This is a genomic window from uncultured Thioclava sp., assembly GCF_913064665.1.
In the GTDB taxonomy this organism is placed as follows: Bacteria; Pseudomonadota; Alphaproteobacteria; order Rhodobacterales; family Rhodobacteraceae; genus Thioclava; species Thioclava arctica.
The window spans coordinates 1-56,617 of record NZ_CAJYBT010000003.1 but is presented as its reverse complement, the minus strand read 5'-3'; the positions used below and the strand labels follow the sequence as shown (position 1 = coordinate 56,617).

The window sequence follows — 56,617 nt, the reverse complement described above, 5'->3', positions numbered from 1 at the left end:
GCCTCCTCATCAAGCAGCGCCCCCTCACCGGGCAACGCCTTGGCTCCGCCAAGGTCAGAGGGTGAAAGAGGCGCTTCGGTCTGCACGACATTTGGCGCAGGCCGAAAAATCCAATCGGGTAGCTCGATCACAGATGGATCACGGGTATTGCCATGTGGGACACCCAAAGCCTCAGGCCAGTTGCCATGACTATGTCGCTGCAATTCGCCGAGGTCTTTTAGCGGCGCGCCATAGGCAGAAACCGTCTCTAGTCCCGCCAACTTCATGCCTTCAGCGATGCGCGAATACCAACTGTCCTCGCCCTCGCCCGTCTTGCCGGCGGCCGCGACGATCAACCATTTCTCGGCCCGCGTCATCGCCACATAAAGCAAGCGCAGCGCCTCCGCTTCGCGCTGCGCGGCGCTTCGTTGTTGCGCTTGACGTTGCGCATCGGGCGCGGCCTCTTTGGTGACGCTCCAGCCTGCGACCTCACCATCCAAGCGCACCACTTGGGCATCGTTTTTCGGTTTGCGCTCCGCGGTATCGGGCAAGATCACGATCGGGGATTCCAGCCCTTTTGAGCCATGCACGGTCATCACCCGAATGGCACGTCCCGCCCCTTCTAGCTGGCGCTTGACCTCAACCTCGTCCGCCTCGAGCCATCCCAGAAACCCGGTCAGGCTTGGCACTTCGCTGCGTTCAAAGGCCAATGCCTGCGAAATCAGCTCATCGATGCCGTCTTCTGCCTCTGCACCCAACCGTGATAATAGCCGCTCACGTCCGGCATGACGCGTCAAAAGCCGCTCGATCAGCTCAAACGGTCGCAGAAAATCCGCTTGATCGCGCAAGTCGTGCAAGATTGCGAGCGTGTCGGGGCGCGTTTCAGATTTGCGCAGCGCCTGCCACAAATAGCCCTCGCGGGCATGCGCCAAGTCATAGACTTCCGCCTCGCTCCAACACAAAAGCGGTGAACGAAGCGCTTCGGCCAAAGACAAATCATCCTCGGGGGTCGCAAGAAACGCCAGAAGCGCGCGGATATCGCGCACCGCCAGCTCGGCACCCAGTTTCAAGCGATCCGCACCCGCGACTTGCAAATTGGCCGCTTTGCACGCGCGAATGGTTTCAGCAAACAAATCAGAACGCCGACGCACGAGGATCAGGAAATCGCCCTCATGCACCGGTCGCGCGCCCTCGGGTGCATCGCGATCTGGAATTTGGACGCCCTGATCAATCATTGCGCGAATTTCAGACGCAATCGCGCGGGCCAGCACCACCGTATCCGAGGTTTCGCCCACCAGATCGACGGGATCTTGCCAGTCGCTGTCCTCTTTTTGGGTCTCTTGCGCGACCACTGGCCAGAGATCGACTCGCCCCGGCAACTCCGCCTGAAATGCGATGTGGTTTGGCGGCCCGCCCAGACCCTGCACCGCCCCCTGCGCAAAGCAGAGCTCAACAACGAGCAAAATCGCTGCTGAGGAGCGAAAGGAATGTTCCAGTTCCAGCGGACGCAGCGTCGCGCCGATACCTTCGAATTTCGCCTGAAAGTTGCTCTGCATCGCCTCAAAATGCTCAAGGTCTGCACCTTGAAAGGAATAGATCGACTGCTTGCGATCCCCCACGACAAACAAAGTTCGATCCGCCTCGCGCGCGCCCTGACCCGAGGTGAATTCATCTGCGATCCGTTCGATCACGCGCCACTGGCCGGGGCTGGTATCTTGGGCCTCATCAACGAGAATATGATCAATGCCACCATCAAGCTTGAACAACACCCATTGCGCGACTGAGGGATTCGACAGAAGCGCCGCCGCTCGTTCAATCAGATCATCGAAATCAAGCCATCCTCGTTGCGCTTTGTAGCGCGCAATTCGAGGCAGATATATCTGTGCGAACCGATGCAGCACATGGCTGCGCTCTGCCGCGGCAAAGGCTAGTCGCTCTTCTCGGGCTTCCGCGACCCGCTCGGCCAAATCCTTGAGCCCCTCGCAGACCGCCTCCCCAAGCTTGTTCTGCAAGGCCTTGGTCAAAAGTTTGTCGCCCTTGGCGCCAAACGGCACCGTCGCGGTCCCCTTGTTGTTCATCACATCGGCCAAGCGTTCCAATGCAGTCAGATCAAGCGCCTCAATCTGCGAGAATACGACACCCAGTTTCTGGTCATTTGCACTGCTCGCCAAACAGGCGGGAGCGGCGGATTGGATCAACTCTAGATCACCCGCCTCAAAGACACGGCTCGTGATAGCTTGCGCCGTCAGATCACCGGGCAAACCATAGCTGCGGAAAATATCTGAGCGATTACGGCTTGGAATGAAAAAGGCTCTGTTCTGGCTGATTTCGCGACAAATTACTCCAAGGTCTTCGCCAGAATAGGCCAGCAAAACCGCGTCAAGCACCGCGCGATCCGGGCCAAGCGCAATTTCTTCCAGAAGTTCTTCGCGCATCAAGTCGCCGGCGCGATCATCCATTTCGCTGAACCCATGAGGCACCTCAGCCTCCAAAGGAAACCGGCGCAAAAGCGAGGCGCAGAACGCGTGGATCGTTTGAATTTTCAGACCACCCGGCGTCTCGATCGCTTTCGCAAAAAGACGTCGCGCGTCAGCAAGGCGTTCATCTGTGATCACACCCTCTTCGCCCAGATCTGCGAGATATGTCCGAAGCTTGACCTCCTCCATCATGGCCCAACCGCCAAGCAATTTCAAAAGCCGGTTCTGCATCTCTGCGGCAGCGGCCTTGGTGTAGGTGAGGCACAAAATCCGCTGCGGCTCGGTCCCGTTCAGCAGCATCCTTGCGACTCGGTCGGTCAGAACCTTGGTTTTGCCCGAGCCCGCATTCGCGCCAAGCCAGACAGAATCGCGCGGCATAGAGGCCTGAATTTGCCGTTGGCTCGCCTCGTCACGACTCATCCAAGTTCCTCCGGTTCGGGCTTATCGGTCACATCCCATTCGCCAAAACGCGAGAGTAGGTCGTAGTCGCTACGGTCGCGCGTCTTTTGCATGGCGCGCCGCGCGGTGAACCCTTGCGACGGGCGCTGATACCGCGCAACCAATTCGCGCAATCGCGCCCAAGCCTCGTCGGGGGTCTCGGTGCGATCCTTCGATTTGCCTTTGACCTCCCGGGTCTCGCCGCGACCGCCAAGACGCACATAGGTCATCTCCCGAACGGTGCGCGCCCCAAGCCCCTCAAACGCGCCGCGCTCGACCATCGCGGCTTCAAGCAACATCTGCTTGTTGAACGCGATGATCTCGGCTTCGCTTGGCAACGCGCCCGATTTATAGTCGTAAATTCGGACCGTCCCGTCGCTGAGCAGATCTATTCTGTCAGGCTTCGCTGTGATCGTGAAATCGTCATTTTCAAGTGGAATAGTGACCTTTTCTTCAATCACGGCGGGTGTGCCAGATTGCCATCTTTGCACTTCATCCTCGCTAAACGTCTGGGCGATGCGCGCAATCCGCGCGCGCCAAATCCGTCGTGTGCTGGGCCAAGGCACCTCTGCCTCCAGAACGGCATCCGTGATCGCCATCAACCGATCACGCGCGGCATCTGCAGTCTCTTCAACCGCGCGCGTTCGGGTGAACCGCTCAACGATTTCGTGCAAGATTTGTCCGCGCAACAGAGGGTCAGGCGCCGGGCGCATCGGATCGAGCGGAAAGAGTCGCAACACGCGCTTGGCATAGATCGCGTAGGGGTCGCGGATAAGGGTCTGCACCGCCGTAACTGATAGGTTCTTGGGCCGCCGCGGCACCGGTGGTTTAGGCGACGGGCGTGTGGCGGGGGACAGCTGCGTTCGGGGCGTTTCAAAGGCTTTGACCATCTCCAGCCACCGCACGCCTCGTTTACGCATCGCGTCGATCGCGTCGGGTCCATGCTGATCTGGCAAACCTTGAACGAGGTTCAAAATGCGGTTGAGCCAGCGTGAGGGGATCGTTTCTGCCTCGGCATCGCGCCGCGCACGGCTCAAAACTACCCGTTTCGACCCGAGCGCTTGCTGAAAATCATGCGCCGACAGACCGATTTGGCGTTCGGGTAATAACAACCCCGCCGCAAGCCGCATTTGCCGCGACAACCAAGGATCAGGCGCGGGGGCTTCGGGCCAACTTCCCTCATTCAGCCCGCCGCAAATCAGTAGTTCCGCACCCTGCGCGCGCGCCTCGAGCGTGCCCCAAATCGCTATCAGCGGATGCGACGCCATGCCGCTGCGCACGATCCCGCTTTGCAAATGTCGGTTGATCAAGTCGGCATAGGCCGAGGGCGTGATTTCACCGCCATGCGCAGCTTCGCGCTGCAACTCTTGCATCAAACGAAGCGCCTCACGCCCACCTTCTTCGCGCCACAGCTCGCTGGTTTCAACGCAGCCTTCGGGACCGGCGGCGATCAGGCTCGTTAACGCCAAATGAGTGTCTACATTCGCGGAAAGAGGCGCTTTCTCTGGTGCTGCGAACCCGTCTAAGACGCCCGACAACCAATCGACCCAAGCCGTGCGATCTTGGGCTTTCTTCTCGGCCCAAGATCGCAAAGCATCGGGCGCGGGAAACGCCGGGCCATTGCGTCGTAGCTCCAGTTCGAGGTCTCGGGTCAGGCGCAAATGCTGACCGCGCGCGGTCGCCCCTGCGCCCGTCGCGCAAAGCGGATGCTTCAACAGCACCAGAAGATCAGCAATCGTCAGCGCCTGCCCCCGAAACGATGCAACATGGCGCAATAAGCGCCCTGGCGCTGTTTGTTGCAGTGGTTGGCCGGCACTGTCATCTGGGATGATTCCCCATCGATCCAGCGCAGAGGTCACCCGACGCGCAAGCAGGCGGTCCGGGGTGATCAACGCGGCGCGCGTGCCAGTTTCTGCCGCCTCGCGCAGGACCAACGCGAGGGCCAAGGCCTCCTCTCGTGGATCGCGCGCCTCGATCAAAGTAAGCCCTTGGCAAGCCTCACGCAGGTCACCAAGCTCGCGCCCTTCGCTGCGCCACTGATCCGTGACAGGTGCCGGGCGCAACGCAAGCGAGATCAAGCGATTGCGCGCACGGTCATGTGGGTCAATGTCACGCCATTCGCCGACATCGCCAATAGCCAGATCCATCTTGTCCAGCAACGCGCGAAAACGAAACTGAGGGTGATCCTCGATCGGAAAAACGCCGGAATAGAGACTTTTCCATGCGGCATCCGTCATCTCGCGATCAAAACCCGGCAAGACGATGGTGCCATTTTCAAGTGTCGCCACCGCACACATGAACGCCGCAGTCGCCCCGCGCGACCCCGTGGAGCCAGCAACGATAACGGGATCTTTGGGAGGGTGCGTTTCCCAACCCTGCGCGATTGCCTCTACGATCTGGCGCTGGCGCGCCTCGGAATCCAACGCAGCATCGTCGTCAAAGTAGCGCGCGACGATACGAATGAAATCAAGACTGCGACGCCAATGTTCGGCATGGCTCTCCGCAATTTCGAGGTCCTCAAGTACATCAGGATGAACCCCTTCGCTTTGCATCTCGGCCATCAGTGCAGAGAGGCTCTCGGCCAGTGCGAAATGGCTAGAGCCAGCCTCAAACGCCGGAATGGCTCGGGTCAATTGTTCAACCAATTGCGCCAGTTCAAGCTTGCGCCGCAACGATGATACCGCAAGCGGCAAGCCTGCAAGCGGGTCTTGTCCCAAATCGCTGACAAGGCGTAGGCGCGGCAAATAGCGCGCCCCAGAGCGTTGAAATTCTTCGCGAACGCGGCGCAGCATGCGGCCCGAGTTCAGATAAAGCTGAACGCGCGCGATGGCCTCTGGCGGCTGCGATTGCATACGCTCCAGTAGACCGGTGACCAGCTCTTTGGGGAAGTCCACACCCGGTGGGAGCGCAAAGACAGCCATCAAGCGCGTCCTTCAAGCAGGGTTTCAGCCAAAGCGATTGAGCTGACTTGCCCAACGTCACACCAACCGCCCTCATAGACCACGCCATAGACCCGCCGACCGGCGATCATCGCGTCCCACAGCAGATTGAGCGAGAAGACATCGTCAGAAACAGAGCCTATTTCCGCAGGATTCAGGATTTGCGCCCCGGTGTAGACATAGCCCTCACCACGCGTGAGCCGCCCTTGCGCATCCATCGTGAAATCCCCTGCGCCCCGATGCCCCATCGCATTTTCCGGGCGCACCAAGGCCAGCAGCGCATCCATTTTTGTGCCATCCCAATGATCGCGAAGTTGCGTGATCACATTTTCTCCGCGCCAGACAGCATCGGTGTTCAATGTCATCACCGGCCCCTCACCAAGCAGCCCAAGCGCCTTACGCAAGCCACCACCGGTCTCAAGAATTTGCGCCCGCTCATCCGAGATCAAGACATTGCGGCCGATCAAATGGGCCTCGATCTGATCCGCGAGGTAATGAACATTTGCAACCACCCGTTCAACTTTTGCCGCCTCGATCAACTCCAGGGCATGATCAATCAACGGCTTGCCCGCCACTTCGACCAAGGGCTTGGGACGGGTCTGGGTCAACGCCCCCATGCGCGTACCAAACCCGGCAGCGAACAGCATTAAGGATTGCGGCGTGTCGCGCATGCGGCCTCCAATTCGGAAATACGTTCGGCGGTTGGCGCAGGATAGGCGGCGCGCAGATCTTGGGCGATGTCGCCCAGAGCCGGGTGGCGCAGATTGAGTTCAATATTGCGCCAGACCCGTGGCATCAGTGCCAGATAACCCGGTTTACCATCACGCAGACAGAGTCGTGCGAAAATTCCCAGAATGCGAAGCGCTCTTTGGGTGCCCAGTAAGGCATAAATCGCAGCGAAGCGGCCCGGTTCAATCCCACTTTGCGTCGCAAACCGTACGATTTCGTGGTCTGCGCAAACTTGCGATACGTCGCGACGCGCATCTTGCAAGACAGAGACCAAGTCATAGGCTGGATGACACAGCACCGCATCCTGAAAGTCTAACAGGCCAAGGCCGCGCACGCCCGGACGATCAAGCAGAATAATGTTCTCGGCATGAAAATCGCGTAAGCAAATCCCGCTCGGCTCTAGCGCGAGATCAGTGTAAAGCGCTGCGATCTTTTCGGCCAACCGCGCGGCGATCTCAGGCGACAGACAGGGATACCATGCGGGGGTCAGCGCCAATAGCTCTGCCAACGCGGGACCATTCAGAAGCGGCAAGTCATCGGGCGGCGAGACGTCTTGCAGCGCCAACAAAAGATCGGTGATGCGCCGATAGATTTCCGCCTCGCGGGCGGGTGACTCCGTCAAGGCGCGCGCCGCCAATGTGTCGCCGAAATCCTCGAGGAGAAGAAAACCATCATGCTCGGCACGCGCAAGCACCTTGGGCGTCGAAAACCCAGCCTGCGCAAGATGGGCTCCGATGCGCAAGAACCGAGCCATTTCGTCCCCCGGCTCGGCCTTCATCAAGACCGCTGTTTCGCCATTTTGTGTCAGTCGATCATAGCTGCGCGCAGAGGCATCGCCAGCCAATGGCTCGCGCGTCGCATCGGCCCAGCCCGCCCGCATCAAAAATCGGTCCAGCGCGCTGGGGTCAACCATTCCAACGCTCCATAATCCGGTTCGCCAAGGCGATATTGCCGCTCAGGCAAACTCGGCGCGAGCGCCCCTCGTCCACCAGCTCAAACGAGAGTGTCAGGGCATTTTTAGGCGCATTAGAGCCTAATCGATCCGGCCATTCAATAAGACAGATCGCTGTTTCAAAAGCGCTCTCAAGCCCCAATTCGAACAGCTCGTCGGGATGGCTCAGCCGATACAGGTCGGCATGCCAAATCTCGCAATCCGCCTCGTAGGTTTGAACGAGCGTAAAGGTCGGTGAGGGCACATCTTCATGCAAACCCTGAGCCGCCAAGCGATGCTGAATCAGCGCTCGAGCGAAGTGGGTCTTGCCCGCCCCGATCTGCCCTTCGAGCAGCAAGACATCGCCGCGGTTCAGCACCTCAGACACGACCGCGCCAAACCGGCTGGTCGCGTCAGGATCGGGCAAATTCAGGCAGGGCGCAGGTGATTGCATGGCGCGAGTTTTACGCCCCTGCCCGCGCTCTGCAAGGGGTTAACCATGCGCGATCAGGTTCGTCTTGCGTCGAGGCGTTGCAGCGCGCTTGGTGCTTGTGACGACGGGGTTCAGAAATCGCACCATCAATGCGCCGCTATTGAGGGTGTTCAGCTGGCATGTCAGGACCTGCCCATCGCGCAGCGAAATCGTTTCGCTCAAGCTGTCGCGCATGCCAATCCGATTGGCACGCTCGCGCAGTTTCGCCCAAAATGCGGTCGGCTTGCAGCCTTGTTGCCAATGCCCGATTGCATCAATCAGGGTCATCTGGCCCAAAACCGCCTCGGGATCGAGCGACCACATTCGCGCATAGGCGCTGTTGGACAGCAGCAATTCCCCGCTGGATTGGAACACCGCGACAGCATCCTCGATCTGATCAAGCACCTCATGACTCATCTCTAATTCGGCCCGGAAGCGACGGGTGGCCGCGATTTCCACCGAGATATCTTCGAACAGAAACGCCACGGCCCCATCGGGATGCGGACGCCCGGTCACGCGATAGGTCTGCCCACCCGGCAGGCTCCATGTTTCGGAATGAAACCCGGCTGCGGCAGCATTTTCAAGCTCGGTCATCTGCAGGCGCCAACTGCGATAGTCCTTGGGTTCGGGCATCATCCGCGCCTCACGAAGGCGATCGAGAAAGGCATAAAGCGTCGGGCGACCCGACAAAAATTGCGGGCTGAGTTGGAGCAGATCAATCAGCGCCGGGTTGAACAGTTGCAACTGCCGTTGGCGATCAAAAATCGCGAGCCCGATAGGCAGATCCGCGAACGTCTTGGTCAAAGTCTGCACAAAGTCGCGCAATGCCTTTTCTGCACGCACGGTCGCATCGGCGGGCAGCGCAAAATGCAGCACGCTCGAATGCAGCGCAAAAGAGTGACAGTCATACCAGGATTTGGCGCCATCAACGGTATTCAAAGCCAACCTTCGCGGCCCCGTGGCGACCAGATCCGTGTCTATTTGAAACAAAGAAGGGAGCGGCCAGACGAACCCGTCTTCCGTGGCCTCAAATGCGCCTGACTTCAAAATATAGGCTCGGTTCGCCCAGCCGATGACACCGTTTTCATCCTCGCGCCACGCCAAAGCAGGCGAACGGTCCAGCGTTTGGCGCATCATTTCCAACTCATCTTCAAGCGCACATTGCGACAGGCTGTCGACCAGCACTCCGTGACCCTCAGCATTGGGATCGCTGAGCGTGATGCGCGCCAGCCCGTTCACATTTTCGGCGATCAGTTGCAGCGGTCGCAGCTCACAGTCACCCTCTTTGCCCGTCAGTTCGATCCGTCCACGTTCCGCCAAAGACGCCATCTGCGCGGTAAAGTCCCGAAAGCGCGGCGCAATAAACGCTGACAGACGCGCCCAATCGCTGGCGCCCATCGGAGTCGCCTCTAGCAGCGCACGTGCCGGGCCACTGGCATCGACCAGCACCTCGTCATCGAACAGGAAAACAGTTTCTTCCAGCTCCGGATGTGTGGCAGTATCGCGCCTCGACGCAACGCCGTCCCCTATGACATTCCATAGGATAATAAGCGCCAGCACGCCCGAGCCAATCGAGGTAAGCGCAATCAGCGCAGCCTCAAACCAAACATTTGCCATCACCTGGCCTCTCTTACCTGTCCCGAGGCAAGAATGGGTGAGAAGAGGTTAATGCCCCGTTAAGCAAAACTGGCAAATTTGAGAAATTTAAACGGTGATCGGTTGGTTGAGACCGAGCGCACCATTTTCAGGGGCGAGAATTTGGGCGGCAGGCCAGCGCACCTCGACCACCGCCCCACAGCGCAACGGCTTATCTGACTGCGCGCCATAGGGTGCATCGCCATTGTAAAACGCGAGCTGCGCCCCGGTGCGTTCAAGCAGGGTCTTTGCAATGAAAACACCCAAGCCCATGCCCTCATATTCCTTGCGCTCAGAGGCATTGGAGCGCGGCTGCAAGAACGGGTCGCCAATGCGGCTCAACACATTGCTGGGATAGCCACGCCCATCATCGCTTACCCGCACGCGGATCGTCTCATTGTCCCATTCCGCCTCGACCCAGACGGTTGTGCGCGCGAAATCCACCGCGTTTTGCACGAAATTGCGCAGCGCGTGGATCAATTCGGGATAGCGGTAGATCGTGGGCTGGCGTTCGCTTCCGCCCGGCAGGGGCCGCGTATCAAACAAGATGTCGATGCCGCGCTCAAAATGCGGTTCCGCTGCCTCGCGCAGCACCGCCAGCAAGGGTGCCGTGCGCAGATGCAAATCGTCTTTTCCCGCCCGCCCCATCGAGTGCAAAATATCGCGGCACCGATCGGCTTGCTCGCGGATCAACAGCGCATCGTCGCGCAGCTCGGGATAGGCATCCAACTCATCGGCCAGCTCGGACGACACCAGTTTAATCGTCGCCAAAGGCGTGCCCAGCTCATGCGCGGCGGCGGCCACCACCCCGCCCAGATCGGTTAGCTTCTGTTCACGCGCCAACGCCAGTTGCGTGGCACGCAACGCATCACCCATCGAACGGTTCTCGTTGGAAATCGTATGCGCGTAAGCCCCCAGAAACGCGACGCCAATCACAATCGCCAGCCAATAGCCAAACTCAAAAACCGCAGGCACGGTCAGAACTTCGCCTGAATGCGTCTCAAGCGGCAGATAGACCAGCGCGACGATCGAGATCATCACCATCGTCGCCAAACCCAAAATGATCGTGGCCGAGCTTTTGAGCGCCGTCGCCGCGATCGTCACCGGAACCAGAATTAACAACGCAAAGGGGTTATTCAGCCCGCCTGTGATCGACAACAGCAGCGCCAGTTGCGCCATATCGAACATCAAAGTGGCAGCCGCTTCGGTCTGGGTCAGCCGTTTGGTGTCGGGAAACAGATAGATCGCGACAATATTTGCCGCGACCGCCGCGCCGACAGTCGCCAGGCACAGCGGCAAATCCAAGGCGATATCATAAACGTAATAAGTGATCATGATGGCGCCAAGCTGCCCCACAATCGCCGCCCAGCGCAGATAAATCAGCGTGCGCAGACGCACCCAATCCTGATGTGTTTCAGGGGGACCAAGCTGAGCCTCGTGGCGCTGGGACATCTTTTCTCCGCGTCGAAAGGGCGCAGTGAATAAAAACCTGCACCAAAGCATTGATAGTCGCCCGCTCTCGCGCGATCAATGGAGTGTGATGAAGGAGCATTCACAATGAAAACGTCCACCGCCGCACTCGCCGCCGCCGCCATCGTCGCGATGGGCCTTGGTGCAGCTTGGTTTTCCATCTCGCGCAACGAAAACCGCGATATTTTTGCGCAATGCCGATCCAGCGTGGTTGCCGGTGGCACTGACCAAATTGGCGGTCCGTTCACCCTGACCGATGAAAACGGCAAACAGGTGACCAACAAGGACGTGATCACCGAACCAAGCCTTTTGTATTTCGGCTATACCTATTGCCCCGATGTTTGCCCGCTGGACAATGCGCGCAATGCCGAGGCGACCGAACTGCTTGCGAAAAGAGGCTATTCGGTGACGCCGGTCTTTATCTCGGTCGATACTGAACGCGACACGCCAGAGCTGCTCAAGGAATTCACCGACATCATGGACCCGAAAATGATCGGGTTGACGGGCACTCCTGAAGAAATCAAGCAGGTCTCAAAGGAATATCGCACCTACTATAAGGTACAAAACCCGGGCGACCCTTACACGCTGATCGACCATTCGACGCAAAGCTATCTGGTGTTTCCCGATATCGGCTTTGTCGAATACTTCAACCGCGACACGCCACCCGCAGAAATGGCCGACCGCATCGGTTGCTTTATTGACGCGTGGAAGGGTGCGAAAAGCGGAAATTGACCGCAGAGGCGCAACCTCTTAGAACCAGACAAGCGCAACACGCCGGGGATTGATATGGTAGACGAAAACAACGCCGATATCGGGCAGGATCGTTCGCTTCTTCTCGTCGATGACGACGTGCCGTTTCTGACCCGTCTTGCACGGGCAATGGAAAAGCGCGGATTTGAACCCCAGACCGCCGAAACAGTGGCCGCCGGGCGCGCCATCGTGCAGTCAAGCGCACCAGCTTATGCCGTTATCGATCTGCGGCTTGAGGATGGCAGCGGGCTGGATGTCGTCGAATTGTTGCGTGAAAAACGCGCTGATGCCCGGATTGTCGTACTGACCGGCTATGGTGCAATCGCTACGGCAGTTGCGGCGGTAAAGATGGGCGCGACGGATTATCTTGCGAAACCTGCCGATGCGACCGACATTACGAATGCGCTATTGGCCCGCGGAGAAGATCTGCCGCCACCGCCCGAAAACCCAATGAGCGCGGATCGCGTGCGTTGGGAACACATCCAGCGCGTTTACGAATTATGCGATCGCAATGTTTCGGAAACAGCGCGTCGGTTAAATATGCATCGCCGGACGTTGCAGCGAATTCTTGCCAAGCGCAGCCCACGGTAACTAAAATCTAACTTGCAAATCCATAGAATATGTTATGTTTACCCGAATAACCAGTAATCGAGGTATTCACATGGATCTAGAAAATATGCCGCTGGACGAGCTAAAATCGCTCCGCAAGCGGGTCGATAAGGCAATCGAGTCGTTTCAGGATCGCAAGAAAAAAGAAGCGATCGACCAGCTTGAAAAAACCGCCCGTGATATGGGCTATTCTTTGGCAGAGCTGACCAGCGCTGGTGGCGTCAAGCCGCGCCGCACGGTAGCACCGAAATACGCCAATCCTGCCGATGCAAGCCAGACTTGGACCGGGCGTGGACGCAAGCCGCTTTGGGTGCAAGCCGCACTGGATGCAGGCAAGTCGATGGATGATCTCGCGATCTGAAACTAACTCGATCGCATTAAAAGGGCCCGCTATTAGCGGGCCTTTTTCAGATCGCCATCTGCGTCAGCAAATCCGCGTGACGCTGGGTGTAATCCTTACGCACCAGCGATGGCGGGCGCAGGCGAATTTCATAATCCGCCGCGACTTGCGCATCAATCTTGCCAAAAATACGATCTGCTTCAATCTTTGAAAATCCCGCGATCTGCTCGGCTTCAAGGCGGGCCGAAAGGATATCGGCCTTTTTGATTGCGCGCTTTATTTTGACAGGCAACGCTGCGGGCAGGCCAAAACGGATATGCACTGCCGCAACAAGCCGCGTATCCAGTTCACCATAGCCTTCACCAATCGCCGCTTTCACCGGGCTGATCATATCGCCCAGAACATATTCCGGCGCGTCGTGCAGAAGGGCTGCCAATTGCCAGCGCGGGTCAGATTTCGGATTCTGACGGGTGAAAATCTGCTCGACCAAAAGCGAATGCTCAGCCACCGAATAGGGCCAATCCCCGAACGTCTGCCCGTTCCAGCGTGCGACAAAAGCAAGCCCATGCGCGATATCCTCGACCTCGATATCAACTGGCGTCGGATCCAGCAGATCCAGTCGACGCCCCGAGAGCATTCTTTGCCACGCGCGTTTCATCCGAAAATCCGCTCCATGCGTATTTAACCAAAGGCCTTCAGACCCCTAGCCAAAACCGGTTCGCATGTAAACGCAAGCTTTCGCGGGAACATTTCACTTCATCATGCGTTTTGGGTTCAACACTTAGTGAGAGGAGGGCTGCATGAAGTTCTCACAGTCAAAAGTTATCTTAGCTGGCGTTCTGGCGCTTAGCATTCCCGCAACGATCGCTTTGGCAAGCGTGAGCAATACCGTCGACTTGCAGGTGGAAACGCCTCGTCAGATTATGCTGGACGGCTATGTGGGCAATGGTCGCCCGATGGATTCAGACACTGCCAATATTCCTTATGGCGACCTGTCCGCCTTTGACAAAATCACCACAATCGGGATGTCGCAATCTCCGGATGTGCCGTACTGCGACCATCGTGGCGAGATGCTCAAAGTGCTTGACCATGATTTTGCGGAAAGTCCGCAGTTTGAAAAATCTCTCGGGCCGCATCGCAAGCTGGAATTGTTGGGCTCCAAGGTTATGGGCACTTGGACGGCGCTATACACCCGCGCTGATGGCGTGTCGTGCGTGGTCTCTTCTGGGATTGACTGGAAAAGTGGCGACAACCCGATTGCTCTGCTGCACAAAGAAGGCATTTTGCCCGCCACCTGACAACGTTCTGTGCCGTTATTGCCGGGTTAAGTTACCAGTGCTACATACGGCGCAAATGAACTTTTAGGAGCCGAGCATGGCCGACTACATCGTCAAGGATATCTCGCTGGCCGATTATGGCCGCAAGGAACTCGACATTGCTGAAACCGAAATGCCGGGCCTGATGGCGTGTCGGGAAGAATTTGGCACGACGAAGCCCCTCAAAGGCGCGCGGATCGCGGGGTCGTTGCACATGACCATTCAGACCGCCGTACTGATCGAGACGCTCAAGGCGTTGGGCGCAGATGTGCGTTGGGCCAGTTGCAACATCTATTCGACGCAAGACCACGCAGCGGCCGCGATTGCGGCGGGCGGCACGCCTGTCTTCGCGATCAAGGGCGAGACGCTGGAAGATTACTGGTCTTATACCGACAAGATTTTCCAATTCCCCGAGGGGACTTGCAACATGATCCTCGACGATGGCGGCGATGCCACGATGTATATCCTGCTGGGCGCGCGGGTCGAGGCAGGCGAAACCGATATTATCGAAATGCCCACCTCGGACGAGGAAATCTGCCTGTTCAATCAGATCAAAAAGCGTCTCAAAGAAAGCCCCGGCTGGTTCACCAAACAGCGTGACGCCATTCAGGGCGTGTCCGAGGAAACGACGACCGGCGTGCATCGCCTGTATGATCTGCACAAAAAGGGCCTGCTGCCCTTCCCCGCGATCAATGTGAATGACAGCGTCACCAAGTCGAAATTCGACAATAAATATGGCTGTAAGGAATCGCTTGTTGACGGCATCCGCCGCGCCACCGACGTGATGATGGCGGGCAAGGTCGCCGTGGTCTGCGGCTATGGCGATGTGGGCAAGGGCTGCGCGGCGTCGCTATTGGGCGCAGGCGCGCGCGTCAAGGTCACCGAGGTCGACCCGATCTGCGCGCTGCAAGCCGCGATGGATGGGTTTGAGGTCGTAATCCTTGAGGATGTTGTGGATAGCGCCGACATCTTCATCACCACCACCGGCAATAAAGACATCATCCGCATCGAGCATATGCGCGAGATGAAAAACATGGCGATCGTTGGCAATATCGGCCATTTCGACAATGAAATTCAGGTCGCCAATCTCAAGAACCACAAATGGACCAACATCAAGGAACAGGTCGACATGATCGAGATGCCCTCGGGCAATCGCATCATTTTGCTGTCCGAAGGACGTTTGTTGAACCTTGGCAATGCCACTGGTCACCCGTCTTTCGTGATGTCGGCCTCCTTCACCAACCAGGTGCTGGCACAGATCGAGTTGTGGACCAAGGGCGACGAGTATCAGCCCGGCGTCTATATCCTGCCCAAAGCGCTGGACGAGAAAGTCGCGCGTCTGCATCTGGACCGGATTGGCGTCAAGCTAACCCAACTGCGTCCCGATCAGGCGTCCTATATCGGTGTGACCGTGGATGGCCCTTATAAGCCGGAACATTACCGCTACTAAAATCTGCGTTTGTGCAAACGTCAAAGCCGCGCCTCCGGGCGCGGTTTTTCTTTGCCTCCCCTTCCCCTGCAATCGCGCAGCAAGGGGCCATTGGTCGCACAGAATTCCGCGGGTGGAGATTTGGCTTTGTAATTTTGCTATATCGTCCTACCCTGCCTGCGCCTGATTTCTGCAGGACAAAACATTTCTACAGGTGGGAAACATGGGAAAAAGAGACGAGCTGATCGCCAAATATGCGGACGATCTGAAAAGCAAATGCGGCATGACCCCGGATATGGCTTTGCTGACCAAAGTGACGATCGGCTGCGGGCCCTCGATCTATAATGCCGACGCCTCGACCGTCGCTGGATCGGATAAATCCGAGCTTGAGACCGTCAAGAACAACTTCCTCGTCAAAAAGCTCGGACTGGCCGATGGCCCCGCGCTGATGGATGCGATCGATTCCGTGATCGAGACCTATGGCCGCTCTGAGCGCAACAAATATCGCGCCGTAGTCTATTACATGCTCGTTAAGCATTTCGGCAAAGAAAGCATGTTTGCTTAAACGCAAGCTTGTGCCCAAATCAAAAGCCCGGGGGTTTGCCTCCGGGCTTTTTCGTCAATCAATCAATGCCTTGATTGCACCAACATGAGCGGCTTTCGCGCCCAGCGCATCGCTGGCCAACTCTTGCACCGTTGCAAGCAGGCGATCGGGGGCGACAATGCGGTCGATCAACCCCCAAAGATGCGCCTCTTCGACCGGCACTTTCTGCCCCGCCATCAATATCATCTTTGTGCGCGCTGGCCCGATCAGTCCCACCATCCGCTTGGGATCGGAGGGTTGGGGCAAAAACCCGAGTTTCATTACCGGATAAAACACCTTCGCACCCGGCACAGCGATACGCAGATCACATGCCAGCGCCATGCCCATTGCGCCCCCCGCCAAAGTACCGTTGAGCGCTGCGATACTCAGACACGGCAGCGCTGCAATCGCCCCTGAAAGCCGCTCCCAGACCGGATCCGTGGCCAGCCCTGCGCGCGCCTCATCCAGGTCGGCCCCCGCCGAAAACACCCTGCCGGCCCCGGTGATCGCGAAAACACGCGCCCCTTCGAGCCGCGCCCGTTGCGCAATATCGGCTATTTCTGCCAGCATTTCGCCCGTCAGAGAGTTCGCTTTGTCCGGCCGATCAAGGGTGACAAGCCAAAAACCTTCGTCAATCGTGAGCCGGATCATGCACATCTCCGTTTCTGGGCGGTTTGATAGGCTTTATCAGCGCCGCTGCCCCTTGACCATTATCCAAGGTCACAAGAGGATAGCGCCAAGATCTAGGTATCAGGAAAGGTGCGTTTATGGCACGGGTCAATACGGCTGGAATCGGCGCGCTTTGCGTCTCGCTGCTCTCGACGACGGCCGCTTTTGCGGATGTCACGCCCGAACAGGTCTGGGATGCTTGGCAAAAAGGCTATGAGGCCTATGGCTATCAGGTGCTTAGCGGCAGCACAGACCGTCAGGGCGACACACTCAACGTATCTGATGTGAAACTGGTCAATGAAGTGAATGATTCGAGTTTCACCATGACCATCCCTGAGATCAAACTGCGCGATCGCGGCGATGGCACCGTCGAGGCTACGCTTGCTGACAAAATGACCGCTGAGGCAACCGCCGATCTGCCGAAAAAAGACCCGATGCAGATGAGTATGGTGATGACCCAAAAGGGCACCTCGGTCATCGTGTCGGGTTCACCCGAGGATATGATCTACGATATCACCGCCCCGAACATGACGATCGAGGTGGATCAGAAAATCGGCAAAGAAGGTGCGACGATGCCGGTTAAGGTCTGGGCCTCGATCGACAACACGACCGGGCGCTATGAGATGAAGCAGGGCGATAGCCATGACGTCACCTCGCAAGTCAAAAGCGCTATGGTGAAATTCACCGCCTCGGGCGCCGACCCGGAATCGAGCGGCACATTCAACATGAGCGGCCAGCTTGCCGATCTTGATTACTCCGGCAATTTCATTCTGCCCAATGGCGCCGTGATGGAGAAGCTTGATGAAGCGCTGAGCGCTGGCATGAACCTCGATTTCAAAGCGAGCTACGGCCCAAGCAATTATGAGCTCACGGCGGATTCCAAGGAAGGCCCCGTGACCATCAAAAGCAGCGCCGATACAGGCACAATCGACGTCAAAATGGCCAAGGACGGCATACATTACGCTGCAACCGGGACCAAGGCCAAGATCGACATGACCTCTCACAAGCTGCCCTTCCCGGTCTCGGCGGCGCTGGACGAAATGGACGCTGACTTCACCATCCCGGTGACCTCTTCGACCGACACCCAGCCCTATAAGGCGAAGATCGCGCTCAAGGGGCTGACACTGTCAGACAACGTCTGGTCGCTGTTTGATCCCCAAGGCAAGCTGCCGCGTGATCCTGCAAGCCTGATCATTGATCTTTCGGGCAACACAACGGTAACCTCTGATCTGTTCTCACCCGAGGCTGCAAATATGCCTGCCCCGCCGCTTGAGGTGGACAGTGCTGATGTAAACGCGCTGCAACTGACCGTTGCAGGGGCGGATCTGCGCGGCACTGGTGCGCTGAAATTTGACAATTCCGGGCCGGTCCCGAAACCCGTTGGCACGCTTGATTTTACCCTGAAAGGCGCAAATGCCCTGATGGATAACCTCGTAGCTGCCGGGCTTGTGCCGCAAGATCAGGTGATGTTCGGTCGGATGATGCTGGGCCTTTACGCCAAGCCCACCGGCGATGATGAGATGCAGTCGCAAGTTGAATTCAAAGATGGCGGGGAAATCCTCGTCAATGGTCAACGCGTCCAGTAAGAGACGCAGCAGAACAACCGGGGCCGTCCGGCGCGACCGGGCGGCCCTGAGTCTTTCATGAGGTAAGCATGACCGAGCAATCCCTGCCCAAGCTGACCGAAGCCTTGCTGGCAGCCGCAAAGCGCGCCGGCGCAACCGAGGCCGATGCGATCGCCGTTGATGGCCGATCCGTCGCGATTGATGTGCGCGCAGGTCAGCTTGAACAGGCCGAACGCGCTGAGGGGATCGAGATCGGTCTGCGGGTGTTGATGGACGGGCGTCAGGCCTGTGTCTCGGCCTCGGACATTTCCGCCCGCACCATGGAGCAAATGGCCGAACGTGCCGTCGCCATGGCCCGCGAGGCCCCGCGCGATCCCTATATCGGGCTTGCCGACCCCGCCGATCTGGCCAAGGACTGGGATGCCGACGCTCTGGAATTGGCCGACCCCAGCGACGAACCCGCCGCCGCCGCTTTGCAAGAAGATGCGCGCATGGCCGAGGCGGCCGCGCTTGCGGTGACGGGCGTCGATCAGGTGCAATCGGCCTCTGCCGCCTATAGCTTTCGTCGCATTCATATGGCGGCAAGCAACGGGTTCAGCGGTGGCTACAGCCGCAGTTCCCGCTCGACCTCTGCCGTAGCGATCTCGGGCGAGGGCCTCGCGATGGAGCGCGACTGGGCCGCCGAAAGCCGCATTTTTCAGGCCGATTTGCCCGATGCCGCCGAAATCGGGCGTCTTGCGGGCGAACGCGCAGCGGCCCGTGCCAATCCGCGCCGCCCGAAAACGGGTGCCTATCCGGTGCTGCTGGACGAACGTATCTCGGGCTCGCTGATCGGGCATCTTTTGGCAGCGGTGAACGGTCAAGCAATTGCGCGCGGGGCCTCATGGCTGCGTGACGCGATGGATCAGCCGGTGCTTCCCGATGCGCTTTCGCTGATCGAAGAGCCCCATCGCAAACGTGTCTCGGGCTCGCGTCCGTTTGATGCCGAGGGCCTGCCAACGATGCGCCGCGCTATTGTCGACAGCGGAGTGTTGCGCAGCTGGACTCTTGATCTGGCAACGGCGCGCAAGCTGGGGCTGACCTCGACCGCCAATGCCGGGCGCGGCACCTCAGCCCCACCATCGCCCGGCACCGGCAATGTGACCCTGACCCAAGGCGATCAGAGCCGCGCCGATCTATTGGCTGACATGGGCACGGGGCTGTTGGTGACCTCGTTCATCGGCGCCACGATCAACCCCAATACCGGCGATTATTCACGCGGCGCGTCGGGCTTTTGGGTCGAGAACGGCGAGATTCAGTATCCCGTCAACGAATGCACAATCGCGGGTAATCTGCGCGAGATGTTGCGCTCGATCCGTCCAGCCAATGATGCCCGCCTCCACCTGAGCCAGATCGTGCCATCCCTTTTGATCGAAGGGATGACGCTTGCCGGAGACTGATTTGACGCTTCTGCGCGAGGCTGCCGAAGAGGCGGGAAAGATCGCGCTGCGCTATTGGAAAAATGCCCCTGAAGCCTGGGATAAAGGCGATGGGGCGGGCCCTGTTTCTGAGGCCGATCTTGCCGTGAATGCAATGCTCGAAGATGCGTTGCGCACGGCCCGGCCTGATTACGGCTGGCTGTCTGAAGAAAGCGTCGATGATCCTGCACGTCTTGGTGCAGACTACTGCTTCATCATCGATCCGATTGATGGCACGCGCGCCTATTTGCAAGGGGATGGCGGATTTGCCCACGCGCTTGCCGTGACAAAGGCCGGGCGCGTCGTGGCTGGTGTCGTGCATATGCCCGCTCTGGGCATGACCTATAGTGCGGTGCTTGATGGTCCTGCGATGCTGAACGGCACGCAGATTACCACCAACACCCGCGCAGAAATCGCTGGCGCAGAGGTGCTGACATCGAAGCTTTCGGACAATCCAAGCCAATGGAAACGCGGCGTGCCGGGCTATCAGCGCCATTTCCGCTCGTCTCTGGCTTGGCGGCTATGTCTGGTTGCTGAGGGGCGGTTCGACGCGACAATTTCAATGCGGCCGGCGTGGGAATGGGACACGGCCGCCGCAAGCCTGATTGCCGAACGCGCAGGTCTGTACACGACCGATCGAGAGGGTAGGCCCCTGCGTTTCAACGCGCCGATGCCGCAAGCAAACGGGCTGATCGTAGCCAACCCCGCACTGCATGCCGCCTTTTTGGACGAACTCGCTGTTCTGCCGGGCTGAGCGCGCTCACCAACGCAACACAGAGCGTCCGATCAAGGCGCCAAGCCCCGCGGTGATCGCGATCCCGGCCCCATACCATGTGACATAGAATAGCGGGCTATCCTCGGTGCAATGGAGCGCATAAATCGCGGTGCCCAAGCCCCCGGCTGCAAGCCCCGCGATCAGCCCCGCGCGCATCGGCGCCATCACGGCCCCGCGTCGCAAAGCCACCAAAAACGCCGCCAGCAATGGCACAGAAAGCGCCGGAATAGAGACTAAACAAGGCAGAATTGTCTTGCCGGTGAATTCCATCATTCGTGCCTGAGACGGAGTGGTGAGATACGCAAACACCAACAACCCAAATCCAAGCATCGGAATAATCCACAGCCAAGCCAATCGCGCGCGCGCCAAGGGCTGCGCAAGACGCAATGCCAAAGGTGCCGCCAAAATCCCCAGCAAAAGCGGTAGCACCAGTTTGGGTAAGACTTCGGGCGAAAGCAGGGTCTGGGAAAGCGGAAAGCGCACGCCCAAGCCCACTGCCATCGCAGCAAAAGAAAACAACGCAGCGGGAAGCAACAGACGCCAGAGAACAGCGCCAGGAAGCGGCTCTGCAACCCGATCACTGCCCAGCATGTTCAGCAGATCATCCGTTTTCATATCTCGATCAGCCTTTCTCTTAGCTCGGCCAGTTTCTTGAGGCTCCGATGCAGCATGACCCGCACTGCGCCCTCGCTCATGTTCAGCATGTCACCAGTCTCAGCAATAGAGTGTCCCTCAAGCCCAATCGCGCGCACCAGTTGCGCTGCGCGGGGCTCAAGGTGGTCAATCACCCTCTCGATATCGTTGCGCTCGGTCGGGTCCGAAACCGGCTCGGCAGGCAAAACCTCAACAAAATCATCAAGCGGCACGTGCACGCGTCGCCCGCGTTTGCGAAATGCATCGACCACCTTGTGACGCGCAATCGCGTAGCACCAAGGGGCCGCCGGTTCATCTTCGCGCCAAGTGTGGCGCTTGAGGTGGATCGCCAAAAGCACCTCTTGCACCACATCCTCACAATCGTCTGGCGGCAATCCCGCCGAACGCCCGCGCACGACCCCACGCAAAACCGGCGTAACCGCGTGCAGGAATGCCTTATAGGCCTGCGCATCACCCGCATTGGCGGCACGCAGCAATCGCGTCCAATCTGCTTGGCGATCATGCATCATTCTGTCCCTTCGCCACGCAACATCCGTTCGTTACAACCCGCTCGGAAAATAAATTTTGCACACATATCGTAACGCTTTGGTGCGCGGTTGCGAATGGTTTACAGGGCCGCACCGTGCCCGCAACCAATTTGGGAGAGTAAAAATGAGCAAGATCGAAACCACCTTGGGTATCGCCGCCGCCGTCACCTGTGCCTTGGGCATCGCCACCGCAGCACAGGCCGACGATATGTCAAAGAAGATGGAGAAATGTTTTGGCGTAGCGCTCGCGGGCCAAAACGATTGCGCCGCCGGTCCCGGCACCACCTGCGCTGGCACCGCCACGATGGACTATCAAGGCAACGCCTGGAAGCTTGTCCCCGCAGGCACTTGCGCTGAGATCAAGACGCCTCATGGCATGGGCTCGCTTGAGCCGATCAAAATGTGATCACACTTCTGGGGCAGGCTTGTGTCTGCCCCATTACCCAATCACGGAGGCGCAAATGTTACCTGCAAAAACGGGCCTCGGCTTCAAGCCAGAGCATTTTCCAGCGATAATAGAGACACAACCTGACTTGGGCTTCTTTGAGGTTCACGCCGAGAACTATATGAATGCTGGCGGCATGCCGCATGCGATGCTCGAGCGGCTTCGCGAAAACTATGCCATCTCTGTCCATGGTGTCGGGCTTTCGATTGGCGGCCCAGATCCGCTGGACGAGCCTCATCTGACTCGCCTCAAGGCATTATGCGATCGCTATCAGCCCGAAAGCTTTTCCGAGCATCTCGCCTGGGCAAGCCATGGGGGCACTTGGATGCATGACCTCCTGCCTCTCCCCTATACCGCTGAGACGCTGGATATCGTGTGTGATCACATAGATCGCCTGCAAGAGGTTCTTGGCCGCAAGATTTTACTCGAAAACCCAGCGACTTATCTGACATTCGCACAATCCGACATTCCCGAAACCGTGTTTCTCGCACAGATCGCGCAGCGCACCGGCTGTGGTCTGTTGTTGGATGTGAACAATGTCTTCGTCTCTTGCGTGAACCATCGCAGCGATCCGCGTGCCTATCTTGATGCCTTTGCAATGCACGCAGTTGGGGAAATCCATTTGGCGGGTCATGACAGCGAAGAGTTGCCCTCGGGCCCGCTTTTGATCGACTCGCATGGCAAGGCGGTGAGTGAGCCTGTATGGGCACTTTTTGGTGAGATAGTCTCGAAATTTGGCCCCATTCCAAGCCTGGTTGAATGGGACAATGACGTGCCTGACTTTGCCACGCTCTTCGCCGAGGCGCATCGTGCCGCCCAACGTCTTGAGGACACGCGCCATGCCCTCGCATCTTGAGTTCGCCCGCAGTTTCCAAACCGCGCTTGGCAGCGATCATCTCCCTTTGGGGGCGCAAGCGGGTGATCCGACAGAGATTGCCCAGCGCTTCAATGTCTATCGCAACAATGTCGCCTACGGGCTTTCGCGTGCCCTGGCACGGCAGTTTCCCGCGGTTGAGCGCCTGGTCGGCACGGACTGTTTTGCGGGCGTGGCGCAGATATTCATCGAACACCACCCCCCGCGCAGCCCGAATTTAACCGACTGGGGCGTTGAGTTTCCCGAGTTTTTGGCTTCGTTAGAGACACTTTCGACGCTCCCCTATCTTCGCGATGTTGCGCGTATCGAATGGGCACGCAGCCGGGCCTATCACGCTTGCGATGCCAAACCTTCTAGCTCAGAGCGCCTCAAGAGTTTGGCCCAGCACCATAGCATCTGCCTGCACGCCTCTGTGCAAGTGCTGAACCTCGCGACGCCTGCTGGAAGCATCTGGGCGTCTCAGCAACCCGGTGGCCCCGCGCCGCCAGCACCGGAGAATTGGCTTCCCGAAACGGTGCTGATCGCGCGGCGCGGCGTTGCAAGCATGATCACTGAGCTGATCCCGCCAGAGATTGCATGTTTTCTGCAACAGATTCTGGCCCGACAAACGCTTGCAACCGCATGCGCCAAAGCGGGACCAGACTTTGATCTCACTGAGGCGCTGGTCCTTTTGATCCGCAACGATCTAATCACAGACATCAATGATGGGAGGATGAAATGACGTTTCAGACCTTGGAAAAAAGCACCAATCAGAGACTGATTCACCTATATTCGCACGTCACAAAGTTGGGTGGACGTATTCCAGATAGCGTCGTCTTGCTGGCCGCTCGCCTTTTTCCGGCCGTTATCTTTTGGCAATCCGGTCGCACCAAAGTTGATGGCCTCTCAATCAAGGACTCGACCTACACGCTGTTTGAGCAGATCTATGCCCTACCCGTCATTCCCCCACATATCGCAGCGGTTGCCGTGACCTTTGCCGAGCATCTGATGCCGATCTTTCTGGTTTTGGGTCTCTTTACGCGCGCGTCTGCGCTGGCTTTGCTGGTGATGACACTTGTCATTCAAATTTTTGTCTTTCCGGATGCATGGCTAACGCATGGGCTTTGGGCAATCTGCTTTCTGATCGTGATCACGAAAGGACCCGGTGTTTTTTCGCTCGATAAGATTCTACGATTGGAACGCTGATGCGACACTTCCCAATCCGTCCTCGCCATAGCTGAATGACAATTTCGACCGAGACCTCGTCGTTCGAAGAAATACGATCAAGGCGCATCACTCAATTTTCGATGACATGGCCGCAAATCATTTGAGAAAGACCTAGCCCTTTTCATTTGTGGGAACGGGGCGATAAAATAGAAAGAGCCCCAAGAAACTGAGTTTCTTGGGGCTCTTTTTTTGGTGCCCAGGAGAGGACTCGAACCTCCACGCCTTGCGGCACACGGACCTGAACCGTGCGCGTCTACCAATTCCGCCACCTGGGCAGGTGTCGTGGAGCGCGATCTATAGAGGCCCGAAGGCACTGTCAACGGGGCAGGGCACGAATTTTCGCGACACCGGCTTGTGAGACGCCTTAGGCCTTGTTCCTGATGGGGCGAGGCGGTAATCAAGATACGAATTCTTTGCAAGGAAAGGCCTGTGCGCATGTCCAAGCTGGTCACGATCTATGGCGGTTCTGGGTTTGTCGGACGCTATATTGCACGCAGTCTCGCCAAAGAGGGCTGGCGCATTCGCGTCGCTGTACGCCGCCCCAATGAAGCGCTGTTTGTCAAATCCTATGGCGCTGTCGGTCAAGTAGAGCCGGTGCTATGCAACATTCGCGACGAAGACAGCGTACGCGCCGTGATGTTTGGCGCCGATGCGGTGATCAATTGCGTGGGCATCCTCGTGAACGAGGGCAAGAACAAATTTGATTCGGTTCAGACGGCCGGGGCTGCGCGGGTCGCGCGCATTGCCGCTGAACAAGGTATTGCGAAACTGGTGCAGATCTCTGCCATTGGAGCGGATGCCGACAGCCAAAGCGCCTATGCGCGCAGCAAAGCCGCTGGCGAGACCGCCGTGCTAGAGGCCTATCCGCAAGCCGTAATCCTGCGGCCCTCGATTATCTTTGGCAATGAAGACGGGTTCTTCAATAAATTCGCAGCGATGTCGCGGCTTACGCCTGTTGTCCCGATCACCGGTGGCGATACGAAATTCCAGCCTGTCTATGTCGATGACGTAGCTCAGGTCGCCGCGATGGCTGCAAATGGCAATGTTATCCCCGGGATCTACGAACTTGGCGGGCCCGATGTCGAAACCTTCCGTGATCTGGTCAAGAAAATGCTTGGCGTGATCAATCGTCGTCGCTTTGTGGTCTCGCTGCCATTCTGGCTCGCGGGCGTGATGGGTGGCGTGTTTGATTTGGTTCAGACGGTCTCTGGCGGACTGTTGGTCAACCGCATCCTGACGCGCGATCAGGTGAAGAACCTGCGCGCCGATAATGTGGTGGCTGCTGATGCCAAGGGTTTCGCTGATCTGGGCATCACGCCGATGGCGATGGACGCGGTGCTTGAGGGCTATCTGTGGCGCTTTCGTCCTGGCGGTCAGTATGACGCGATCAAAGCCTCTGCCAAAAATCTGCATAAGTCTTTGTGATTAAGCGCGGTTTGCGCATCCTGATTCCTTAACAAAGGCCTCTGAGATTGACCTATTTCAACGACGTCCTGCTGGGCGTGATCGAAGGCATCACTGAATTCCTTCCGATTTCGAGCACCGGGCATTTGCTGCTTGCCGAACATTGGCTGGGCGCGCGGTCTGACACCTATAACATCGTCATTCAGGCGGGCGCTATTCTGGCCGTTACGCTGATTTATTGGCATCGGATCGTTGAGCTGCTTACCAACTGGCGTGAGCCTACGAACCGCGACTATCTGGCGAAGCTGAGCGTGGCCTTTCTGATCACCGCCGTGCTGGGCCTGATCGTGAAGAAGCTAGGATTTGAGCTGCCAACGACGATCCAGCCGATTGCCTGGGCGTTGGTGATCGGGGGCATCTGGATGATCGCGGCGGAACGTGTCGCCGAACACCAGTCCGACCGCAGTGTCATTCTGTGGCGCGTCGCGATTGCTGTCGGCTTGGCGCAGATCGTGGCGGGAGTCTTTCCCGGCACCTCGCGGTCTGCCGCGACGATTTTCGCAGCGATGCTGTTGGGTACGTCAAACCGTGGCGCGGCCACCGAATTTGCGTTTCTCGTAGGCATTCCGACGATGTATGCGGCCAGCGGCTATGAACTGCTCAAGCAGTTTACCGGCGGCGCCGGCGTACAGGGGGAGAACTGGACGTCGATGAGCATCGCCTTTGTCGTCTCGACCGTGACAGCGTTTATTGCGGTCAAATGGCTCCTAGGTTTCATCCAGACCCATCGCTTTACCGCTTTTGCGATTTATCGAATCCTCTTTGGCGGCTTGCTTCTGGGGATGTCTGCGGTCGGCTTTCTTGGCTAAGGCGAACGAATCAGCTTTTTGCGCTCCGGTCTGTCGTTAATTATCACGCCATATTCGCAAAATGGTAAACTAAGCTGACCTAATTTGAGTGATTTTGCGCCGCCTTCGTCGCGCCAACCCGAAAAATATCGCAATTAGGTCAGCACCACTTACTTTTATTGCCGCGCGAAGCGGTGTAGCAATGCGCACCCAAGGTTCACTCAGGGAGGCGCCGACATGGCCAAGCAACCGATGCTCAAGTTCGTCAAAACGGCGAAGGAGATGCCTCAGAAGCGTGACGCAGATGTCCGCTCCCACGACTTTGGCGAAATTTATCGCGAATTCGCAGCCGAGAAAGCCGCCGAGCAGGCCAGTCGGTGCAGCCAATGCGGTGTACCCTATTGCCAGTCGCATTGCCCGTTGCACAACAATATCCCCGATTGGCTGCGCCTGACCGCTGAGGGCCGCCTGCAAGAAGCCTATGAGCTGAGCCAAGCCACCAACACTTTCCCCGAAATCTGTGGCCGCATCTGTCCGCAAGATCGCCTGTGCGAAGGCAATTGCGTGATTGAGCAATCCGGGCACGGCACGGTCACCATCGGCGCGGTCGAGAAATACATCACCGACACTGCCTTTGATATGGGCTGGGTCAAACCGATCAAACCGATGAGCGATCGCGCTGAATCCGTGGCCATTATCGGCGCGGGGCCGGGCGGCTTGGCGGCGGCAGATGTGCTGCGTCGCGCGGGCGTGCAGGTCACGGTCTATGACCGTTATGACCGCGCGGGCGGATTGCTGACCTACGGCATCCCCGGCTTCAAGCTGGAAAAAGATATCGTCATGCAGCGCGTCAAACAACTTGAAGAGGGCGGCGTCGAGTTCGTGATGAACTGCAATGTCGGCACGGATATTTCCTTTGATGCGATCCGGGGCAAGCATGACGCTGTTCTGATCGCTGCGGGTGTCTATAAAACGCGCGAGTTGACCGATCCGGGCGCGGATGCGTCAGGTATCGTGCGCGCGATTGATTTCCTGACGGCGTCGAACAAGAAAAGCTTTGGCGACGAGGTGCCCGAGTTCGAAAACGGCACGCTGAACGCCGAGGGCAAGCGCGTCGTGGTTATCGGTGGTGGCGACACCGCGATGGACTGCGTGCGCACGGCGATCCGTCAGGGTGCGACATCGGTGAAATGTCTCTACCGTCGCGACCGTGCCAACATGCCCGGCAGCCAGCGCGAAGTGCAAAACGCCGAAGAAGAAGGCGTGGAATTTGTCTGGCTTGCGGCGCCTGCAGGTTTTGCCGGCAATCCGGTGGCTTCGGTCTCGGTGCAGCAGATGCGTCTGGGCGCACCCGATGCCTCGGGGCGTCAAACCCCCGAAAAGATCGAAGGTGGCATTTATGACGAGCCTGCCGATCTGGTGATCAAGGCGCTTGGGTTTGAGCCGGAAAACCTGCCCGAGCAATGGGACACGGCCGAGCTGGAAACCACCCGTTGGGGCACCGTCAAGGCCGAGTTTGGCACGCATGCTACCTCGATCCCCGGCGTTTACGCGGTGGGCGATATCGTGCGCGGCGCGAGCCTTGTGGTTTGGGCGATCCGTGATGGGCGCGAGGCGGGCGATGAAATCCTGCGCTACCTCGAAAACGTAGCGGCGGTCGCGGCGCAGTAGTGCCACCGAAGCGACAGGGCCAAAAGGGCAGACACAAAGATGAACTTGGCGGCATTCTTTCAGGCAATCTGTGGAGGACTTTTCGCAGCCCTCCCGGCCTATGCTGCCAATTTCATCCCTCCCAAGGGCTGTGAGGTCTATTTGACCGCGCAACTGCACAACTGCCAGGTCGCCAATTACTACACCTGTTCTTCTGATCCTGCGGGCGATCAATGGGTTTCCTATGCCGATGGCAAAGGGGCCTATTTCCTAAGCCATATCGACAGTGAAACCCGCTGGATCGAGGCCCAATCACTCGAAACCGGCGAGATTGACAGGCTCGATCAGGGCGCATCGAAAGACAACGCCTCGTTCAGCACGCTTTTGGCGTCAGGGCGCGATGATTATGATTTCATCACGCGCAACAATTTCGCGCAGACCCAGCGCTTTGTCGGTGCCGATACGTTGACGGGCGAGTCCGTCACCATCGACGGTGTGCCGCTGGAAAAATGCAGCTTTGAACTCAGCGAATATGACGACCAGAACCGAAAGCTGTCGACCCGCAGTGGCGTGCAATATGTCAGCCGGAAATATCGCTTTTTCCTAAGCGGGCCGGAGCGTTTCGAAAATGCCTCGGGCGAGTCGCAGTCCTATGACGACAGCCCAGCGCGGTTTGATTTTCCGGGCGATCCGGGCTTTTCAAGCGAGACGCCCGAATATGACTGCGAGATGATGATGACGGGGTTTTCCCCCGCGGGCGGGCGCGGATGATTGCGCTGGAACACCTTGCGGCACCAAAACCGTTGCACATCCACTTTGCGCGCATGACGACCAGCATCGGGCGCAGCAATGTGCCGTTTATTACCGATGCCAGTCGAAGCTGGATGAATGTCCCCGAGCTTGCCGATGCCATTCAGCGTATCGTCGAAGAGACCGCCGAACAGGTTGCTGCGGGTGACATCATTGCGATCGGCAATTCGATGGGGGGCTCTGAGGCGATCATGCTGGCGGGCATGACGCCGGTAAACCGTGTGCTCGCCATCCTGCCGCGATATTCGGTCCGCCCCGATATGATGTCCGAGGAACCCCGCTGGACGTTCTTGCGCGACCGGATCGTGGAACGGCCCAATCCGAAGGTGCCTGATCCGTGTGATCGCGAATGTGTGGTCACGCTGCTGCATGGCGGCATGCAGGACGAATGGATGCATGCCTCGCGCTTTCCCGAGGATGCGGGCTATCGCCATTACCTCTTTCCCGAGCGTCGCCATACTTTGGCACGTTCATTGCACAAACAGGGTCTATTGCGCCCAATCGTGCAAGCCATCATCGAAGGGCGCCCGAGCGGCGCTCAACAGGCCATCGAGGCGGCGGGCGGCATGCTGCGCGCCGAATTTGAAGCCGCTGGTTTAACGCTTTCTCCGAAGGAGGCCGGACATGACGAAATATGATGAAGCCTGGGTTGCAGCTCAGGAAGCCAAACGCCAGTGGATGAATGAAAATTCTCTGTGGAAAGAAGAGGATGAAAAATCTTCTTGTGGCGTCGGTCTGGTGGTTGCCATCGACGGCAAGGCAAGCCGCAGGGTCGTGGAAAACGGCATTGATGCACTGAAAGCGATCTGGCACCGCGGCGCGGTTGATGCCGATGGCAAGACCGGTGACGGCGCGGGCATCCATGTGCAAATCCCCGCCCCGTTCTTTTACGACCAGATCCGGCGCACCGGCCATGAGCCCGACATGGAAAAGATGGTCGCTGTCGGTCAGGTCTTTTTGCCGCGCACCGATTTTGGCGCGCAGGAACGCTGCCGCACGATCGTGGAATCCGAAGTGCTGCGGATGGGCCATTACATTTATGGCTGGCGCCACGTTCCGGTAAATACCGGCGTTCTGGGGGAAAAGGCCAATTCGACGCGCCCCGAGATCGAGCAGATCTTGATCCGCAACGACAAGGATATCGACGACGAGCAATTCGAGCGCGAGCTTTACATCATCCGCCGCCGGATCGAAAAAGCCGCCGTCGCTGCACAGATTGCCGGGCTTTATATCTGTTCGCTGTCGTGCCGCTCGATTATCTACAAGGGCATGATGCTGGCCGAGCAAGTGGCCGAATTCTATCCCGATCTGAAAGACGAGCGGTTTGAATCGGCTTTCGCGATCTATCACCAGCGCTATTCCACGAACACCTTCCCGCAATGGTGGCTGGCGCAACCCTTCCGGATGTTGGCCCATAACGGCGAGATCAACACGATCAAGGGCAACATCAACTGGATGAAAAGCCACGAGATCCGCATGGCCAGCTCTGCCTTTGGCGACAGCGCCGAGGATATCAAGCCGATCATCCCGGCGGGTGCGTCAGATTCCGGTGCGCTGGATGCGGTGTTTGAATTGATGGTGCGCTCGGGCCGCTCGGCACCAATGGTCAAGACCATGCTGGTGCCCGAACCGTGGTCGAATGACGAGGCGATGCCGCAGGCGCTGCAAGATATGTATGCCTATTCCAACGCCGTGATCGAGCCTTGGGATGGTCCTGCCGCCTTGGCGATGACCGATGGCCGCTGGGTCTGTGGCGGTCTGGATCGCAACGGTTTGCGCCCGCTGCGCTATGTCATCACCGGCGATGGCGTGCTGATTGCAGGGTCCGAGGCCGGGATGGTGCCGATTGACGAGTCGATGGTTGTCGAAAAGGGCGCGCTTGGCCCGGGGCAGATGATTGCGGTCGATATGGCCAATGGCAAACTCTACCATGACGCCGAGTTGAAGGACAAACTGGCCCATGCACAGCCCTTCTCGGAATGGGTCAGCAAGGTCACCGATCTGAACGAGCAATTGCGGGACGTGCCCGAAGCCCCGAAATTCGAGGGTGCCGAGCTGCGCAAACGCCAGATCGCTGCGGGCTATTCGGTTGAAGAAATCGAACAGATCCTCGCGCCGATGGCCGAAGACGGCAAAGAGGCGATTGCCTCGATGGGCGATGATACGCCCCCCGCAGTGCTGTCCAAGCAATACCGCCCGCTCAGCCATTTCTTCCGGCAGAACTTTAGCCAAGTCACCAATCCGCCGATCGACTCCTTGCGCGAAAGCCGGGTGATGAGCCTGAAAACGCGGTTCGGCAATCTCAAGAACGTGCTTGATGAGGACAGCTCACAAACTGAGATTTGGCTGCTCGACAGCCCGTTCCTGGCCAATTCCGAATTCGACGCAATGCTCACGCAATTTGGTGAGCAGGTCACCGTGATCGACTGCACCTTCCCCGCTGGTGCCGATCAGGAGGCGCTGCATGACGGGCTGACCCGGATTCGCGCCGAGGCCGAAGACGCCGTGCGCTCGGGTGCGCTGCATCTGGTGCTCAGCGATGAGGCGCAAGATGCCGACAAAGTCGCGATGCCGATGATTTTGGCGACCAGCGCCGTTCATAGTTGGCTGACCAAGAAAGGCCTGCGCACGTTCTGCTCGATCAATGTGCGCGCCGCTGAATGTATCGACCCGCATTACTTTGCGGTGCTGATCGGGTCTGGTGCGACCACGGTGAACGCCTATCTGGCTGAGGATACGATTGCAGACCGGATCACGCGCGGCCTCGTTGAAGGTAGCCTTGTCGATGCGATGCGCCGGTATCGCGATGCGATCAATTCGGGCTTGCTCAAGATCATGTCGAAGATGGGCATTTCGGTGCTGTCCTCGTATCGCGGCGGTCTCAACTTTGAGGCAGTCGGTCTGAGCCGGGCGATGGTCGCGGAATATTTCCCCGGCATGCACTCGCGCATTTCCGGCATCGGTCTGCACGGCATTCAGCACAAGCTGGAAGAAGTGCATGCGAAGGGCTGGAAAGGCGGGCAGGATGTGCTGCCAATCGGCGGTCTGTATAAAGCGCGCCGCACCGGTGAAACCCATGCTTGGGGCGCGCAGACGATGCATATGCTGCAAACGGCGTGCAACCGGGCCAGCTATGATCTGTGGAAGCAATATTCCGCGATGATGCGGGCCAACCCGCCGATCCATATCCGCGACATGCTGGATATCAAATCGCTGGGCAAACCGGTGCCAATCGAAGAGGTGGAAAGCATCACCTCGATCCGCAAGCGCTTCGTGACGCCGGGGATGTCGCTGGGGGCGCTCTCGCCCGAGGCGCATAAACTTCTCAACGTGGCGATGAACCGGATCGGTGCGAAATCTGACTCCGGTGAAGGTGGCGAAGATCCGGCGCATTTCGTACCCGAACCCAATGGCGACAACCCCAGCGCCAAGATCAAGCAGGTCGCTTCGGGGCGCTTCGGTGTGACCGCCGAATACCTCAACCATTGCGAAGAGCTGGAAATCAAGGTCGCGCAAGGTGCGAAACCCGGCGAGGGTGGTCAGCTTCCGGGCATGAAGGTCACCGACCTGATCGCGCGGCTGCGGCACTCGACCAAGGGCGTGACGCTGATCTCGCCGCCGCCGCACCACGATATCTACTCGATCGAAGACCTCGCGCAGCTGATCTACGATCTCAAGCAGATCAACCCGCGCTGTAAGGTGACGGTGAAGCTGGTGGCCTCGTCGGGCGTTGGCACGATTGCCGCTGGTGTGGCCAAGGCCAAAGCCGACGTGATCCTGATTTCGGGTCACAATGGCGGCACGGGAGCCTCGCCCGCGACCTCGATCAAATATGCCGGTCTGCCATGGGAAATGGGCCTGACCGAGGCGCATCAGGTTCTCGCGATGAACAACCTGCGCGAGCGCGTCACCCTGCGCACCGATGGCGGTTTGCGCACGGGGCGGGATATCGTGATGGCGGCGATGATGGGGGCCGAGGAATACGGCATCGGCACCGCCGCGCTGATCGCGATGGGCTGCATCATGGTGCGCCAGTGCCAGTCCAACACCTGCCCGGTGGGCGTGTGTACGCAAGACCCGGAACTGCGCGCCAAGTTCACCGGCACGGCGGATAAGGTCGTGAACCTCATCACCTTCTATGCGCAGGAAGTGCGCGAGTTGCTGGCCTCGATTGGCGCGCGCAGCTTGGACGAGGTGATCGGGCGCGCAGACCTGTTGACGCAGGTCAGCCGTGGCTCGGCGCATCTGGATGACCTTGACCTTAACCCGCTGCTGATCACCGTCGATGGCTGGGACAAGATCGTTTACGACCGTTCCAAGCCGCGCAACTGGGTGCCCGATACGCTGGATGCCGAGATTATCCGCGACGGAGCGCGCTTCTTCGAAGAAGGCGAGAAGATGCAGTTGAGCTATGCGGTGCGCAACACGCTGCGCACCATCGGCACGCGGGCTTCAAGCCATATCGTCAAGAATTTCGGGATGCGCAACGCGTTACAGCCCGACCATCTGACGGTAAAGCTAACTGGGTCGTGCGGTCAGTCACTTGGCGCGTTTGCGGCACCGGGTCTCAAGATCGAGGTCTCGGGTGATGCCAATGACTATGTCGGCAAGGGTCTGTCGGGGGGCACCATCATTGTGCGCCCGCCAATGATTAGCCCGCTGGTGGCCTCGGAAAACACCATCATCGGTAATACGGTGCTCTATGGTGCGACCGACGGGTATCTGTTTGCCGCAGGGCGCGCGGGCGAACGCTTTGGCGTGCGCAACTCGGGCGCCAAGGTGGTGATCGAGGGCTGCGGATCGAACGGCTGTGAATACATGACCGGCGGTGTCGCGGTAATCCTTGGCTCTATCGGGCCGAATTTCGGCGCGGGGATGACGGGCGGCATGGCCTATCTCTATGATCCCGATGGCGTGGCCGAGGATCTGATGAACCTCGAAAGCCTTGTGACCTGTGGCTTGGGTCATCCCCATTGGGAAGCCCAACTCAAGGGGCTGATCGAGCGGCACGCGGCCGAGACGGGTTCGCGCAAGGCGTCCGATATCTTGCAGCATTGGCAGAGCGAGCGGGCCAACTTTTTGCAGGTTTGCCCGAAAGAGATGCTCGTAAACCTATCTCATCCGCTTTCGGATGAGCCTCAGGCGATGCCGGCGGAGTAAGGGAACCCTTCAGCCAACAAGACGTTATAAAGGGGCGGGGCCATCGGTCTCGCCCTTTTTTCGTGTTTGCCTTGGAGGGGCCGCGATGTCCGAATTGCTTGTGATTTCCTGTGCCGACGAAGACGCCGCGCTGGATCTGCGCGACACGCTACAAGACTTGCGTAAGCAGGGATTATTTCGCGCCGAGGATATTGTGGTGGTCACGCGCGAGACCAATGGCGCTGTTCACCTGCTGCAACTGACGAACACCACCGCGACGGGTGCGATTGGTGGGGCGGTTTGGGGCGGCGTTCTTGGCTTGGTCTTCCTGTCGCCGGTGATTGGGGCCGCGATTGGGGCAGGCACTGGCGCGATTGCCGGGCATGCCACCGATCTTGGTCTGAATGATTCCTTCTTGCGTGATGCGGGCAAACATTTGCCAAAAGACGGCGCTGCGGTCTTTTTATTAACCCAATTATCCACGAAACAAAGCGTCTCTGATTTCATGATGTTGAAAACCATATAGAAAACACACTTGCTCCTCTAATTGGCGCGATTTGAGGAGTGTCTCTTTGGAATTCGCGGAATTGGCCAATATTGCCGGTCCCCGGAGATGGAGACAAGTATGATCACAGAATTGAAATCGGTGCGAGATATTTGGAAAAAGATGCCCAGCGAGCGTCACGCACGCATCTTCCTCGAAGAGAGGATCTGGCCTTCTGGTCGCCATTGCCCGCATTGTAGCAGCCTCAGCTCAACACCAATCCGCGGACGCACTGCGCGAGCTGGTCTCTACCAATGCGCCGAGCGTGAGTGCCGCCTTCAATTCACGGTCACCACAAAGACCCCGATGCATGCCACGAAGCTGGATCTTCGGATTTGGATTGCCGCAATCTTTCTGGTGCTGACATCCAGCAAGGGCATCTCGTCTGTGGTAATGGCGCGGATCCTGGGTGTGAATCAGAAAACGGCCTGGAAACTGGGGCATGCGATCCGGGAACTGATGGATGACCGTGAGGCTGTTTCCGTCAGGTTGGCTGGCGTTGTAGAAGTGGACGAGGCATATGTCGGTGGCGCCCCTAAGTTCAAGAAAGGCGTGAAGAACAAGCGGGGCCGGGGCACAGGAAAGCCATTGGTGCTGGTTGCCGCGGATCGCAACGGGCAGGCAAGGGCAACTCTGATCCCGAATGCGCAGAGAGCGACACTCGGGCCGATCATGAAAGAGTGGATTGATCCCTTGTCGGCCCTCATGACCGACAGCAACACCGCATATCGGAAGATTGGCCAGAGCTTTGCGTCGCACCACACTGTCAACCATGGCAAGCGACAATATTCTCGGCCTTCCAAAGGGGCACACATCAACACCGTCGAGGCTGTGAACTCCCAAGTGCAACGCGCTCTGATTGGTGTTTACCATCGCTTGGGTCGGCAACATCTTCAAAGATATTTGGACGAAATACTGTGGCGCTGGAATCATCGTCAGCAGGAGGTGAAGATCAGAAACCGGAAAACATCATCTGGAACAAAGGCGATCGCCACGACGGTCTGGAAGCCAATCCCAGTCGTCGAACAGATGCAAGGATTGCTCTGTTGTGCTGTCGGTCGTCAGGTCCGAAGAACACCTGAATGGGGGCTCAAGTGGCCCTAACAGCGTTACCTACGAATTGAGGAAGAAACGCATCGTTTGTGCAATTGGCGGCTTCGCATTTCTCAGAGTTCAGACCAGAATGCAGAAGATGGCTCACAAAGGTTTCGCAACGATGCGATAAATCGTTCGGGGTGCTCAACTCGGTCAAACCGAAAGCGACGAGGCGACCAGTTGAAATACTGACGCCCATCGTTGCCATCCACGATTAGGATGCCGTGAAAATACCAACCGGAAGTCGATTTATATCCCGAATCCGTTGTATAGAAAGAAAACCCTCGCAAATCCCAGATCGAGCTGACGTCCGACGACGGCCCGTGGTGCGAAATGCAAAGAGGATAGCCCGCAGAAATGCGGTTGGCCTGAAATACTACAGACGGGACTGACAGAAGAGACCACGCGGCGGCGGCGGCTGATAGAGCCATTCCCGAGAATGCCAATCGCGCTCCATTTGAACCGACACGCCCGATTGCCAAACAAAGCACGCTTGAAGCCCCTGCGAGTGAGAGAGCACCTCCATGTGTGACCGACAAAAGCGTGGAGTGAGGCGAAGAGAAAGCCGCGCTGGCAAGTGTTAGAAACAACCCAACCAGAAAAACCGCGATTGCCACTGGCCATATCAGTGCTGGCGATGCGGGCCTTGGCAATGCAATTCTCAGGATGACTGCGGCCGTCGGTAGAGTAGGAGCAGACCAAGCGAGAAGCAACGCTGCCTTGACCACCTCCGTTGTCTCGTCAAACCGCTTTGTATCAATGGGCTGGACGAGGCCTGCGAAAATCAGTGCTGCAAAGGAAAGAAAAACAATTGACGTTTTCTTCAAGGCTCGCGGTTCCCAACCTGTAATGAATTGTGCAGTATCCAAAAGAAATCAGCACTTTGTTGCGTAGATGAACCGCAAATGCAATCGAAGAGCTTAGCTCAGCGAGATTGCCAGCTCTTTGTTTCGTGGATAATTGGGTTTATTAATTCCAAAGGCCGGGGCCGCGCCGCTGATGGCCCAGCTCAAAACCTTGGGTCATACCGATGCGCAGGTGCTGCGGTCTGATTTGCATCCCGATTTCCGCGACCGGCTTGAGACTGCGCTGATCACTGGCGGGGCCGCAACCTTTGACGGCGAAGAGGTCACCGAAGGGGCATCCGGGGCCGCGAAACACGTCGTTGGTGGCTCGCTCCTTTCAGGAAGCTAAGAGGAATAGTTAACGACCAATCGGGAATATGATCACGTCGCCTCATTTATGCCGCAATTTACAGCTTTTTTGGAAACAATAAGAGCAGACTAAAACAGGCGCCCAACGTGGCTACATATTACGACCAGTTTTATCATATGGACCCGGGAAACCCCCCGGCCGCGGGGACAGCCTTGTCGCCCGAGACGTTGTCGTTGACCGATGGGAATAACGACAATTATATTTCGACGACTTGGCGTGACCGGGTTGATGGGCAGCGCGTGGATGACGTCTGGCGCGGTGATACGATCACATTGGCCGATGCGAACGGCAACGAGTTCACGATCACTGGCGACACGTTTTACCTGCGCAACGGCGATCGTGTGTTTACGCCGAGCGATGGTTCGATCCTGCATAACGCGACCTTTGTCAGCTCGACCTATGTCACCACCTCAACACAGCTTCCGGTCGGAGACCTTGGGCCAGAGTGTTTTGTCGCTGGCAGTCTGATCGACACACCGAATGGCGCGGTTCCAGTCGAATGGCTGCGCGCAGGCGACGAGGTCTTGACCCGCGATGACGGTGCGCAACCGATCCTATGGGCCGGTGGGCGGCACGTTGTGGGCCTCGGGAACTACGCCCCGGTGCGGTTTGAAACCGGCGCGATCGGCAATCTGCGCCCACTTCTCGTGTCCCAACAGCACCGCATGCTGATCGAGGGATGGCGCGCCGAGCTTGCCTGCGGCAACCCCGAAGTTCTGGTGGCCGCCAAGCATCTGGTCAATGGCCATAGCATTCGCATCGTGCCCACACAGCGTCTATACTATGTGCATTTGCTGCTGGACGCCCATCACGTTCTCAACGCCGAGGGCGCGCCCTGCGAAAGCCTTTTCCCCGGCCAGATGATTCTGGATGAAGATCGCACCATTCACGATGAAATCCGCAAGGCTTGGGCCGAGCGCCATCCTGAGCCAATCGAAGCTATGGTAACCGCGCGACAAGTCGCGCGTGGTGCAGAGGTTTCGCTTTTGGCGGCTTGACCACCCCCGTGCGGGCGTGACTTATACCTGCATGGCGAGAACAAAAAAATCGAGAAAAAAGACCCGCCGGGGCAGCGCAACTCCGGGTCTGATCGCAGGCATGACAGCTCCGTTTCGGCTCATCCTTAAGTGGTTGGGCCGAGCCGCATTGGTGGTGATTGCAATCTATCTGGCCCTGATCGTGGTCTTTAAATTTATCAACCCGCCCACCGATTACTACATGTGGTCTGAACGTCACCGCCTTGGCGCGGTCGATCAGCAATGGGTCCCGATAGAGGATATCGCCCCGGTCATGGCGCGCTCGGTCGTGGCTGCGGAAGATGCGAATTTCTGCAACCATTGGGGTTTTGACATGCATGCGATCCGCGAGGCGCTTGATGATGGCGCCAATCGCGGCGCGTCTACGATCTCTCAGCAGGTCGTGAAAAACGTCTTTCTTTGGCAGGGCCGCAGTTGGATTCGTAAAGCGATGGAGGCGGCTTTGACCCCCGCCGTCGAAGCCGTTTGGTCCAAGCGGCGCATTCTTGAGGTCTATCTCAATGTCGCGGAATTCGACGAGGGTGCGTTCGGCGTTGATGCCGCCGCGTTTCGGTATTTCCGCACCTCGCCAGATAAGCTAAGCGCCCGCCAAGCGGCTCTGATTGCCGCGGTTCTCCCTGATCCCAAGGGGCGCTCGGCAGCGAAACCGTCGGCTTTCATGCAACGTCGTGCGAGGGCGATTATCGACGGCGCAGCGACGATCAAGAACGATGGTCGCGCCGCCTGTTTTGAGTGATCACTCCGCGGGCTGGTTCTCAGGAACACGGCGCATCACGGCGAACAATTCCGCGACCTTGATCCCGAATTTGCGCATCTGCGAACGGTTCAGCAGCGTGCCGTCAGGCATCTGATAGATCCAGTCGGTCACATCCAGCACATACCCGCCTGCATCTTCGGGCAGTCGCAGCCTGTAATGCATCTCAAGCGCATTGCCACGTTGCTCCATGCTCGCGATGCCTTCGATGTCATCGGCGGTCGAGCTGATCGTGCCATCTTCGGCGAATTTGATCTTCCAGGCGCGGCTTTGGATGCGTCCCGAGGCATAATCAAACTCTTCGTTAATCACGCCGCCATCATTGGTGAACGATCCCACCATCATCGCGCGAAACCGCGAGGTCACCCGACCGGTTGGCCCGTAAATCATACCATGCGCCTCAACCGGCCCGTCAAAGGCCTGGCGAATATCGAAACGCGGTGTGTCACTGGCGTAATCGGAAAGGCGCTGCGCCGGAAAGCTGAGAAACACGTGCCGGATCAACACCGCGGCCAAAATCAAAACGGCAATCGCCAAGAGTATCTTGATCATCGTTCACGCCCTCGCATGTACAAGTTGGACCTGAACCACATCCGTGTGGTTGACCGCGAATGCTGCCGCGCAGGCCTCGAGATAGTAAAGCCAACCGCGCAGGAAATCGGGACCATAGCCCATCTGCGACGCCCGCCCTGCCCGCTCCCGAAGACGCTCGGCCCATTGCCGGCAGGTCTCGGCATAATCCTGACCAAAGCCAAAGCTTTCCTTGACCATCAGCCCCGCCCGGGCCGCTTGATCGCGGATCACGCTATCGGACAGCAACATCCCACCGGGAAAAGTATATTGGCGGATGAAGTCAGACGTTTTGCGATAGGTCGGAAAGTAGGAATCAGAGACTGTTATGGCCTGAATCATCGCTGTTCCACCCTCGGACAAGCGTTGTTTGAGGGTTTCGAAATAGGTCGGCCAATAACGCTCCCCCACTGCCTCGATCATCTCAATCGAGACTATATGATCGAATTTTCCGGGGGTGCGGCGATAGTCTTGCAGCCGAATTTCGGCGCGGCCATCTAGGCGCGCATCGGCATACCCTTTTTGGCTGGGCGAGATCGTGATCCCCGTGACATCCCGCCCCTGCTCGGCCGCGCGCTCTGCGAAATGGCCCCAACCACAGCCGATTTCCAGTACACGTTCGCCCTCGCCCAGCGTATCGAGAATGCGGTCGAGCTTGCGATTTTGCGCGCGGTGCAGGTCGCGATCGCCCGGCGCAAACAGCGCTGAGGAATAACTCATCCCCTCATCAAGCCAGATTTGGTAAAACTCGTTTCCAACATCGTAATGCGCCCGGATATTGCGCGATGACCCGCGCAAGGAATTGGCCCGCATCAACCGGTCGATGATCTTGAAACGCAGGTTCGACCAGAATCCGGCATAGGCGTAGCTATCCGCTATCGAAAGATTTTTCAGCGCAAGCGTCAGCAGGCCCTCGATCGAAGGCGTGTCCCACATTCCCGCGACATAGGCCTCTCCCAGACCGACATCGCCCCGCGCGGCCATCATCAGAACCGCCTGCCAATCGCGAATGATCATCTCAGCATGCGGCGCGCCGCGCCCGAAATGACGTGTCTCGCCGTCTGGCAGCCGCAGACTAAGCGTGCCGTGTTCAATCTTTTCGCAGGTATCCAAGAATTCCTTGCGGATTCTGTTGGTGACGAAAGGCATCATCAGGAGATCTCCTCATTCGGGGGGGCCGGATGCGGGCGATAGACCGCCCCTTTGAGTTTCAGGCGCAGCGCTTGCCAATGGATCAGCGCGATCGTGCGGATCGGGGTCAGCGGGCGGCGCAAGGCAATGCCGATCAAATCGCGAGAGCGCAGCGGTCGACGCGTGGTGACGAGCGTTGCAACCACTCCCTCGCCACCGTTCTCATGCGCGATGCGAATGCGGATCGTGTCATCGGTGATGTGGAACCGAAACTGATAGTCACCCGCGATGTCCTGAAACGGCGATACATGGAAAACCTTCCGGCTATGCAGCACAGTTGTCGCCGTAATAGGGTCGAAATTTGGCGTTGCGCAGAGGTAAGAGTGACGGTCGCCAAAAGTGTTGTTCACCTCGGCAATTACTGCGCGCAACTGGTTTTGCGCGTCGAAGGACAGCCAGAAATTCACCGGGTTAAACACAGCACCAAAGATGCGCGGCTGGGTTAACAGGCAGATGGCATGCGGATCGGGCGCACCAGCCTCGGCCAGCTTGCGACGCGCCCATTTTGCCCCCTCGCCCTGCCCGCGCACACCTCCGTAGTCACGATCGCGCAGGACCGCCAGATTGTGACCTTTGCGCGAAAACAAGCGCGGCCAAGGGCCGTTAGAATCCGGGTCAATCAACACATAGTCGACATGGTAGCGGAAGCTGTGAGCAATCGCGCCGCGCCGTGCGTGGCCGGTGTAACCTGGGCAAAACTCGGCGTTCATGCGGGCACCGCCTCAAGCGCGGGTTGGGTCAACGCGCCGCAGCTGATGCCACGCGCCACCCGCACCGCCGAAGCAAAGCCGTCTTCATGAAAACCATGACGCAGCCATGCACCTGCATACCACGTTCTGTTCAAGCCCTGAATTGCCTGTATCTCGCCTTGAGCCCGCAAGGCTGCGCGGTCAAAGACCGGATGCCAGAATACCTCGTGATCATAGATCGTTTCTTGCGCGATTTCGGCCTCGGGGTTGAGCGTGACAAAAAGCGGGTCGTCTTGGGGAATGTTTTGCAGCTTGTTCATCCAATAGGTAACGCCCAAGCGCGTCTCGGTTTGATTTTGCGAGGCTTGATAAGTCCAACTTGACCAACAAGCCCGCCGCCGCGGCATCTGCCGAATGTCGCGATGCAGAAAAACGTCATTTGGCTGATAGCGAATTGCGCTAAGCGCCGCTTTCTCCTGCGCCGTCGGTTGCGCCAAGATGCGCAAGGCCTGATCGGAATGCGTCGCGATGATCACCTGATCAAATGTCTCTGGAAGGCAGTTTTGCGCCGTAATAGTGACGTTATTCGCACGACGCTGCACAGAGGTGACGGGCGTTCTAGGCCGGAACACCACGCCCCTCAGGCGCAAAGCAGCCTCCAGTCGACGGACATATTCGATCGAGCCGCCCGAAACGGTCCACCATTGGTGTTGCCCTGTGGCCGACAACAGCGCGTGGTTTTCAAAGAAACGCATCAGGCTGCGGGCGGGAAACGCGCCGATCTCGGCGGCGGGCGTGGACCAGATCGCTCCGCAAATCGGCAGTAAATAATAGCGGCGAAACCAGTCGCCCATTTGCAGCCCATCCATCAGCGCATCGATTGTCATGTCATCGGTCTGCGCCAATTCAACGGCGCGGGCGTTGAACTTAGCAATATCGGCGACCATCCGATAAAATCCGGGCCGCGCTAGATTGCGCTTTTGCGCCACCAGACCGCGCAAATCGCGCAGCGCATATTCGATTCGGCCCTGATCGATGCTGACACCAAAGCTCATGTCGGAGCGTTCCACCGGCACATCAAGCTCTGCGAACATCCGCGTCAGATGGGGATAATTGGCGTAGTTGAACACGATAAATCCTGTATCGACGGGCTGATCGCCCCGCCGACCCGCATAGATCGTGCGCGAGTGGCCACCCAATCGGGCTTCGGCTTCGTAAATCGTCACTTGGTTATGCGGTGCAAGCTGCCATGCAGCCGCCAACCCGGAAATGCCCGATCCGATGATGGCGATGCGCTGTGCGCTCGGATGCGGTGCGTCGAAGGACATATCAAAACTCCCAATCACTTGAAGCGATAACGCCCGGTACTAGGCTTTGGATCAGAAGTTTTTTCGCCATAGGGTGATCCGGGTGATAAAACGATCCGTAGTCTTGTCATGTTTAACACGATGACCATAGGCTCCGATCTGAAATCGCCGCTGCCGCAAGGCATGTGGCCGGGGCATTCTGGGAAGAATATGAACGACAGCGTCGCGGCGAGCGAACAGAGATCTGAAGGTTGCGAGCAGACGGAATGGTTGGTGGCCGTCCGCGATCACCGCGACAAGGCGGCCTTTGGGCGGCTGTATGATCATTTCACGCCACGCCTGAAAGGAATGCTGATTCGTTCGGGCATGTCTGGAGCGGCAGCAGAGGATGTCGTGCAGGACGTGATGCTGACGATCTGGCGCAAGGCCGATCTTTATGATGAGAGCCGGGCGCGTGCATCCGCTTGGATTTATCGGATCGCGCGCAATCGCCAGATTGACGTGATCAGACGGCGCCCGCGCCCGGTGCCCGATGAAATGGTCATCGAGGCAGAAAGCCGCGAAACCCATGATGCGGACGCGGCGGTCTCCTTAGAGCAAGAGGCCGTGCAACTGCGTGAGGCGCTTGCGACGCTGCCAAAATCGCAGCGCGACATTATTGAGCGCGCCTATGTTGGCGAGCTGACACAGGCGGAAATACGTGAGGCCACCGGCCTTGCCTTGGGAACAATTAAGTCACGAATTCGGCTCGCACTGGAGAAGTTACGGCACGAATTGAGAGATCTGAGGGACGAATGAAAGAGATTACGCATCATCTTCCAGAATGGCTGGTCCGGTCGTATGCCGCCGGAAGCCTTGGTCATGCGTTTTCGTTGGTTGTGGCGACGCATGTCAGCCAATGCGACGAATGCCGGGCACGACTTGAAGCCGAGGAATTGGCGGGCGGCGTCGTGCTGGAAACGCTTGAGGCTGTCGAGGCCTCAGACGATCTGCGCGCGCGCGTCTTTGATGGGCTTGACGAGATTGTCGCACCTGCACCCCCCGCACCGCAGAAAGCCGGCATCTATCCCGGTGCGCTGATCGCCGAGATGGGCTCGGACACGCCGCGCTGGCGGTCCTTGGGCGGCGGTATTCGTCAGGCGATCCTAAGTGCAGACAAAGAGGGTTCGGCGCGTCTGCTTTACATCCCACCGGGAATGGCCGTGCCCGATCACAGCCATACCGGGCTGGAATTGACGCTGGTGCTGCAAGGTTCGTTCAGCGACGAAACGGGCGAGTATGGCGTGGGCGATGTCGAAGTGGCCGAGGATGATCTTGATCACACCCCGATTGCTGGCATGGGCGAGGCTTGTATTTGTCTGGCGGCTACAAGCGCACCATTGAAATTCAACAGTCTCCTGCCCCGCTTGTTGCAGCCGATCTTTCGGATCTGACGCCTTCCCAAGTGCATCTTTGAAAGACCCGCCAGACAGATATGTCGCGGCGGGTCTTTTCGTTTCACAGCGATCGGCACAGTCTGCGCCAAAGACGTGGCCGATTTCTTTTGGCTTTGCTCTCGTATTTTTTCGCGAAACGCATATATTACGTTTAAGCAAAGTTGACCCCCGGCAATCGTTTTATTGACCGGATCGAGAAATCTCTTTGCGATTTTGACTTGTGCCAGTCGACTGGCTACGACCCGACAACCTTGATTTCGAAACAGATTTGGAAGTGCTCCGCGCTATGCGTGCGGGGCTATGGCTGGTTTTGTTGATAGGCACGGGCAGGCTCAGACTTCACGACCGCCATCCGCATCGCCATGGGCATTTTCGGCTTTGCATGAGAAAGGAAACTGCAAGATGACCAGTTCCGAGTCCGCAAGCCTTAAATCAGGCAAAACACCCGGTCCCACCACCAAGCGCGGGGTCAAACCTACCGCAAAGCGCTCTGAAATTCCCGAAAGTACGGTTATTCCGCCCAGCCGATCCATTTTTGACAGCTCATATGCGCCCGAAGGGGCTGAGCGGCGCAAGGCATGGTCGCGTCTGGATGCAAAGAAGCGATGAAATTGGTGCCGCGATCACATCTCTCTGCGCAGCTTGTGGCGCATGGCACAGATGAGGCGCGCCATGGGAGAGACTGATATGCGCATCCAACTTGGATGCCGGTTCCAGTTACACCTAGAGCAACCGACACCCATGATTGCACTGCTGAACGTGCATTTTTCGCGCGCGAGCGATCTGGAATATCCCGACCGCATCGTTACCAATCCAGCTGTGCCGCTGACAGCCTATCGCGATGGGTTTGGCAATTGGTGCACCCGGCTTCTGGCCCCGGCAGGTGACTTCACGATCAGCACCGAAACCATCGTGCGAGATCCCGGCACCTGCGATTTGCGCCCACCCCAGAGCGCGCAAACCCCGGTTGAGGCCCTGCCAGATGACACGCTGCAATATCTTCTGGGCAGCCGCTATTGCGAGACTGATCTGATGTCGCCCGAGGCGTGGCGTTTGTTTCAAAATAGCCCGCCCGGTGCAGCACGCGTTCAGGCGATCTGTGATTTCGTGCACAACCATATCCGCTTTGACTACCTGCAGGCGCGTGCAACCCGCAGCGCCGCGCAAGCCTATGACGAAGCGCGCGGCGTGTGCCGTGACTACGCCCATCTTGCGATCACCTTCTGTCGCTGCATGAACATCCCGGCGCGCTATTGCACGGGCTATCTGGGCGATATCGGCATGCCTCCCCCCTACGCATCCGGCGATTTTGCCGCGTGGATGGAGGTCTGGCTTGACGGCGCGTGGTGGGTGTTTGACCCGCGCAACAATGTCCCGCGGATCGGGCGCGTGCTGATGGCGCGTGGTCGTGATGCGGCGGATGTACCCCTGATCCACAGTTTCGGATCGAATGTTCTGACGGGGTTCGAGGTCTGGACTGACCAGATCGTCTGATACCATGCGCCGGGGCGTGACGCCTGCCCGGAAAGACGACCCGTCCCCTTCCGGAGCGGGCGCATCAACAGGAGTGACAGACATGGCCAAGGGAAGAAGCAAAGGCAATAAAGAAGTCAAGAAGCCGAAACAGACCAAACCGGCCGTTTCGAAAACGAGCGATCTGTTTAGCAAAGGGCTTCAACCGGGATCTGGACTCGGCGAGAAGAAAAAGACCTAAACAGCCTGGTCGCTGCGCGTTTCGGACCAAGCTAAGACCTTGTGTCATCGCCACTCCGAAGCGCGCTTGGCACCCTGTGCGAAATGGTGCGGCTATGCAGATCACCTCGCGCGTTGGCAAGGCGGTCACAAAGCGCTTATATGCTTGTCAGGACGACCAAAAAGGACAAGCTGTGGCGATCCATCTGCACGAGAACGACCTGCCCGAAGGGCTTGATCTGGGGCCGGTCGTGGCCGTTGATACCGAAACGATGGGGCTTGACCCGCGCCGGGACCGATTGTGCCTGGTGCAGCTGTCCTCGGGGGATGGCAGCGCCCATCTGGTCAAGATTGCCAAGGGGCAAACCGAGGCACCGCGGTTATGCGCGTTGCTGGCCGATCCGCACACTGAAAAGCTGTTTCATTTTGCGCGCTTCGATCTGGCCGCTTTGTTCAATGCCTTTGGCGTTGTGACCCAGCCGATATTTTGCACCAAGATCGCCTCGAAAATGGTGCGCAGCTACACCGATCGCCACGGACTCAAGCAGTTGCTACAAGAGTTAGTTGGAGTCGATATTTCCAAGCAACAGCAAAGCTCGGATTGGGGTGCAGCGACACTAAGTACGGCACAAAAAGACTACGCGGCGAGCGATGTTTTATATCTGCACAAGCTGCGCGAGGAGTTGGAACGCCGCCTGATCCGCGAAGATCGCCGCGCGCTGGCGCAATCCTGTTTCGATTTTCTGCCCGCGCGGGCGCAGCTTGATTTGCTAGGATGGGGAGAGCCCAATGACATCTTCCACCACTGATTACAGCGCAACGGCGCGCCGGGTGATCGCGATTGAAATCGCGGGCATGACGGCACTGGCCGACAGCCTGAACGGCGAATTTTCCCGTGCGGTCGAGATGATCTTGGCCACCAAGGGTCGCGTGATTGTTTCGGGCATGGGGAAATCGGGCCATATCGGGCGCAAGATTGCGGCCACGCTCGCCTCTACCGGGACGCCTGCGCATTTCGTGCATCCTGCCGAGGCAAGCCATGGTGATCTGGGCATGATCACACCGACCGATCTGGCGCTGGTGCTGTCCAATTCCGGCGAAACCCCTGAATTGGCCGATCTGATCGCGCATACGCGACGGTTTTCGATCCCGATGATCGGGGTGGCCAGTCGGCCAGAGTCGACGCTGCTGAAACAGGCCGATCTGGCGCTGGTGCTGCCGCAAGCCGAAGAGGCCTGTGGCACGGGCGTGGTGCCCACCACCTCAACGACGATGACGCTGGCGCTGGGCGATGCCTTGGCGGTGGCGCTGATGGAGCATCGTCATTTTACCGCAGAACATTTCCGCACCTTCCATCCCGGCGGCAAGCTGGGGGCGCGCCTTGCCAAGGTGTCGGACCTGATGCACACCGATCTGCCGCTGGTGCCCGAAGCCACGCCGATGTCAGAGGCACTACTGGTCATGAGCCAGAAGGGCTTTGGCGTGATCGGCGCGCTGGATGCGCAAGGTCGCCTTAGCGGCATCGTCACCGACGGCGATTTGCGCCGCCATATGGATGGTCTGTTGCAACATACGGTGGCCGAGGTGATGACTGCTAAGCCGCGCACAATCACGCCCGAGCAACTTGCCGAGGCCGCCGTGGCGCAGATGAATGACCGCAAGATCACCAGCCTATTTGTGGTTCAAGATGATCAGCCCGTAGGGTTCATCCAAATCCATGATTGTTTGCGTGCCGGGATCGTCTGATGGACTATGACAACCGCCATTCGCAGCTTGTGGGTTGGGCCAAGGTTGCCCTGCCTCTGGTTGCGCTGATGCTGTTGTCGACTCTGTTCTTGTTTTCAAACCGGATCGACCCGAGTGCGGCCATTCCCTACGCGCAGGTCGATGTGGAAAAGCTTGCACGTGATTCCGCGCTGACGCGGCCTGAATTTTCAGGTGTGACACAAGACGGCGCGACTCTGTCTGTGACAGCGCAGCTTGCGCGCCCCGAACCCGAGAACGGGGGCGGTGCCTCTGCGCAACAGCTTATTGCCAAGCTGACCGCAAAGAACGGGCTCGTCACTGATCTGAGCGCGCAACAGGGTCGCTTTGCCACCGCAGCGGGTGAAATTACCTTGCAAGGCTCGGTCGCGATGCAAACCTCGCAGGGCTATCATCTGACGTCTGAATTGATCACGATGCAGACCAATCGCGGCAAGATTGTCTCGCCGGGGGCGGTTCATGGCGCTGCGCCGTTTGGCACGCTGGATGCTGGGTCGATGACGATGACAACGCTTGCGAATGGCGGCGGGCATGATCTGGATTTCAACAAGGGTGTGAAGCTGATATATCAGCCAAAGCAATGAGGGTGTGATGCGAAGCCTTGCGAGTTTTCTTATCTTGAGTGCGTTCCTGCTGATCCCCGCGATCACGCAGGCCCAACAGGTCACCTTCGGCGGCATCCGTGCCGATACCAAGGCCCCGGTTGAGATCACTGCAGACAAACTCAACGTCAATCAGGAAAGCGGTAAGGCCGTTTTCAGTGGCAGTGTTCTGGTTGGCCAAGGCACGATGCGCCTCAAGGCGGAGCAGGTCGAAGTGCAATATGCCAAAGGGGATCGCACGAAAATCTCGCAGCTTGTCGCCACCGGTGGCGTCACGCTGGTCTCAGAAACCGAGGCAGCAGAGGCGCAGCAAGCCGTCTACGATGTGCCCGCAGGCACAGTGGTTCTGACGGGCAACGTCTTGTTGACGCAAGGCGAGAACGTGATGTCGGGCAATCGGCTGAACGTCGACCTGCGCACCGGCTCAGGGCAAATGGACGGGCGCGTGCGCACGATCCTCAAACCCGGAACAAAATAATGAATGCCCAAATTGACAATCAACACGAGCCGGTGCTCGCGCATGAAAGCACCGAGGGTCTGCATGTGCGCGGCCTGCGCAAAAGCTATCGCCGCCGCCCGGTGATTCGCGATGTTTCGCTGGATGTGTCGCGTGGCGAGGTGGTGGCGCTGCTGGGGCCGAACGGCTCTGGCAAGACGACGTGTTTTTACAATATCGCCGGGTTGATCCGCCCAGATGCGGGGCAGGTGATGCTGGATGGGCGCGATGTCACCGGCCTGCCGATGTATCGCCGCGCCCGGCTGGGCATTGGGTATCTGCCTCAGGAAGCCTCTATTTTTCGCGGGCTGACGGTCGAACAAAACATCATGGCGGTGTTGGAAATCGCGGTCTCTGACCCGCATGGTCGGCGCGAGAGGCTTGAAGAGTTGCTCGGCGATTTTTCGATCGGGCATCTGCGTCAGGCCCCGGCGATCGCCCTGTCAGGCGGTGAGCGGCGGCGCTGTGAAATTGCGCGCTGTCTGGCCGCTGATCCGAAATATCTGCTGCTGGATGAGCCTTTCGCCGGCGTCGACCCGATCGCGGTATCAGAAATCCGCGCTTTGGTGTCGCAACTGAAAGATCGTGGTATCGGGGTGTTGATTACCGATCATAACGTGCGCGAAACGCTCGAAATTGTGGAACGCGCTTATATTTTGCATGACGGAAAGGTGCTGATGTCGGGCACGACCGAGGAAGTCGTGCAGGATGAAAATGTGCGCCGGGTCTATCTTGGGCAGAATTTCCGCATTCTTTGACCCCGGCGTGAGCGAACCTAACCACCACTTTGCAGGTCACCCGTTGACAGCCCGCCCCATCCATCCCCAAATATACTTACATGCGTGATTGTCGCCCCCATCTCCTGCGCACGTCCGCCGAGCCCAACTCGGCCAGCGTCCGCCTTTGGCCTAAGCGCCAGACAGAGGGGGGAATGATCTGCATTTTCCTTAGGGAAATTAACCGGCTCGCAACTTGTCCGTGTCACGGTCAAGCGGCGTGGCCCAATGCGTGAAGGAGAAAATCCATGCGGTACCAGATCACTGGCAAGCAAATCGATATTGGCGAGGCGCTGCAATCTCATGTCAAATCCGAACTGGGCGAGACGGTCGACAAATATATGCAGCGACCCACGGACGCGACGATCACCTTCTCGAAGAACGCACATGAATTCATTTGTGAATCCACCGTGCACCTGTCCACCGGACTGACCGCATCGGCCAAAGGCCACGCGAACGAAATCTATGCCGCGTTTGACAGCTGCCGCGAAAAGATGGGGAAACAACTGCGTCGCCATAAACGTCGGCTCAAGGATCACCACCGCGATCGGATCGAACCGGTTGAATTCGGGGCGGCAGGGATGTATGTGCTCGCGGCAGAGCAGGAAGACGAGTCGGGCGAAGCCGCCAATGTGGCGCCAGTGATCGTAGCAGAGATGGAGACAAAGGTGCCCACTCTCTCGGTCGGCGAGGCAGTGATGCAGATGGAGCTTTCCGATGCATCCATGCTTGTTTTCCGAAATGAAAAACACGGTGGGGTCAATGTCGTGCATCGTCGCGACGACGGCAATGTCGGCTGGATAGACCCGCGCAACAGCAAATGAGCGCCTCCAACGAAGAAGGCGCGGAAAAGACGGGATATATGGATCTTTCGAGGTTGCTCAAACCTGGCGCCGTCAAGGTGCTGTCCAATGTAACGAGCAAGAAGCGCCTTTTTCAGGATCTCGGCGACATCGCGGCGGCGGGCTATGGGCTCGATGCTGCGCAGACCGTCGATGCCCTGCAGGAACGCGAAAGCCTTGGGCCGACGGGTGTCGGTCACGGGGTAGCGTTGCCGCATGCACGGCTTGATGCCCTGGACGAGGTCGTTGGCGTGTTCTTGCGGCTCGAAAAGCCGCTTGATTTCGACGCGGTGGATCGCCTTCCAGTGGATCTGGTCTTTGCCCTGTTTGCGCCCAAGGATTCGGGCGTGGAACATCTCAAAGCCTTGGCTTTGGTCTCACGCACGATGCGGGACCCGGAAACCTGCGAGAAGCTGCGCGCAAATTCCGACCCGTCAGCGCTGCATGCCGTTCTGACAGAGGCGCAGGGTCGCCAAGCTGCCTGAGCGAAGCCAGACACCGAAAACACAGCGCGCCCTTCACGGGCGCGCTTTTTTAATCGGCCCGTTTCCAATCGCCGAACCCAAACTGCATGAAATCGCGCGGATAGCATTCGCGCGCGGCCGCTTCGAGATCGGGCGTCCAATACTCCGCCAGTTTCACCGCAGCCACATCGCCATCCGTGGGGTCGAATTCAGGCGCATTCTCAATCCCCACGCTTTGTGCGAGATAGGCCAGATCCAGAGCCATTCGGTCTTCGCGCACCAAGAGATCGGGCAGCGCGAACTGCGCCAAACCCTGTAGTAGCGCTGATTGCGTCGCCCAAAGCGCGTTCACGGGCAGGCTTGTCTGATTGGCGATATTGGCCTTGAGCCAGCCCAGGAACCCTATCAGCGCTTCGGCGAGCTGATCTGCCTCTAGCGTCTGTCCTTCGTCCGGGATCGCCAGCTTGTAGCTTTTGCGCAAAACCGCGCGGGTTTCGAACATGGAGTCCCATTCCAGCACGGCGGCAAAGGCCAGATGCGCGCGCATCAACGGATGGCGCAGCACGGTGAAACTGCGATGGCCGCTATGGCGCCGCTTCCATTGGCGCAGCGTCTTTTGTGAAAAACCCTCTTCCAAGCCGCCGATCTTGCCCATCCAAGCCCGGACCGACGCTTCCAACGCCGGGCGCATCGGCATATACAAAAGCCCGGCCTCTTTGCAGGCGATAAAACCGGGCACACCGGGGCCGCGCCGAGGTTCGAAATTCGGGGTGCGCGACAGGTTGAACCGATCGAGCCGCGCCAGCGACGCTTCCATGCCCGGAAAATTCGAAACCTTCGCCTCTAGCGGTTCGGGGTTTTGCACTTTCAATGAATCGGGCATCGCCGAAAGCCGCGCCTCGACGCCCAACCACTCTGCCAAGCCGTTGATAATTTCGACAGATTGCGCGTCTTCGTAGTCGATATAGAACGCGGTCTGACCGGATTTTTGCAGCGCATTCATCAGCTGGATCTGAAAGCTTTGCAACTGCTCGAGATGCTCTTCAAACTCGGCAGCCTCAAAGCGCGCCTTACCCGGTTTGCGGTGCTTGGCATCGCCCAGCTTCCATTGCCCCGTCGCCTTGGCAATCTTGAGGCTGACATAGCTTTCGATGGGGTTTCGGGTCAGCACCACCTTGGCGCATTTCGGATCGTCCAGAAATTTTGAAAGCATGCGCGGATCATGGTCATGGAAATAGCGACAGCCGTTCAACCCGTCTCCTTGTTTGATGGCTTTCCACAACACCATCGGGTCGGAATCGCGCAGGGTTTGGGTGATGCCCAGTAGATCCTTGCGATTGGGATAGCCGATCAGCACCGGGTTAAACGCCTCACCATGACAGGTCACGCCCGGCAGCGCATTCAGCGCAGCCTCTAGCAAGTTAGAGCCGGTGCGCATCTCCGCAAAGATCACGAATGTTTCGAATTTTGCCATGGGCTCACTTCACCAGATAGGGGCGGCCGCGCCGCGTCGCGGTTTGGCGCGCGCCCTCATCCAAGGGGAAATCGCCCATCACCAGCGGCTGCATTCCCTGATTTTTAAGGTTTTGCAGGAATTGCCCGAAGCCAGCGAGATCCACCATCTGAGGCGCTTCGGTCAGGCGACGGGTGCTGCGGGGCGAAATCTCGTCGATGATGGTTTGCAACGGCTCCATCGGGTTTTCGATGAATTCCGCGATCGACCAGATCCGCACCCGCGCCTTCACATACATCGAACGCAGAATTTCCAGATGATCCAGTTCACGTTTTTGCAGTCGCGCAGCCTCGCGCCGGATGGTTGCGAAATTTTCGTTCATCCGCGACAGCGGCAGCGCCCAAGCGCCGCTAATCACCGAGATCTGCGCGTTCGGGTCGGTCGCAGTGAACCAGTTATTGTCTTGGTTGTCGCGTGGGCTAGACATGAAACACTGCCGCTCGCCGCGCGAATTCCAGATCACATTCGTCAAGAAAGCCCGCGCATTATAGTCGCGCAGCACCGCGCTATCGGTCAGGCAGCCGTTGAACATTTCTTCGCCACCTGCAAACTCCGCACGCTCTGGCGCGAACAGATGGCCATGTACCCGCGCCCCGACATATTTCGCCAGCCAACCGTCAAAATTTTCAAACAGGTCAGAAAAGCCGTGAAAGATCGAATAGGGCGCCGAGGTCTTGCCGTTTTCGTGGTCCTTCTTGGGAAAGCGGCTTTGCATATACAAGCCGGGCCGCCCTTTGGTGCGCCGCTCAATCGATTTTGAGAACAGCCGGTCAATCTTGGCCGGGTTGGGTTCGGCCATCACCGAACTGCCATTTCCGGGCGCAAGGAAGGTGGAATACAGCCGCTCTGCCTTGGGCCATATCTTGCGTGCGACGAAGCAATCCGAGCGGCGCAGAAGCTGCAAGTGGTCGTCGTAGAAAATATGCGGTTTGCCCTGAAAGTCGAACTTGGTCAGCGTCAAAGAGCGGCTCTCAACCGAGGTCGCATAGAGCCTTGTCAGTGTCTGAAAATAGCTTTCATCGGGGATCCAGACGCGTTTGAAATAGCGGTCATACAGATCCCGATCCGGGTCTTGCAAAATCGCGCTCAGCGTTTGGCGCGTCAGGCACCACCATTGGCTGCCCAGATGCGGCACCAACCCATGCGGAATCCGGCGCTTAAACCCGACGCGGCGTTGAAACTCGACATAGCGATCAAACAATCGGCGCTGTTTCTTCCACGAAAAAGGAAAGCGTAGGGTGAACCGCTCGATATCGATGCCACCGACGGTCCAACCGACCTCGGTCGTGGTCACGCTTTCGATGAAATCGGTATAGGGGCGCGCGGCAAGATAATCAGTTAATTCGCTGAGCGGGCGCAAGGGCAGACACGAACCGGACGCCAGATAAACGTGGCGCACCTCGCGGTGGCGATCCAGCATCTGCTCGGCTGCGGATTGGGCGGCGGCCACCAAGGACCAGGTGCCCCATTCGCATTTATAGCGGCGCGAGAACGAGACGTCTTCAAGATCGGCAAGGCTGCGCCCTAGCGCAGAGTAGTCATGTTCACTCACGCGCGCATCGACATGAATCACCACCGGCGCACCACTGGTTGCCCAATAGCGCGCGACCTGGGCTGCACGATCCAGCGCCGTGTGACACATCATGATGAAACCGACAGTCACCTGCCCTGACCCCTATGCCCAATTGCCCTTTGACATCAGCCCGAGAATTTCGAGCTGCCGCCAGTTGATATACTTTTCGGACCATTTGCACCACAAATCAGGCTGTTTGCCGACGGTCTGCGCATAGGCGCGATATTCCCGTGATCCGGCGTAATGCTGAGCGCGATCCAACTCTTCCTCGACCTTCGCAGTGAGGGGCGACAGGAACTTGGCGTGCATCAAGCAGCCCGAAACCATTTCGCCGCCGCCCGTGTCATAGGTATGGTTCAGCCCGCGCGGCAGCAGCATATGGGTCGAGGAGGTGTAGACGAACCCGCGCTGCCATTTCACAAGCGGAATCTTGTTCAAGGACGGCGCCGCCAATGGGTCATCAGCAAAGAACATCCGCGTGCGCGGCCCACCCTGAATCCACAGATTGTGCATCTTTTGATTGCGCGAAATCATGTAGTTCCCGGCATCGAACCAGCAGGCATGTTCGAACGGGTTTTGCCCCTCGACATAAGGCACCGCGTCAATCGGCCCCTTGGGATACATATCCAGCAACATCGCCGGAAAGGACCGGATGTCGTAGGTATCAAGCCAATCGGTCAAGGCATTGATCGGGCGGGTATCGCTGAAGGGGTAGACGAAAAACTCGTCAGGATCGATCGTAAGCGTCCAATGCCCGGTGCCATATTTGCGCAGCAACCAGTTGAGCCAATCCATCCCGAAATTGGCTACTTTATATGAGGCATTGGTGACCCAGACCGAACAATCCTCTTGATCGGCCAAATAATCGCGTGATCCGTCATCCGAACCGTTATCGACAAACAGGAAATGACGGATGCCCATGTTGCGGTAATAGCGCAGGAAATAGGGCAGGCGGACGCGCTCGTTGCGCAGGGTTGCGAAGACAAGAATATCATCGCCACCGATCTGCCCGGTGCGATCGGCGACCACCGCCATCTCACGCCTTTTGCGAAAGGCACGTATCTGGCGGATCCTGCGCATTCGACGCAGTTTGATCAGCTCCCTCGATCTCAAAACCCGTTCCTTCTGCCGCACTTACGTCTTTTCGCCGAAATTGGTTTCCGGTCTATTAATTGTTTCCCGTTTGGCACCTTGGCGGCGTTTGCGGCAGGATGCAAATACGCGTGGGCGAAACAGAAAATCACCCCAAGAATACGCAGAACGTCCGCTTGCGTAAACTGTCCCCTGCGTCAGGTCCAGTCGCCGGCGCGCATCAAGCCGTGGGCAATCAAACTCTCGGGCCCGCGATAGCGCGCAGAGTGTTCGCAAGACAGATCAGGATCGTCGCTGATACGATCATAATAGGCATTATAACGGTCGCGATGGGTGAAATGTTCGCCCCGCGCCTTTTCCTCACGCGCACGTTGCAACGCGCCATCGAGAAATTTGGAATGCAGCAAGACCCCGCTGGGCAAGCCGCTGCGCAGATCAAACCCACCATTGAGGTGGCGCGGCAGCGCCACATGGGTTGAGCTGACATAGGCATAGCGCCAATCCCATTTGATCAAAGGCACCTTATGCAAATGCGGGGCGCGTTCGGGGTGTTTGGCGAAAAACACCCGTTTGCGCGGCCCACCCCGGATCGAGATATTGCCAAATCGGGGCTGATATTCCCAAGAATATCCCTGTGTATCAAACAGCGGTAGCGCTTTGGTCGGATCATCGCCAGGCGCTGAGTGGGCGCTGGAAAGTGGCCCTTCAGGATACATATCCAGCATCATCGCGGCCATCGCAGATGCGCCACGCGCCTCTAACCAACCGGTCAGCGCGGGCAGGGCGCGGGTGTCACAACCGGGATAGACGAGCAGTTCATCGGCATCGACGGTGAGGCACCAATGACGCCGCCCATAGCGCATCAGCAGCCAGTTCATCCAATCCATCCCAAAGCGCGCCTCGCGATAGCTGCGTTGCGTGCTCCACACCGAGACATCGGGCTGAGCGCGCAATATCTCGGCGCTCTCATCGGTGCTGTCATTCAGGACGATCAGGAAATGACGCACGCCCAGTTGGCGATAATGCTGCAGGAAATAGGGTAGACGCCGGGCCTCATTGCGCATGCTGGCGAATAACAGGATATCGCCGCGTCCGATCTGGGCCGTTTGATTGTGTTGCACCTGCAAAGCGTGGCGGCTTCGCAAAGCACGCCACAGCAATTGCCGCCGTTTCAGGCGCAGCCGATACGCGGCGCGCCAAGCTGATTGAACGCTCATACCAGACCCTTTCAGAGGGTCAGTATTCATACTCTGGCGCTTGATGCCAGCGCCACGCATCTGCAATCATTGTTGCCATATCAGAGCGTTGCGGGGCCCAGCCCAAATCTGACAAGGCACGGCGCGAGCCTGATACCAAGCAAGCAGCGTCTCCGGCACGGCGCGCCCCCTCGACGATGGGCACATCGCGATTGGTCACCGCGCGCGAGGCATCTATCACTTCGCGCACGGAAAACCCTTTGCCAGAGCCAAGACAGAAAACGGCATTGCCCTTGTCGTGCTCAAGCCAGCGCAGTCCCAGAACATGCGCGTCCACAAGATCAGAGACATGAACATAATCGCGCACGCAGGTGCCATCGGGCGTCGGATAATCCGAGCCAAACACCGTCAGCGCGGGGCGTTTTCCATCAATCGCATCCAGCATCAGCGGGATCAGATGGGTCTCGGGCACGTGCTGCTCGCCGACCTCGCCATCGGGATCAGCGCCTGCTACGTTGAAATAGCGAAAGATCACCGAGTTGAGCCCGTGACTCGCTCCGAAGTCGCGCAGCATATCTTCGATCGCGCGTTTCGAGCCGCCATAGGCGTTGATCGGGCGCTGGGGCGTGTCTTCATCCAACACCACACC

At 58.3% G+C, this 56,617-nt stretch carries 57 protein-coding genes and 1 tRNA gene (1 of these 58 cut by a window edge); 35 read left to right on the top strand and 23 right to left on the bottom strand.

Annotated features, from left to right (window positions below):
• From addA to regB, 7 genes are all read right to left on the bottom strand, one after another.
• Positions 1–2,876, bottom strand: the 5' portion of a protein-coding gene (addA, locus tag QZ571_RS01840) for a double-strand break repair helicase AddA (RefSeq protein ID WP_295530825.1). The gene continues 517 nt to the left of window position 1, outside the view; 2,876 of the gene's 3,393 nt are visible here — the first part of the coding sequence; its start codon is at positions 2,874–2,876; its stop codon lies beyond the left edge, outside the window.
• Positions 2,873–5,815, bottom strand: coding sequence for a double-strand break repair protein AddB (gene addB / locus QZ571_RS01835; protein WP_295530822.1), 2,943 nt, complete (start codon positions 5,813–5,815; stop codon positions 2,873–2,875). Before addB ends, addA begins: the two co-directional genes overlap by 4 nt.
• Positions 5,815–6,504, bottom strand: a complete 690-nt coding sequence (locus QZ571_RS01830) for a nucleotidyltransferase family protein (protein ID WP_295530819.1) — start codon at positions 6,502–6,504, stop codon at positions 5,815–5,817. The genes addB and QZ571_RS01830 overlap by 1 nt, the downstream gene beginning before the upstream one ends.
• On the bottom strand, positions 6,480–7,475 hold the full coding sequence (locus QZ571_RS01825; protein ID WP_295530816.1) for a phosphotransferase: 996 nt from the start codon (positions 7,473–7,475) through the stop codon (positions 6,480–6,482). Before QZ571_RS01825 ends, QZ571_RS01830 begins: the two co-directional genes overlap by 25 nt.
• Positions 7,468–7,947, bottom strand: coding sequence for a tRNA (adenosine(37)-N6)-threonylcarbamoyltransferase complex ATPase subunit type 1 TsaE (gene tsaE / locus QZ571_RS01820; protein WP_295530814.1), 480 nt, complete (start codon positions 7,945–7,947; stop codon positions 7,468–7,470). Before tsaE ends, QZ571_RS01825 begins: the two co-directional genes overlap by 8 nt.
• Positions 7,948–7,986: 39 nt before the next feature.
• Positions 7,987–9,582, bottom strand: coding sequence for a PAS-domain containing protein (locus QZ571_RS01815; RefSeq protein WP_295530804.1), 1,596 nt, complete (start codon positions 9,580–9,582; stop codon positions 7,987–7,989).
• An 87-nt stretch (positions 9,583–9,669) separates the two neighbouring features.
• Complete coding sequence (gene regB, locus QZ571_RS01810) at positions 9,670–11,052, bottom strand: sensor histidine kinase RegB (protein ID WP_295530802.1); 1,383 nt, start codon at positions 11,050–11,052, stop codon at positions 9,670–9,672.
• 105 nt (positions 11,053–11,157) lie between these two features.
• On the opposite strand from regB, the gene QZ571_RS01805 reads away from it, so the two are divergent.
• The 3 genes from QZ571_RS01805 (at position 11,158) to QZ571_RS01795 (ending at position 12,790) form a co-directional block, all read left to right on the top strand.
• Positions 11,158–11,802 (top strand): SCO family protein, encoded by a 645-nt coding sequence (locus tag QZ571_RS01805; protein WP_295530800.1) that lies wholly within the window; start codon positions 11,158–11,160, stop codon positions 11,800–11,802.
• 54 nt (positions 11,803–11,856) lie between these two features.
• Positions 11,857–12,411 carry an ActR/PrrA/RegA family redox response regulator transcription factor gene (locus tag QZ571_RS01800; RefSeq protein WP_295530798.1) on the top strand — a complete coding sequence of 185 codons (555 nt, stop codon included), beginning with the start codon at positions 11,857–11,859 and terminating at the stop codon, positions 12,409–12,411.
• A gap of 70 nt (positions 12,412–12,481) precedes the next feature.
• Positions 12,482–12,790: an H-NS histone family protein gene (locus QZ571_RS01795; RefSeq protein WP_295530795.1), complete on the top strand. Its 309-nt coding sequence runs from the start codon at positions 12,482–12,484 to the stop codon at positions 12,788–12,790.
• A 46-nt stretch (positions 12,791–12,836) separates the two neighbouring features.
• On the opposite strand, the gene QZ571_RS01790 is transcribed toward QZ571_RS01795, so the two are convergent.
• Entirely contained in the window at positions 12,837–13,427 is a 591-nt protein-coding gene (locus tag QZ571_RS01790; RefSeq protein ID WP_295530792.1) for an HD family hydrolase, read from the bottom strand.
• A 142-nt stretch (positions 13,428–13,569) separates the two neighbouring features.
• Here QZ571_RS01790 and QZ571_RS01785 point away from each other — a divergent pair, with 142 nt between their 5' ends.
• The 3 genes from QZ571_RS01785 (at position 13,570) to QZ571_RS01775 (ending at position 16,079) form a co-directional block, all read left to right on the top strand.
• On the top strand, positions 13,570–14,067 hold the full coding sequence (locus QZ571_RS01785) for a hypothetical protein (protein WP_295530789.1): 498 nt from the start codon (positions 13,570–13,572) through the stop codon (positions 14,065–14,067).
• A gap of 76 nt (positions 14,068–14,143) precedes the next feature.
• The gene (ahcY, locus tag QZ571_RS01780) at positions 14,144–15,535 is read left to right on the top strand and encodes an adenosylhomocysteinase (RefSeq protein ID WP_295530786.1); all 1,392 of its coding nucleotides are present in this window, start codon (positions 14,144–14,146) and stop codon (positions 15,533–15,535) included.
• A gap of 202 nt (positions 15,536–15,737) precedes the next feature.
• Positions 15,738–16,079, top strand: a complete 342-nt coding sequence (locus QZ571_RS01775) for a DUF2853 family protein (protein ID WP_295530783.1) — start codon at positions 15,738–15,740, stop codon at positions 16,077–16,079.
• A 54-nt stretch (positions 16,080–16,133) separates the two neighbouring features.
• Here QZ571_RS01775 and QZ571_RS01770 read toward each other — a convergent pair whose 3' ends face one another.
• Positions 16,134–16,748 (bottom strand): enoyl-CoA hydratase/isomerase family protein, encoded by a 615-nt coding sequence (locus tag QZ571_RS01770; protein ID WP_295530781.1) that lies wholly within the window; start codon positions 16,746–16,748, stop codon positions 16,134–16,136.
• 116 nt (positions 16,749–16,864) lie between these two features.
• Between QZ571_RS01770 and QZ571_RS01765 the strand changes: the two genes are divergently transcribed.
• From QZ571_RS01765 to QZ571_RS01755, 3 genes are all read left to right on the top strand, one after another.
• A complete protein-coding gene (locus QZ571_RS01765; RefSeq protein WP_295530779.1) occupies positions 16,865–18,352 on the top strand; it encodes a DUF2125 domain-containing protein in 1,488 nt (495 codons plus the stop codon).
• Between the two features lie 68 nt (positions 18,353–18,420).
• On the top strand, positions 18,421–19,770 hold the full coding sequence (locus QZ571_RS01760; RefSeq protein ID WP_295530777.1) for a TldD/PmbA family protein: 1,350 nt from the start codon (positions 18,421–18,423) through the stop codon (positions 19,768–19,770).
• Positions 19,757–20,542: a 3'(2'),5'-bisphosphate nucleotidase CysQ gene (locus tag QZ571_RS01755; protein ID WP_295530774.1), complete on the top strand. Its 786-nt coding sequence runs from the start codon at positions 19,757–19,759 to the stop codon at positions 20,540–20,542. Before QZ571_RS01760 ends, QZ571_RS01755 begins: the two co-directional genes overlap by 14 nt.
• Before the next feature lie 6 nt (positions 20,543–20,548).
• On the opposite strand, the gene QZ571_RS01750 is transcribed toward QZ571_RS01755, so the two are convergent.
• Positions 20,549–21,178: a DUF1109 domain-containing protein gene (locus tag QZ571_RS01750; RefSeq protein WP_295530771.1), complete on the bottom strand. Its 630-nt coding sequence runs from the start codon at positions 21,176–21,178 to the stop codon at positions 20,549–20,551.
• Complete coding sequence (locus tag QZ571_RS01745) at positions 21,175–21,723, bottom strand: sigma-70 family RNA polymerase sigma factor (RefSeq protein WP_295530768.1); 549 nt, start codon at positions 21,721–21,723, stop codon at positions 21,175–21,177. Before QZ571_RS01745 ends, QZ571_RS01750 begins: the two co-directional genes overlap by 4 nt.
• A gap of 145 nt (positions 21,724–21,868) precedes the next feature.
• Here QZ571_RS01745 and QZ571_RS01740 point away from each other — a divergent pair, with 145 nt between their 5' ends.
• Genes QZ571_RS01740 through QZ571_RS01725 form a run of 4 tightly spaced genes read left to right on the top strand, consistent with a single transcriptional unit; the run spans position 21,869 to position 24,248 of the window.
• Positions 21,869–22,150 carry a DUF2282 domain-containing protein gene (locus tag QZ571_RS01740; protein WP_295530766.1) on the top strand — a complete coding sequence of 94 codons (282 nt, stop codon included), beginning with the start codon at positions 21,869–21,871 and terminating at the stop codon, positions 22,148–22,150.
• A 55-nt stretch (positions 22,151–22,205) separates the two neighbouring features.
• Entirely contained in the window at positions 22,206–23,045 is an 840-nt protein-coding gene (locus QZ571_RS01735) for a DUF692 domain-containing protein (RefSeq protein WP_295530763.1), read from the top strand.
• Positions 22,999–23,784: a DNA-binding domain-containing protein gene (locus QZ571_RS01730; protein ID WP_295530760.1), complete on the top strand. Its 786-nt coding sequence runs from the start codon at positions 22,999–23,001 to the stop codon at positions 23,782–23,784. Before QZ571_RS01735 ends, QZ571_RS01730 begins: the two co-directional genes overlap by 47 nt.
• Positions 23,781–24,248 carry a DoxX family protein gene (locus QZ571_RS01725; RefSeq protein WP_295530757.1) on the top strand — a complete coding sequence of 156 codons (468 nt, stop codon included), beginning with the start codon at positions 23,781–23,783 and terminating at the stop codon, positions 24,246–24,248. Before QZ571_RS01730 ends, QZ571_RS01725 begins: the two co-directional genes overlap by 4 nt.
• A gap of 211 nt (positions 24,249–24,459) precedes the next feature.
• Here QZ571_RS01725 and QZ571_RS01720 read toward each other — a convergent pair.
• Positions 24,460–24,544: transfer RNA gene (locus QZ571_RS01720), tRNA-Leu, on the bottom strand.
• Positions 24,545–24,704: 160 nt separating this feature from the next.
• Between QZ571_RS01720 and QZ571_RS01715 the strand changes: the two genes are divergently transcribed.
• The 8 genes from QZ571_RS01715 to QZ571_RS01680 all read left to right on the top strand — a co-directional run bounded on the left by QZ571_RS01715 (position 24,705) and on the right by QZ571_RS01680 (position 35,768).
• Positions 24,705–25,694, top strand: coding sequence for a complex I NDUFA9 subunit family protein (locus QZ571_RS01715; protein ID WP_295530754.1), 990 nt, complete (start codon positions 24,705–24,707; stop codon positions 25,692–25,694).
• Between the two features lie 47 nt (positions 25,695–25,741).
• Positions 25,742–26,542, top strand: a complete 801-nt coding sequence (locus QZ571_RS01710; RefSeq protein ID WP_295530751.1) for an undecaprenyl-diphosphate phosphatase — start codon at positions 25,742–25,744, stop codon at positions 26,540–26,542.
• 216 nt (positions 26,543–26,758) lie between these two features.
• On the top strand, positions 26,759–28,192 hold the full coding sequence (locus QZ571_RS01705; RefSeq protein ID WP_295530748.1) for an NAD(P)-dependent oxidoreductase: 1,434 nt from the start codon (positions 26,759–26,761) through the stop codon (positions 28,190–28,192).
• A gap of 39 nt (positions 28,193–28,231) precedes the next feature.
• Entirely contained in the window at positions 28,232–28,942 is a 711-nt protein-coding gene (locus QZ571_RS01700) for a hypothetical protein (protein ID WP_295530745.1), read from the top strand.
• Positions 28,939–29,619 carry a hypothetical protein gene (locus tag QZ571_RS01695; protein ID WP_295530742.1) on the top strand — a complete coding sequence of 227 codons (681 nt, stop codon included), beginning with the start codon at positions 28,939–28,941 and terminating at the stop codon, positions 29,617–29,619. Before QZ571_RS01700 ends, QZ571_RS01695 begins: the two co-directional genes overlap by 4 nt.
• Complete coding sequence (gene gltB, locus QZ571_RS01690) at positions 29,606–34,141, top strand: glutamate synthase large subunit (protein ID WP_295530739.1); 4,536 nt, start codon at positions 29,606–29,608, stop codon at positions 34,139–34,141. The genes QZ571_RS01695 and gltB overlap by 14 nt, the downstream gene beginning before the upstream one ends.
• An 85-nt stretch (positions 34,142–34,226) precedes the next feature.
• Positions 34,227–34,646: a DUF1269 domain-containing protein gene (locus tag QZ571_RS01685; protein ID WP_295530737.1), complete on the top strand. Its 420-nt coding sequence runs from the start codon at positions 34,227–34,229 to the stop codon at positions 34,644–34,646.
• Between the two features lie 87 nt (positions 34,647–34,733).
• Positions 34,734–35,768 carry an IS1595 family transposase gene (locus tag QZ571_RS01680; protein ID WP_295530734.1) on the top strand — a complete coding sequence of 345 codons (1,035 nt, stop codon included), beginning with the start codon at positions 34,734–34,736 and terminating at the stop codon, positions 35,766–35,768.
• A 62-nt stretch (positions 35,769–35,830) separates the two neighbouring features.
• Here QZ571_RS01680 and QZ571_RS01675 read toward each other — a convergent pair whose 3' ends face one another.
• A complete protein-coding gene (locus tag QZ571_RS01675) occupies positions 35,831–36,586 on the bottom strand; it encodes a hypothetical protein (protein ID WP_295530731.1) in 756 nt (251 codons plus the stop codon).
• Positions 36,587–36,758: 172 nt separating this feature from the next.
• Here QZ571_RS01675 and QZ571_RS01670 point away from each other — a divergent pair, with 172 nt between their 5' ends.
• From QZ571_RS01670 to mtgA, 3 genes are all read left to right on the top strand, one after another.
• A complete protein-coding gene (locus QZ571_RS01670) occupies positions 36,759–36,953 on the top strand; it encodes a hypothetical protein (RefSeq protein ID WP_295530728.1) in 195 nt (64 codons plus the stop codon).
• Positions 36,954–37,126: 173 nt separating this feature from the next.
• Positions 37,127–37,972, top strand: a complete 846-nt coding sequence (locus QZ571_RS01665) for a Hint domain-containing protein (RefSeq protein WP_295530725.1) — start codon at positions 37,127–37,129, stop codon at positions 37,970–37,972.
• 100 nt (positions 37,973–38,072) lie between these two features.
• The gene (gene mtgA, locus QZ571_RS01660) at positions 38,073–38,747 is read left to right on the top strand and encodes a monofunctional biosynthetic peptidoglycan transglycosylase (protein ID WP_295530722.1); all 675 of its coding nucleotides are present in this window, start codon (positions 38,073–38,075) and stop codon (positions 38,745–38,747) included.
• Here the strand turns inward: mtgA and QZ571_RS01655 are convergent, their stop codons facing one another.
• From QZ571_RS01655 to QZ571_RS01640, 4 genes are read right to left on the bottom strand one after another with little or no spacing between them, the layout of a single operon-like run.
• Positions 38,748–39,317 (bottom strand): DUF3833 domain-containing protein, encoded by a 570-nt coding sequence (locus QZ571_RS01655; RefSeq protein ID WP_295530718.1) that lies wholly within the window; start codon positions 39,315–39,317, stop codon positions 38,748–38,750. It lies immediately after the preceding gene.
• Between the two features lie 3 nt (positions 39,318–39,320).
• A complete protein-coding gene (locus QZ571_RS01650) occupies positions 39,321–40,484 on the bottom strand; it encodes a cyclopropane-fatty-acyl-phospholipid synthase family protein (RefSeq protein WP_295531084.1) in 1,164 nt (387 codons plus the stop codon).
• Positions 40,485–40,486: 2 nt separating this feature from the next.
• Complete coding sequence (locus QZ571_RS01645; RefSeq protein ID WP_295530715.1) at positions 40,487–41,236, bottom strand: DUF1365 domain-containing protein; 750 nt, start codon at positions 41,234–41,236, stop codon at positions 40,487–40,489.
• The gene (locus tag QZ571_RS01640; RefSeq protein ID WP_295530712.1) at positions 41,233–42,543 is read right to left on the bottom strand and encodes an FAD-dependent oxidoreductase; all 1,311 of its coding nucleotides are present in this window, start codon (positions 42,541–42,543) and stop codon (positions 41,233–41,235) included. The genes QZ571_RS01645 and QZ571_RS01640 overlap by 4 nt, the downstream gene beginning before the upstream one ends.
• 189 nt (positions 42,544–42,732) lie before the next feature.
• On the opposite strand from QZ571_RS01640, the gene QZ571_RS01635 reads away from it, so the two are divergent.
• Together QZ571_RS01635 and QZ571_RS01630 are read left to right on the top strand one after the other, a co-directional pair.
• The gene (locus tag QZ571_RS01635; protein ID WP_295530709.1) at positions 42,733–43,320 is read left to right on the top strand and encodes a sigma-70 family RNA polymerase sigma factor; all 588 of its coding nucleotides are present in this window, start codon (positions 42,733–42,735) and stop codon (positions 43,318–43,320) included.
• Entirely contained in the window at positions 43,317–43,955 is a 639-nt protein-coding gene (locus tag QZ571_RS01630) for a ChrR family anti-sigma-E factor (RefSeq protein WP_295530706.1), read from the top strand. The genes QZ571_RS01635 and QZ571_RS01630 overlap by 4 nt, the downstream gene beginning before the upstream one ends.
• Before the next feature lie 335 nt (positions 43,956–44,290).
• Here the strand turns inward: QZ571_RS01630 and QZ571_RS01625 are convergent, their stop codons facing one another.
• The gene (locus tag QZ571_RS01625) at positions 44,291–44,491 is read right to left on the bottom strand and encodes a hypothetical protein (RefSeq protein WP_295530703.1); all 201 of its coding nucleotides are present in this window, start codon (positions 44,489–44,491) and stop codon (positions 44,291–44,293) included.
• A gap of 139 nt (positions 44,492–44,630) precedes the next feature.
• Between QZ571_RS01625 and QZ571_RS01620 the strand changes: the two genes are divergently transcribed.
• The 9 genes from QZ571_RS01620 to QZ571_RS01580 all read left to right on the top strand — a co-directional run bounded on the left by QZ571_RS01620 (position 44,631) and on the right by QZ571_RS01580 (position 50,615).
• On the top strand, positions 44,631–45,452 hold the full coding sequence (locus QZ571_RS01620; protein WP_295530700.1) for a transglutaminase family protein: 822 nt from the start codon (positions 44,631–44,633) through the stop codon (positions 45,450–45,452).
• Between the two features lie 82 nt (positions 45,453–45,534).
• Positions 45,535–45,672 (top strand): hypothetical protein, encoded by a 138-nt coding sequence (locus tag QZ571_RS01615; RefSeq protein ID WP_295530697.1) that lies wholly within the window; start codon positions 45,535–45,537, stop codon positions 45,670–45,672.
• Between the two features lie 172 nt (positions 45,673–45,844).
• Complete coding sequence (locus QZ571_RS01610; protein WP_295530693.1) at positions 45,845–46,459, top strand: ribonuclease D; 615 nt, start codon at positions 45,845–45,847, stop codon at positions 46,457–46,459.
• Complete coding sequence (locus QZ571_RS01605) at positions 46,440–47,396, top strand: KpsF/GutQ family sugar-phosphate isomerase (RefSeq protein WP_295530690.1); 957 nt, start codon at positions 46,440–46,442, stop codon at positions 47,394–47,396. Before QZ571_RS01610 ends, QZ571_RS01605 begins: the two co-directional genes overlap by 20 nt.
• Positions 47,396–47,998, top strand: a complete 603-nt coding sequence (locus QZ571_RS01600; RefSeq protein ID WP_295530687.1) for a hypothetical protein — start codon at positions 47,396–47,398, stop codon at positions 47,996–47,998. The genes QZ571_RS01605 and QZ571_RS01600 overlap by 1 nt, the downstream gene beginning before the upstream one ends.
• Positions 47,999–48,005: 7 nt before the next feature.
• Positions 48,006–48,494, top strand: a complete 489-nt coding sequence (lptA, locus tag QZ571_RS01595; RefSeq protein WP_295530684.1) for a lipopolysaccharide transport periplasmic protein LptA — start codon at positions 48,006–48,008, stop codon at positions 48,492–48,494.
• Positions 48,494–49,270, top strand: coding sequence for an LPS export ABC transporter ATP-binding protein (gene lptB, locus QZ571_RS01590; protein WP_295530681.1), 777 nt, complete (start codon positions 48,494–48,496; stop codon positions 49,268–49,270). The genes lptA and lptB overlap by 1 nt, the downstream gene beginning before the upstream one ends.
• A 266-nt stretch (positions 49,271–49,536) precedes the next feature.
• Positions 49,537–50,112, top strand: coding sequence for a ribosome-associated translation inhibitor RaiA (gene raiA / locus QZ571_RS01585; RefSeq protein WP_295530678.1), 576 nt, complete (start codon positions 49,537–49,539; stop codon positions 50,110–50,112).
• A gap of 38 nt (positions 50,113–50,150) precedes the next feature.
• Positions 50,151–50,615, top strand: a complete 465-nt coding sequence (locus QZ571_RS01580) for a PTS sugar transporter subunit IIA (RefSeq protein ID WP_295531081.1) — start codon at positions 50,151–50,153, stop codon at positions 50,613–50,615.
• Positions 50,616–50,664: 49 nt separating this feature from the next.
• Here the strand turns inward: QZ571_RS01580 and QZ571_RS01575 are convergent, their stop codons facing one another.
• From QZ571_RS01575 to QZ571_RS01555, 5 genes are all read right to left on the bottom strand, one after another.
• Complete coding sequence (locus QZ571_RS01575) at positions 50,665–52,068, bottom strand: nodulation protein NodH (RefSeq protein ID WP_295530675.1); 1,404 nt, start codon at positions 52,066–52,068, stop codon at positions 50,665–50,667.
• 4 nt (positions 52,069–52,072) lie between these two features.
• Positions 52,073–53,770, bottom strand: coding sequence for a beta-1,6-N-acetylglucosaminyltransferase (locus QZ571_RS01570; RefSeq protein WP_295530672.1), 1,698 nt, complete (start codon positions 53,768–53,770; stop codon positions 52,073–52,075).
• 12 nt (positions 53,771–53,782) lie between these two features.
• Complete coding sequence (locus tag QZ571_RS01565) at positions 53,783–54,715, bottom strand: glycosyltransferase family 2 protein (RefSeq protein ID WP_295530669.1); 933 nt, start codon at positions 54,713–54,715, stop codon at positions 53,783–53,785.
• Between the two features lie 254 nt (positions 54,716–54,969).
• The gene (locus tag QZ571_RS01560; protein WP_295530666.1) at positions 54,970–55,989 is read right to left on the bottom strand and encodes a glycosyltransferase family 2 protein; all 1,020 of its coding nucleotides are present in this window, start codon (positions 55,987–55,989) and stop codon (positions 54,970–54,972) included.
• A gap of 19 nt (positions 55,990–56,008) precedes the next feature.
• On the bottom strand, positions 56,009–56,617 hold a 609-nt coding region (locus tag QZ571_RS01555; protein ID WP_295530664.1), incomplete at its 5' end, for a UDP-glucose 4-epimerase.

Coding starts and splice junctions, on each gene's coding strand:
- QZ571_RS01805 (WP_295530800.1), top strand. CDS start 11,158: ATGAAAACGTCCACCGCCGCACTCGCCGCCGCCGCCATCGTCGCGATG.
- ahcY (WP_295530786.1), top strand. CDS start 14,144: ATGGCCGACTACATCGTCAAGGATATCTCGCTGGCCGATTATGGCCGC.
- QZ571_RS01740 (WP_295530766.1), top strand. CDS start 21,869: ATGAGCAAGATCGAAACCACCTTGGGTATCGCCGCCGCCGTCACCTGT.
- QZ571_RS01680 (WP_295530734.1), top strand. CDS start 34,734: ATGGAGACAAGTATGATCACAGAATTGAAATCGGTGCGAGATATTTGG.
- QZ571_RS01815 (WP_295530804.1), bottom strand. CDS start 9,582: ATGGCAAATGTTTGGTTTGAGGCTGCGCTGATTGCGCTTACCTCGATT.
- QZ571_RS01715 (WP_295530754.1), top strand. CDS start 24,705: ATGTCCAAGCTGGTCACGATCTATGGCGGTTCTGGGTTTGTCGGACGC.
- tsaE (WP_295530814.1), bottom strand. CDS start 7,947: ATGCAATCACCTGCGCCCTGCCTGAATTTGCCCGATCCTGACGCGACC.
- lptA (WP_295530684.1), top strand. CDS start 48,006: ATGCGAAGCCTTGCGAGTTTTCTTATCTTGAGTGCGTTCCTGCTGATC.
- QZ571_RS01750 (WP_295530771.1), bottom strand. CDS start 21,178: ATGAAAACGGATGATCTGCTGAACATGCTGGGCAGTGATCGGGTTGCA.
- raiA (WP_295530678.1), top strand. CDS start 49,537: ATGCGGTACCAGATCACTGGCAAGCAAATCGATATTGGCGAGGCGCTG.
- QZ571_RS01655 (WP_295530718.1), bottom strand. CDS start 39,317: ATGATCAAGATACTCTTGGCGATTGCCGTTTTGATTTTGGCCGCGGTG.
- regB (WP_295530802.1), bottom strand. CDS start 11,052: ATGTCCCAGCGCCACGAGGCTCAGCTTGGTCCCCCTGAAACACATCAG.
- QZ571_RS01650 (WP_295531084.1), bottom strand. CDS start 40,484: ATGCCTTTCGTCACCAACAGAATCCGCAAGGAATTCTTGGATACCTGC.
- QZ571_RS01765 (WP_295530779.1), top strand. CDS start 16,865: ATGGCACGGGTCAATACGGCTGGAATCGGCGCGCTTTGCGTCTCGCTG.
- QZ571_RS01795 (WP_295530795.1), top strand. CDS start 12,482: ATGGATCTAGAAAATATGCCGCTGGACGAGCTAAAATCGCTCCGCAAG.
- QZ571_RS01825 (WP_295530816.1), bottom strand. CDS start 7,475: ATGGTTGACCCCAGCGCGCTGGACCGATTTTTGATGCGGGCGGGCTGG.
- QZ571_RS01630 (WP_295530706.1), top strand. CDS start 43,317: ATGAAAGAGATTACGCATCATCTTCCAGAATGGCTGGTCCGGTCGTAT.
- QZ571_RS01705 (WP_295530748.1), top strand. CDS start 26,759: ATGGCCAAGCAACCGATGCTCAAGTTCGTCAAAACGGCGAAGGAGATG.
- QZ571_RS01575 (WP_295530675.1), bottom strand. CDS start 52,068: ATGGCAAAATTCGAAACATTCGTGATCTTTGCGGAGATGCGCACCGGC.
- QZ571_RS01640 (WP_295530712.1), bottom strand. CDS start 42,543: ATGTCCTTCGACGCACCGCATCCGAGCGCACAGCGCATCGCCATCATC.
- QZ571_RS01605 (WP_295530690.1), top strand. CDS start 46,440: ATGACATCTTCCACCACTGATTACAGCGCAACGGCGCGCCGGGTGATC.
- QZ571_RS01700 (WP_295530745.1), top strand. CDS start 28,232: ATGAACTTGGCGGCATTCTTTCAGGCAATCTGTGGAGGACTTTTCGCA.
- QZ571_RS01635 (WP_295530709.1), top strand. CDS start 42,733: ATGAACGACAGCGTCGCGGCGAGCGAACAGAGATCTGAAGGTTGCGAG.
- QZ571_RS01745 (WP_295530768.1), bottom strand. CDS start 21,723: ATGCATGATCGCCAAGCAGATTGGACGCGATTGCTGCGTGCCGCCAAT.
- QZ571_RS01670 (WP_295530728.1), top strand. CDS start 36,759: ATGGCCCAGCTCAAAACCTTGGGTCATACCGATGCGCAGGTGCTGCGG.
- QZ571_RS01800 (WP_295530798.1), top strand. CDS start 11,857: ATGGTAGACGAAAACAACGCCGATATCGGGCAGGATCGTTCGCTTCTT.
- QZ571_RS01790 (WP_295530792.1), bottom strand. CDS start 13,427: ATGAAACGCGCGTGGCAAAGAATGCTCTCGGGGCGTCGACTGGATCTG.
- QZ571_RS01770 (WP_295530781.1), bottom strand. CDS start 16,748: ATGATCCGGCTCACGATTGACGAAGGTTTTTGGCTTGTCACCCTTGAT.
- QZ571_RS01645 (WP_295530715.1), bottom strand. CDS start 41,236: ATGAACGCCGAGTTTTGCCCAGGTTACACCGGCCACGCACGGCGCGGC.
- QZ571_RS01615 (WP_295530697.1), top strand. CDS start 45,535: ATGGCCAAGGGAAGAAGCAAAGGCAATAAAGAAGTCAAGAAGCCGAAA.
- QZ571_RS01725 (WP_295530757.1), top strand. CDS start 23,781: ATGACGTTTCAGACCTTGGAAAAAAGCACCAATCAGAGACTGATTCAC.
- mtgA (WP_295530722.1), top strand. CDS start 38,073: ATGACAGCTCCGTTTCGGCTCATCCTTAAGTGGTTGGGCCGAGCCGCA.
- QZ571_RS01620 (WP_295530700.1), top strand. CDS start 44,631: ATGGGAGAGACTGATATGCGCATCCAACTTGGATGCCGGTTCCAGTTA.
- QZ571_RS01600 (WP_295530687.1), top strand. CDS start 47,396: ATGGACTATGACAACCGCCATTCGCAGCTTGTGGGTTGGGCCAAGGTT.
- QZ571_RS01580 (WP_295531081.1), top strand. CDS start 50,151: ATGGATCTTTCGAGGTTGCTCAAACCTGGCGCCGTCAAGGTGCTGTCC.
- lptB (WP_295530681.1), top strand. CDS start 48,494: ATGAATGCCCAAATTGACAATCAACACGAGCCGGTGCTCGCGCATGAA.
- QZ571_RS01685 (WP_295530737.1), top strand. CDS start 34,227: ATGTCCGAATTGCTTGTGATTTCCTGTGCCGACGAAGACGCCGCGCTG.
- QZ571_RS01625 (WP_295530703.1), bottom strand. CDS start 44,491: ATGGATCGGCTGGGCGGAATAACCGTACTTTCGGGAATTTCAGAGCGC.
- QZ571_RS01565 (WP_295530669.1), bottom strand. CDS start 54,715: ATGGCGGTGGTCGCCGATCGCACCGGGCAGATCGGTGGCGATGATATT.
- QZ571_RS01695 (WP_295530742.1), top strand. CDS start 28,939: ATGATTGCGCTGGAACACCTTGCGGCACCAAAACCGTTGCACATCCAC.
- addB (WP_295530822.1), bottom strand. CDS start 5,815: ATGGCTGTCTTTGCGCTCCCACCGGGTGTGGACTTCCCCAAAGAGCTG.
- QZ571_RS01760 (WP_295530777.1), top strand. CDS start 18,421: ATGACCGAGCAATCCCTGCCCAAGCTGACCGAAGCCTTGCTGGCAGCC.
- gltB (WP_295530739.1), top strand. CDS start 29,606: ATGACGAAATATGATGAAGCCTGGGTTGCAGCTCAGGAAGCCAAACGC.
- QZ571_RS01830 (WP_295530819.1), bottom strand. CDS start 6,504: ATGCGCGACACGCCGCAATCCTTAATGCTGTTCGCTGCCGGGTTTGGT.
- QZ571_RS01775 (WP_295530783.1), top strand. CDS start 15,738: ATGGGAAAAAGAGACGAGCTGATCGCCAAATATGCGGACGATCTGAAA.
- QZ571_RS01735 (WP_295530763.1), top strand. CDS start 22,206: ATGTTACCTGCAAAAACGGGCCTCGGCTTCAAGCCAGAGCATTTTCCA.
- QZ571_RS01560 (WP_295530666.1), bottom strand. CDS start 55,989: ATGAGCGTTCAATCAGCTTGGCGCGCCGCGTATCGGCTGCGCCTGAAA.
- QZ571_RS01785 (WP_295530789.1), top strand. CDS start 13,570: ATGAAGTTCTCACAGTCAAAAGTTATCTTAGCTGGCGTTCTGGCGCTT.